Raw genomic sequence first — 57,671 nt, forward strand, 5'->3', positions numbered from 1 at the left:
CAGCTCGTTGGCGATTTCCTTGAAATTGTCCGACAGCGTGGCGCCGGTCGCGTTCCAGAACAGCTTGGCCGGTTTGCTGGCGTCCGTCGGGTCCTTGCGGAAGCGCGAGTCGGACGAGCAGGTCTTCAGCGCTTCCATGGCCTTGACGTCGCCGGCGTCGGTCGACGACATGTCGAGCGCGACAGTCATCAACATGATGTTGGCCGCCTTGGCGTTGTTGCACAGCGTCGCCATCTGCTCGTTGAGCGCTTTGGTGTAATTGCTCGAACTGTAGTTGAACTGGCCAACGTCGCTCGACGTGCCGCCGAACAGCCGGGTCACCGCCGTGCCGAAATAGGCGAGGCCGGTGTAACCATAGGCGGCATAGGTCGACTTGTTGCCGGCCGGGTCGCTGCTTACCGTCGAATAGGTGTTTTCGCCGTCGGTCAGCACGATCACGACCTTGTCGTTGCCGCGCTCCGTCTCCGGCCGCCCTTCGGTGAAGGGTTCGGTGCTCGACACGGTGCGCCAGCCCCAGGCCATGCCTTCCGGCACGTTGGTGTTGCCGTTGGGCGCCATCAGGTCGATCGCCGCCTTGATCGCGGTCAGCCCTTCCGGCTTGGTGACGTCGGTCAGCGGCGTGATCGGCGTCGTGGTGCAGCTGTAATTGGGACCGGCGCCCTTCGACAACACCGGCGCATCGATCGGCCGCGGTTGGAAATACTTGGCCATGTTGGACTGCCGCGTCTTGCCTGTGGTGCTTGTCGGGTCGTCGTTCCACCAGCTGTTGGCCGCGCCATAGGTAACAGGCTTCGCCTCATCCGGATCCTGCGTCAGGTACCAATGGTTACCCGGCTCGTCCGGAGCGAACATCGGCACGAACATGGTGGCCGGATCGCCGACACTCGTGCCGGTGTTGTTGGGCCCGCCGGAGGCCGGCGCGTCATTGACATTGTAAGGGTAGGGCCGGACCTCGACGCAACCCTGCCAGCTGGCGAACGGGCCGTAAGTGTCGTTGTAGTCGTATTCATCGTGGTTGCGCTTGCAGGTGTGGTTCGACCGGTACTCGTCGCAGACGACACGCTTGCTGCCGACGATGCGCTCGTGGCTGGTCACCACCTTCATGTCGCGATAGAGCGAGAACCGGGTCAGCATCTGACCCTCCTCCTCGCCCCAGCCATCACCCTTCTTGTACCAGATGCCGTTGATCTTCTGGGCATATTTGTCGGCGGCATTGAGCGTCGACCAGTCGAAATTCTCGTTGTGGACCGGCGACAGCCCATAGGCGTCGATCCACGAGGCATTGTCGTTGTCCGGCCCGACATTGACCGAGGCGGCGAAGGGCACAAGACTGAACTGGACCGGCTTGTCGATCTGCTTGATCGCCACTGCCTGCAAGGCCAGCGTATCGACGAGCTGTTTTGCGGCCTGCTTGAGCAGGTCGATGCGCTTTTGTCCCGAACCGGTGCCGGCTGTGCTCATCGAGCCGGAATTGTCGAGCACCATGGCGACTTCCAGCGTGTTCTTCAGCCGGACCTCCGAGCAGACGGAGTAGTCGACATCGGTAGAGGTCTTGCCGATCAACATCGCCGCCGCCGGCAGAAAATGGGGTTTGTACACCAGCGCCGCACAGAGCTTCACCAGGCCGCCGCCGGTCGTGCTGCTGGGCAGCGTGACGTCGAGCGTCGTGTTGGCTGGATCGACACTGCCGAGGTTGGCGTTGAAGAAGTCCAGCGCATAGGCCCTCAACTGGTCGTCGGTGGCGCCTTCGGCGAGGCGGCGGGCGGTGGCGACGTTGGCGGCGTCGAGTGCGTTCACCACCCTCTGCTTTTCGTTGGTCATGCCCGCAAAGTCGACTGCCAACGCCACGCCGCCCATCAACGGCACCATGGCGAGCACGGTCATGAGGGCATAGTTGCCGCGCCGGTCGCGGCAGAAGTCACGCCAGAGTTCACGCATTTTATGTGAGGGGCCCTTGCTTTGATGGCCAGCCGATCAGCTGACGATGCGCAGGTTCGACAGTTCGTCGGCGATTTCCTTGAAGCTCTGAGACAAGGTGGCGCCTGTCGCATTCCAATACAGCTTGGCCGGCTTGGTGGGGTCGGTCGGGTCTTTGCGGAACCGCGAGTCTGATGCACAGGCCTTGAGCGCCGTAATCGCCTTTTTTTCGCTCGCCTTTGATTCGACGAGGTCGAGCGAGACGGTCATGACGAGAATGTTCGAGGCCTTTGCATTGGCGCAAAGCGTCTGCATCTGCTCGTCCAGGGCTGCCGTATAGTTGGCATCCGTATACGTGGTCTTCCCGACGTCGGTGCTGGTGTTCATGAACAAGCGCGTCACGCTTCCCGATCCGGGATAAGTTAGCCCGGTGTAGCCGTAAGCGGCGTAGGTCGACTCGTTGTTGGCATAAAAACTGTCGCTGATGGCGCTGTATGTGTTGGCGCCGTCAGTCAGCACAATCACCACCTTGTCATTACCTTTTTCGATGTTTGGCCGACCTTCCGTAAAGGGCTCGTTGCTCGAAACGGTTCGCCAGCCCCAGGCAAGGCCCTCCGGGACGTTGGTATTGCCGGTCGGCGCCATGGCGTCGATAGCGTCATCAAGTTGCTTCTTCTCGGCGGCTACGGTGACGTCCTTCAGCGGCGTGATCGGATTGGTCGTGCAAGCCGCGTTCGGACCGTCGCCCGACGAAGCAGAGGCAGAACCATAAGGCTTGATCAGGAAATATTTTCGCATGTCCGACTGCCGCTGCTTGGCCGTCGGGTTGGCTGGGTCGTAAGGCCAGTCGGCCCACCAATTGTTGCTGTAGCCGTAAGACACGCTGCTGACATCGTTGGTGCCGTCGCGGTTGAAGTCGCGCCACAGAGTCCCGGCCTCGTCAGGCGCGAACATCGGCACGAACAAAGTTGCCGGATTGGCGGTATCCGGCGTTGTATCGTCATCATTGTAAGGATACGGCCTCGCTTCCACGCAGCCTTGCCAACTGGCATAGCGGCTGGTCGTGTAGATATACTGCGGATCGGTCCAATGGCCCTCGGTACATTTGTTTTTCTTGTTGTAAACATCGCAGATGTACTGCTGGGAGTTGGGCACTTCCTCGCGGCCAGACTCGACGGTCATGTCGGCGTAGAGGCTGAAACGGGTCAGAGGCTCGTCCTTGCCGTCCCCCCAGCCATCCCCGCGCTTGTACCAGACGCCATTGCTTTTTTCGGCATACTTGTTCGAATCGTTGCTGGAGGTCATCTTCGTCCAGTCGAAATCTTCGTGCTGGATTGGCGAGATGCCATCCTGGTCCATCCAGCTATCACCATCATGCGTCGGGCCGACATTGACCGAGGCTGAGAAAGGCACCACGGAGAACTGCACAGGTTTCGTGACCTGCTTCATCTGCTGGGCCTGCAGTGCAAGCGAATCGATCAGCTGCCTGGAGGCCGCCTTTAGCAGATCTATGCGTTTCTGCCCGGTGCCGGACCCAAGCGTGCTCATCGAGCCGGAATTGTCGAGCACCAACGCAACCTCTAGCGTGTTTTTGAGTCGAACTTCCGACCTTGCGGTAATGTTGACCTCGGTATTGCTGGAGGCTTTGCCGATCAGCATCGCAGCCGCAGGCAGGAAGTATGGCTGATACTTCAGGCCAGCTTCCAGTACCAAAGTGCCACCGCCGATATTGTTGCTGGGAAGCGTGACGGTCAGCGTCGTATTGGCGGGCTTGACGTGGTTCAGGTTGGCTTCGAAGAAGTTCTTGGCATAGGCCTTGGCGGCATCATCGGTCACGCCGGAGACGAGTTGCCGGGCCGTGGCAATACCGGCCGCGTCGAGCGCGTTCATCGTCTCCTGCCGCTGCCGCACCAGTTCCGAATAATCGACGGCGAGCGCCACGCCGCCCATCAGCGGCACCATGGTGATGACGGTCATCAAGGCATAATTGCCGCGCCTGTCGCGCACAAACCTGCGGAACATTGTCTTTAGCCCCCGCTAATATACGACCATAGTCGCAAACGATCTAAGACCATGGTCACAGATCGTTAAATTTCACGTTGCTCGAAAGCATCAAGGTCGCGCCGCCTTTTTGACTGCGCGTTAACCCTATGATGCCGGATTAGCTTCGAGGGGGTGATGCCGCGCCCTTGACCGCCAGCACCGCCGCCGATGGCGAAAGCTGATGACAGGACGGAGCGCTTCGGCTAATGCGGGACCGGCTGCGGCGGACCGTCGGCGGCGGCCATCGCAACGAACGACTGGGAAAACGGCATGGCGGATTCGCCCGACATCATCGGCTCGCTCGCGGATTTGTCGGCGGCCTATGCGGCCATCCTCTGCGACGTCTGGGGCGTGGTGCACAATGGCGAGTGGCATTTCCCGGCGGCGGCCGCGGCGCTGGCCGCGGCGCGCGCGGCGAAGCTGCCGGTCGTTCTGATCACCAATTCTCCGCGCCGCAGTGCCGACGTGGTGGCGCAGATGAACGCGATAGGTGTCCCGCAGACCGCCTATGACCGCGTCGTCACCTCCGGCGACGTCACCCGCGACCTGATCGCCGAAGGTCCCAGAAAGATCTTCCATATCGGCGCCGACCGCGATTTCACCCTCTATGACGGCCTCGACGTCGATCTTGTCGAGGAGTTCGAGGCCTCCGGCGTGGTCTGCACCGGCCTGTTCGACGACGAGGTGGAGAAGCCCGAGGACTACGCCGAGCTGCTGCGACGGCTGCGGGCCAGGAACCTGCCTTTCATCTGCGCCAATCCCGATATCATGGTCGAGCGCGGCGAGCGCATGATCTGGTGTGCCGGCGCGCTCGCCCGCGACTATGCCCAACTCGGCGGACGCACGCTGATCGCCGGCAAACCCTACGCACCGGTCTATGACGTCGCGATGCGCGAGGTCGCCCACCTGCTCGGCCATCCCGTCGAGCGCTCGAAGGTGCTGGCCATTGGCGACGGCATGATGACCGACATAAAGGGCGCGGCCGACAACGGTTTCGACGTGCTCTATGTCTCCGGCGGCATCCATGCGCGCGACTATGGCGATCCGCTGCAGCCAGATCCCGCCAGGCTCGTGGCCTTTCTCGAAAAGCATGGCTATCGGCCTGTCGCGGTCATTCCGAGACTGCAGTAGGGGAGTAGGATCGCCCCGATGACGGAAGCCTCAAAATGACCGAAGCCTTCGAACGCGTTACCGCAACATCGCCGCTGCCGGCCCATTTGCGCGGCGGCGTGGTGGCGATCGGCAATTTCGACGGCGTCCATCGCGGCCACCAGGCGGTGCTCGACCGCGCGCTTGCCGAAGCGCGGCGGCGCGGCGCGCCGCCTCTGGTGCTGAGCTTCGAGCCGCATCCGCGAAAGGTGTTCAGGCCCGATATCCCGCTGTTCGTGCTGACGCCGCCGCCGATGAAGGCGCGGCTGCTGTCGCATCTGGGCTTCGCCGCTCTGGTCGAACAGCCGTTCACGCGCGAGTTTGCTTCGCTGTCGGCCGAGGCCTTCGTAACCGGTGTTCTGGAGGAAAACCTCGGCATAACCCATGCCGTCACCGGCTTCGACTTCCACTTCGGCAAGGACCGCCAGGGCGGCCCCGCCTTCCTGATGGCAGCCGGCGAGCGCCATGGCTTCGGCGTTACGCTGGTCGATGCGTTTCGCGACGAGGGCGCCGAGGTGGTGTCGTCGAGCCGCATCCGCGCACTTCTGTGCGAAGGTGCTGTCGCCGAGGCAGCAGGCCTGCTCGGCTATCGCTTCACCGTCGAGAGTGAAGTGATCCGTGGCCAGCGGCTTGGCCGGACGCTGGGCTTCCCGACAGCCAATATGAGGCTTTCGCCGGAAGCCACTCTGAAGGAAGGCATTTATGCCGTCCGCTTCCGCCGCGCCGACGGCACGCTGCATGACGGCGTCGCCAGCTTCGGTCGCCGGCCAACCGTCGACGACAACGGCGCGCCGTTGCTGGAAACCTTCGTCTTCGATTTCTCCGGCGATCTCTATGGCGAGACCTGTGAGGTGTCGTTCTTCGGCTTCCTGCGCACCGAGGTGAAATTCGACGGGCTCGACGCGCTGGTCGTGCAGATGAAGCGCGACGAGGCTGAGGCGAGGGCGCTGCTGGCCGGCGTCCGTCCGCTGTCGGAACTGGACCGCTCAATCGCCTTTTGACGGCTTTCAAGACCAGCGGTCGAATATCGCCGAGAGATGCAACCGATTGTGAAGTCGTTATTTGAAGGCCGCCGCCAACACGCCCAATGCTCCAGGATGAAAATCGACACCGCCGTGTGGAGTGTGGTGCTGCTGTGCTCGGGGATGTTCATCCTGTGCGATGGGCTGAGCGCGCATTGGGGCAAGACCGGCAACGGCCGCAGTCTGGCATCCGTCATGCTGCTGGCGCCGTTGTCCTATTCGACCTTTGCTTTCATCAACACGCGGCTGAACCTGGCGGTGACGGGTGCGCTGGTCAACACCATCGTGGTCGTCGGCGCCGCGCTTGTTGGTACCTTCGTCTTCAAGGAGCAATTGTCTTCGATGCAATATCTGGGGATCGTGTTGGCCGTCATTTCGATGACGCTGCTGCATCTGGACTGACTATCTCTTCAACGCCAGTCCGATCGCAATAAAGCCCCAGCCCTGGAAGATCAGGTCGATGGCCAGGAACAGCCCGAGCACCCACAGGCTGTTGACCGGCCAGCCCATGGCGATGACCAGACCCGCCAGCGCGCTAATGACGCCGGCCGCGACCAGCCAGCCCCAGCCTTTCTCCGGCCGGTGGTTGTAGCCGATCCAAGCCCTGAGCACGCCGGAGGCCACCAGCGCTATCGCCAGCAGCAAGGTCAGCACCGCCGAGGCCAGCAACGGATTGCCGAAGGCGAAGAAGCCGGCAACGGCATAGAGCAGGCCGCTGAGCAGCCAGTAGAAGAAACGGCCCCAGGTCTTGACGCCGAAGGCATGGATGATCTCGATCGCGCCGCCCAACAGCATCAGCCATCCTACGAGATAGACCGAGGCGACAGTGGCGATCATCAGGTTGCCGAAGGCGATGGCGCCGAAGATCAGCAAAAGCACGCCGAGGGCCACGAACCACCCCCATTTGTCACGCGTCCGGCCGATCGCGTCTTTCAGGGCATCGCCTTGCAAGGTCATGGCTGCATCTCCTTAGGGGATTCGCCGCGCATCAAGCTGCTTGCAGGTTAACGCCGATGACCTTGCCCGTCCAGCGAGCAGGCTGCCGGCGGCCACACCCAACCATGTTGCATGGGTCGTTTGTCGGGGGGCCGACCGCTCGTAGCTCAACGGTGGGTTTACATCGCCAGCTGGGCCCCTAGTTTTAGAGTTTCGCGCCGTGCACCTTTGTGCGTGGATGATCGAAAACGGGACCGCGAACTCTGGCTGGTCCCTCAAAAACTCCCAAAAGGATGACTGCCATGACACAGGCCAAGAATGGCGACACCGTGCGCATCAATTATACTGGACGTCTGGCCGACGGCACTCAATTCGATGCTTCCGGCGGTGAACCGCTGCAATTCACGCTGGGCGAGGGGCAAGTGATCCCCGGCCTTGAAACCCATGTCGAGGGCATGGAGGTCGGCGCGAAAAGCACCGTCACCGTTCCCGCCGAAGCCGCCTATGGTCCCCACCGCCCCGAAGCGGTCATGACCATCGACCGCGCCCGTGTGCCGGATAACATCAACGTCGATATCGGGACTCGATTGCAGGCCAGGACCCGCGCGGGGCGCCCCATGCCGGTGACAGTCGTCGGCGTGGACGACGCCAGCATCAAGCTTGACGGCAATCATCCGTTGGCCGGGAAAGATCTGGTGTTCGACGTTGAGCTGGTCGAGATCGTTCAGGCGGCGTAGGAATTGGCTCCAAAGGGACCGCCGCCATCTGTGACGAGTAACCCTGCTATTTCACCTTCAGCGTGTCCAACCACTGGGTGATCCGCTCTATGGTCTGGCGCTCTTGGGGCGCCTGCATCGAGAACCCTTCGATCAGGCGCGCCTGAGGGGCGTGGCTGGCCAGAACGGCTTCGCTGTTGCCGAGCCCGAAGCCGCCATGCGTGATAAACGGAATGATGGTCTTGTCCGCAAGGTCGTGGACCGTCAGGAAAGTGCGGATCACCGGCGGCGCGGTCTCGCCCCAGATGGGGAACCCCAGAAACACCGTCGCATAGGAGGCGGTGCTCGGAAGCTGGGCCTTGAGTGGCGGCCGGTCGCCGCGATCGCGCTCCTGCCGCGCCTGCTCGACGGTTTCGAAGTAGTCGGCCGGGTAGGGTGTCGCCGGTACGATCTCGAAGAGATCGGCCGGCAGCGCCCGGCTGAGCTGCCCGGCGATGACCCGGGTGTTGCCGCTCCGCGAAAAGAACGCCACCAATGACTTGCCTTCCGCGCGGGGTGCGGCATCGGCCGGCGTGACCGATGCGCTTCCGGCCGCGAGCGGCAGCAGCAGCGATGACATGAGGATTTTCCGCCTCGTCGGCTTTTGAGCATCGGTCACGGTGCAGATCCCGATCAGAGCCCGGTCATCTTGAGCGCGGCTTCGGGCAGGCGTTCGCCCAGGACCTCGATCTTCGCCAGGGCGTTGGCGAGTTCCTGCAGATCCTGCGCGGTCAGCGTCACATCGACCGCGCCAAGGTTCTCCTCGAGACGGTGACGTTTGGTGGTGCCCGGGATCGGCACGATCCAGGGCTTCTGCGCCAGCAGCCAGGCGAGCGCGACCTGCGCGGGCGTCGCGCCTTTGTGCTCGGCCACGCCTTTCACGACATCGACCAGGGCCATGTTGGCCTTGCGCGCCTCCGGCGAGAAGCGAGGCACATTGTTGCGGAAGTCGGTTGGGTCGAACTTGGTATTCTCGTCGATCTTGCCGGTCAGGAACCCCGCACCCAATGGGCTGAATGGCACGAAACCGATGCCGAGCTCGTCACAGATCGGCAACAATTCCGCTTCGACGTCCCGGTAGAAGAGTGAGTACTCGTTCTGCACCGCCGTGACCGGCTGGACTACGTGCGCGCGGCGGATGGTCTGGACGCCCGCTTCAGAAAGCCCCCAATGGTTGACCTTGCCTTGGGCGATAAGGTCCTTGATAGCGCCGGCGACGTCCTCGATCGGAACGTTCGGATCGACCCTGTGCTGGTAGAACAGGTCGATACGGTCGGTTTTCAAGCGCTTGAGGCCAGCGTCCGCGACACGCTTGATGTGCTCGGGCCGGCTGTTGGTACCGCCGGTGCGGGCACCGGTCTCAAGATCGATATCAAAACCGAATTTGGTGGCAATGACGACCTGGTCGCGGATCGGCGAGAGCGCCTCGCCTAGGAGCTCCTCATTGGCAAAGGGCCCATAGGCCTCGGCCGTGTCGAACAGCGTCACGCCCCGCTCGTGCGCGAGGCGCACGAGCCCGATCATCTCCGCCTTGTTGGCCGGTGGCCCGTAAGCGGAGGTCATGCTCATGCAACCCAGGCCGACGGCGGAGACCTGCAGGTCTCCAAGTGTTCTAGTTTTCATGACGAACTTCCATGCGATCGTAGTGTGAGACTGTCGGCTCAGCTCTTTTCCGGCGCTTCGACGCCTGAATAGACCAGCACGGCGTCGGGAAGGCGCGCGCCCTGAACCTGGATTGCGCCGGCTGCGGCGCTGAGTTCCGCAAGTTCCTCCGGCGTGAACTGGACCGAAGCCGCGCCGATATTTTCGAGCAGGTGCGGCATCTGGGTCGTCCCGGGTATGGGAACGATCCACGGCTTCTGCGCCATCAGCCAGGCGAGCGCGATCTGCGCGGCAGTAGCCTGCTTGCGCTTGGCCCAGCTCTTGACCAGCTCGACGAGCGCCAGATTGTGCGGCAGGTTCTCGGCCGAGAACCGGCCCTCGATCTTGCGGATATCGCCCTCCGCGAACCGCGTCCTGGCGTCGATGGCACTGGTCAGGAAGCCCACGCCAAGCGGGCTCCATGGGACAAAGCCGATGCCGAGTTCTTCGCAGAGCGGAAGCACTTCGCTTTCCGGCCCGCGCCATAGCATTGAGTATTCACTCTGGACGGCGGTGACCGGCAGTGCGGCGTGGGCACGACGCAGGGTGTTCAGTCCCATCTCGGACAGCCCCCAGTGCGTGACTTTGCCCTGGTCCATGAGATCCTTGACAGCACCGGCGACGTCTTCGATCGGCACGTCCGGGTCGACCCGATGCTGGTAGAGCAGGTCAATGTGATCGGTGCGCAGGCGCTTGAGCATGCCCTCGACCGCCAGCTTTATGCGGTCCGGTCGGCTGTTCAGCCCCGGGCGCCGCTCGCCCGTTTCCAGGTCGATGTTCCAGCCGAACTTCGAGGTGATCAGGACGCGGTCGCGAAACGGCGCTATTCCCTCGCCAAGGATCCGCTCGACCTCATGCGGGCCATAGGCCTCGGCGGCGTCGAAGAAGGTGACACCCCGATCGAATGCGGTTCGGATGATATTGATCATCTCGGGTCGGGTCGGGATTGTCGTCTGATAGGTCCGGCTCATGTTCTGGACGCCGATGCCGAGACTGGAGACTTCCAGCGAGCCCAGCTTCCGCCGCCCGCTCAGTGCCGCGGTGCTGTTGACGCCTGTCGCTTGAGCGGTCTCCTGGGCTGGCGCCTGGGAACCGCTGGCCAAGAGAAGCGGCGTCGCCGCGAAACTTCCCGCCACGCCCAGAAAGCCACGGCGCCCCATCCTTAAAATCCCTTCATCTGCCATTCCTAGTCTCCTTCTCCGTTGCTGCTGCGAAGAAGATAGGGGATGCGGCATCATGCGATAACCTGCTATAATCCGCATGAGCCTGTTAGCTGGACTAACAAATACATCATGCAGAATTTCAACGATCTCGCCGCATTTGCGACCGTCGCCCGGGAACGGAGCTTCACGCGTGCGGCAGCCAGGTTGGGGGTGTCGCCCTCGGCACTCAGTCAGACCATCCGCAACCTTGAGGAGCGGGTCGGGCTCAGGCTTCTGACCCGGACCACGCGCAGCGTGGCACCGACCGAAGCCGGTGATCGCCTTTTGCGCACCGTGGGCCCGAGGTTCGAGGAGATCGAGGCAGAACTGGCCACCTTGAACGCGCTGCGCGAGAAACCGGCCGGAACGGTCCGCATCACCACCGGTGAGCACCCGGCGATTTCCGTACTGCAGCCCGCCCTCAAACGCTTCCTGCCGGACTATCCCGACGTCCAGGTTGAGATCATCGTCGACTACGGCCTGACGGATATCGTCGCCGAAGGCTATGATGCCGGTGTCCGCATGGGCGAGCAGGTCGCGAAGGACATGGTGGCAGTCCGTATCGGGCCGGACATCCGCATGGCCGTGGTCGGTTCGCCAGAATACTTCGAACGCTTCCCGGCCCCGCAAACCCCGCAGGACCTCACCGCGCACAAATGCATCAACATGCGGCTGCCGACTTACGGCGGACTGTTCCCGTGGGGTCTCGAGAAGGACGGCCGCGAGGTGAAGGTGCGCGGCGACGGCCAGCTGGTCTTCAACAATCTTGGCATGCGCTTGAGTTCGGCGCTGGACGGGTTGGGGGTCGCCTACATGCCTGAGGACCAGGTGCTTCCGTACGTTGCGGAGGGTCGGCTTATCCGGGTTCTGGAGGAATGGTGCCCGTACTTCCCCGGCTATCACCTGTACTATCCAAGCCGGCGTCACACGTCGCCGGCTCTATCCCTATTGATAGACGTCCTGCGTCACCGGGGCAGCTGATTGCCTGCCGGGCCATGGCTGCATCTCTTCCGGAATTCGCCGGCTACATGCACTGAGCGAAAGTTACCGCCGACGGCGTTGCCCATCCAGCGCAGCAGCTATTGCCAAGGTGCGGCGAAGCTGGTGTCATCCCGCTTTGCACTAGGGAGGTATGACAATGAAGCGATCCTATGGGCTCGCGCTGTTTTCCTCAACTCTCGCCCTGTGCGTTGCCGCTTCGTCTGCCGCGTTCGCGGCCGGGCCCGGCGATCCGCCAGCCGACATCGCCAAGATAGAAACGGTGGTCGTCATCTTCGCCGAGAACCGCGCCTTCGACAATCTCTATGGCCATTTTCCCGGTGCCGAGGGCATCGACCAGGCGAGCAAGGAAAGCCTGCAGCAGCGTGACCGTGACGGTTCGGTGCTGCCCGAACTGCCGCCGGTATGGGACGGGCTGACCGCCAAGGGCGTTACGCCGCCGGTGACGCAGGCGATGACCGAGCACCTTCCGAACGAGCCGTTCACAGTGAACGACGCGAAAGGTTTCAACGTTCCGCTCAGCGTCGCAACGCACGATCTCTGGCACCGCTTCTACCAGAACCAGATGCAGATCAACGGCGGCAGGAACGACATGTTCGTCGCCTGGGCCGATTCAGGTGCTATGCCGATGAGCAACTGGGACGCCTCCAAGACCGAGATGTGGGCGGTCGCGCAGAAATACGTGCTGGCCGACCATTTCTTCATGGGTGGCTTCGGCGGCTCTTTTTTCAACCACCAGTGGCTGATCTGCGCCTGTGCACCCTACTACCCGAATGCCGACAGGAGCCCGGCCAAGCCGTCGATCTCGGTGACGGACGAAAGCGGCACAGCGCTGAAGATCGCCGACAATTCACCGAAATCGGCGCGCGACGGTATCCCGAAATTCGTCTCCGACGGAAATCTGACGCCGGATTTCTATGCGGTGAACACAATGCAGCCGCCCTACCAGCCGAGCGGCAACAATCCGGCGCCCGGCGGCGATCCGCGCATGGCGGATCCGGCCAATCCTACAACGCTGCCGCCGCAGACGGAGCCGACCATCGGCGACATGCTCAGTCTCAAGCATATCACCTGGGCATGGTATTCGGGCGCCTGGCAGTACACACTCGACCACGGCAACCACGAGCCGATCCCGAATTTCCAGTATCATCACCAGCCGTTCAACTATTACGCCAACTACGCGCCCGGCACCGAGGCCAGGCGCGAACATCTGCGCGACGCCGGGCTCGGCGGCGTGAGCTTCATCCAGGCCATCGACGATGGCGCCCTGCCGCAGGTCTCCTTCTACAAGCCGCAGGGCAATCTCAACGAGCATTCCGGCTATTCCGACATCCAGGCAGGCGACCGCCATATCGCCGATGTCATTGCCCATCTGGAGAAAAGCCCGCAATGGCCGCATATGCTGGTCGTCGTCACCTATGACGAGAACGGCGGCATCTGGGATCATGTCGCTCCGCCCAAGGGCGATCGCTGGGGACCGGCCACCCGCATCCCGGCAATCATCGTTTCGCCTTTCGCCAAGCGCGGCTATGTCGACCATACGCGCTATGACACGACTTCGATCCTGCGTTTCATCACCGAGCGTTTCGAACTGCCCGTACTGCATGGCATCGTGGTTCGCGACAAGGCCGTGGCCGCCCATGGGGAGCCGCCGCTCGGCGATCTTACCGGCGGGCTCGACCTGAATTGAGGGCCCGTATCTGGAGGACGACGATGGACGTGGACAGAATCGTCGCACTGGTCACCGCTGCCGGCATCGAACTCACCGACCGCCGCCGCAACGCCAAGGATGACGGTTGGTCCCTGAGCTTCGCCAATGGTGCCACGGTGGAGCTCGGTGACGACGGATCGGCGCGCGCTGCCGGCAAGGGCGCCCGGACCGTGGCCAGGCTGCTGGACATGCCGACCGCGCCGCGTAGCACATGATCCGGCGAGGCCGACGTCGCGCCTGGCCGTTACCGCCTTTGTTACGGATCTTAAGTCAAATTTTACCCAACCGGCGCCATGGCTTGAGCGCTGTCGGGTGTTCTCTCCAGTATGTTTCGCGTAAAGGGTGATGATGCGTATTGTCAGGTCGATTCCGCTGCTTCTCGCCTCCGGGCTGCTCACCGTGTCCGCCGCGAGTGCCGGCGAGGGGAGCTGGCTGTCCGGCGACTGGTACCTGACGCTCGGCGCCACGGGCCTGGTCGCGCCGGATTTCGAGGGCGGCAAAAAATACATGCTCAGCGCCCAGCCGATCATCTCGCTCGGCAAGGCCGGTCCCCAGGCGCGCTTCACCTCGCGCAATGACAACATCTCGCTGGCGCTGATCGACGACGGCAGCGTGCGGGCCGGCCTGACCGGAAAAATCCTGTTTTCCCGCGACAGCGACGATGAGCTGAAAGGCCTCGACCCCGTGCGCTGGGGTGGCGAGGCCGGCGGCTTCTTCGAATTCTATCCGCTGGACTGGGTCCGCGCCCGGGCCGAGCTCAGGCACGGCATCCGCGCCCACAACGGCTTTGTCGCCGACATCGCCGCCGACGCTTTCTACGACGTGACGCCCACGGTCCGGATTTCGGGCGGGCCGCGCATTTCCTTCGCCTCGGCGGACTATTTCGACGCTTACTACGGCGTCAACGCCACGGAGGCGGCGGCGTCGGGCTTGAGCGAATACGATCCAGGCGGCGGTCTGAAGTCGACCGGTCTGGGCGGCGCGGTGACCTGGAAGGTGACCGAGCCGATGACGGCCAGCCTGTTCGGCGAATATTCGCGCCTGATGGGCCCGGCGGCCGATTCCAGCCTGGTCAAGGAGCGCGGCGACCGCAACCAGTTCACGGTCGGCGTGTCGACCACCTATCGCTTCGACTTTTCGATGTAGCGATTTGAACTGCGTGCTTTATTCCTGACGCCTAATCCGCTAAAAGCCCGGCCATGACGAGCTTTTCGCGCCTTTTTGCGATCGCGATACGAATTACGAGCCCGGTGTTCCGGGTGGCCTGAGAGCCGCCGGAGCCGCCGGGAATGTTGCGCGCGGCCTCTCGCGCTTTTCCAGATCATCAACGCATATCGCCCAAAAGTGGGTCCGGTTTTGGGAAAACGATATGCGTCAAAGCGAAGACTTCAACGCCCGAGCCCTTTGCCGCCGGGCAGTGCACATGGCAGACCGATGACCGACACCGCAATGACCGATACCGCTGAAACGATCGACTATTCCAAGACGCTTTACCTGCCGCAGACGGATTTCCCGATGCGCGCCGGATTGCCGGAAAAGGAGCCGCTGCTGGTCAAGCGCTGGCAGGACATGGACCTCTACGGCAAGCTCAGGCAGGACGCCGCCGGCCGCACCAAATACGTGCTGCATGACGGCCCGCCCTATGCCAACGGCAACATCCATATCGGCCATGCGCTGAACAAGATCCTCAAGGACGTCATCATCCGCTCGTTCCAGATGCGCGGCTACGATTCGAACTATGTGCCCGGCTGGGACTGTCACGGCCTGCCGATCGAATGGAAGATCGAGGAGCAGTACCGCGCCAAGGGCAAGAACAAGGACGAGGTGCCGGTCAACGAATTCCGCAAGGAATGCCGGGAATTCGCCGCGCACTGGATCTCGGTGCAGGGCGGCGAGTTCCAGCGGCTCGGCGTCGTCGGTGACTTCAAGAACCCCTATACGACTATGGCTTTCCATGCCGAGGCGCGCATCGGCGGCGAATTGCTGAAGTTCGCCATGTCGGGCCAGCTCTACCGCGGCTCCAAGCCGGTGATGTGGAGCGTGGTCGAGCGCACCGCCTTGGCCGAGGCCGAGGTCGAGTACCAGGACTACGAGAGCGACATGATCTGGGTGAAATTCCCGGTCGCAAGCCTTGCCCGTCCGGTCTCCGGCACTGACGGTGAACAGCCGGCGGCATTGTCTGAATCCTCGCTGGACCTGCTCGAAGCCCATGTCGTCATCTGGACGACGACGCCATGGACCATCCCCGGCAACCGCGCCGTCAGCTATTCGCCGCGCGTCGCCTATGGGCTCTATGAGGTCACGGCGGCGGAGAACGCGTTCGGCCCGCAGCCCGGCGAAAAGCTGATCTTTGCCGACGCACTCGCCGAAGACTCCTCGGCCAAGGCCAAGATCGTCTTGAATCGCCTTCACAACGTCTCGGCCGAACAGCTTGAAAGCCTTACGCTATCGCACCCCTTCAGGGGGCTTGGTGGCGGCTATGAATACCCCGTGCCGATGATCGCCGGCGAACATGTCACCGACGATGCCGGCACTGGATTCGTGCACACTGCGCCAAGCCACGGCCGCGAGGACTTCGACGCCTGGACGGACGCGGTGGCCGAGCTGCTCAAGCGCGGCATCGATACGGCGATCCCGTTCCCTGTCGATGATGCCGGCTTCTTCACCAAGGACGCGCCGGGCTTCGGGCCGGACCGCGAGGGCGGTGCCGCGCGCGTCATCGACGACAACGGCAAGAAGGGCAACGCCAACCAGGCCGTCATCGACGAACTGATCAAGCGCAACGAGTTGTTCGCGCGCGGCCGGCTGAAGCACAGCTACCCGCATTCGTGGCGGTCGAAGAAGCCGATCATCTTCCGCAACACGCCGCAATGGTTCGTCTATATGGACAAGGAACTTGGCGACGGCACGACGCTGCGCAGCCGTGCGCTGAAGGCGATCGACGACACGCGCTTTGTGCCGGCGGCCGGCCAGAACCGCATCCGCGCCATGATCGAGGAGCGTCCCGACTGGGTGCTGTCGCGCCAGCGCGCCTGGGGCGTGCCGATCGCCGTCTTCGCCGACGTGGACGGCAATGTGCTGAAGGACGAGGCGGTCAACCAGCGCATCATGGACGCTTTCGAGACGGAAGGCGCCGACGCCTGGTTCGCGGCCGGCGCCAAGGAGCGTTTCCTCGGCAATCACGATGCCGCGAAATGGCATCAGGTGATGGACATCCTCGACGTCTGGTTCGACTCGGGTTCGACCCATGTCTTCACACTCGAGGATCGCCCGGACCTGAAATGGCCGGCCGACGTCTATCTTGAAGGCTCCGACCAGCATCGCGGCTGGTTCCATTCCTCGCTGCTCGAAAGCTGCGGCACCAGGGGCAGGGCGCCCTACGACACCGTCGTCACCCATGGCTTCACCATGGATGAGGAGGGACGAAAGATGTCGAAATCGCTCGGCAACACCGTCGTGCCGCAGGACGTCATCAAGCAGTCGGGCGCTGATATCCTGCGTCTGTGGGTGGTGACCACCGACTACTGGGAAGACCAGCGGCTGGGCAAGAACGTGCTGCAGACCAACATTGACGCCTACCGCAAGCTCAGGAACACCATCCGCTGGATGCTGGGTACGCTCGCCCATGACGATGGCGAGGAGGTGCCGCTGGAGAAGATGCCGGAGCTGGAGCGGCTTATGCTGCACCGGCTGGCTGAACTGGATGAAGTGGTGCGCCAGGGCTACGACGCCTTCGAGTTCAAGCGCATCACCCGCACGCTGCTCGACTTCATGGTGGTCGAACTGTCGGCCTTCTATTTCGACATCCGCAAGGACGCGCTTTACTGCGACGCGCCGTCCAGCGTGAAGCGCAAGGCCTCGGTACAGGTCGTGCGCCATTTGTTCGACTGCCTGGTCAAGTGGCTGGCGCCGATGCTGCCCTTCACCATGGAGGAGGCCTGGCTCGACCGTCACCCCGACGCCGTTTCGGTGCATCTCGACCAGTTCCCGCAGATCCCGGAAAGCTGGAGGAACGAGGCGCTGGCGGAAAAGTGGCGCAAGGTGCGGCAGGTTCGCCGCGTCGTCACCGGCGCGCTTGAGATCGCGCGTGCCCAGAAGGTCATCGGTTCCTCGCTCGAGGCGGTGCCGGTCGTTACAATCGACGATGCGGCGCTCGAAGCGGCGATATCGGACGTCGACATGGCCGAGATGGCGATCACCAGCGACCTTGTCATTACCCATGGCAAGGCCGCGGACGGCGCTTTCACGCTGGACGACGTCAAGGGCGTGGCCGTGGTGGTGGAGAAGGCCGAGGACCGTGGCTTGGCCAAATGCGCCCGTTCCTGGCGCTACACCGCCGATGTCGGGCAGGACCAGGCATTCCCCGATGTCTCGGCACGCGATGCGGCTGTGCTGCATGAGCTGAAGGCGCTCGGCCGCCTGTGAATGGTGGCATATCGGTGCACAAATGCCACGGCGGGCGCCCGATCGGCGCCCGCGCGTTGCCCTTAACGAGTGGTTGAGATAAACACGCGAAACTCCGGACGACAAATTGTCGCCGGATTTCCGTCGCAAGTGCTTGAGTGATGGGGACCGGACCTTTGGCCGGCGGCGATCGAGAGGCTGTCTAAGTGGGACTTTTTGGCATGACCGAGAGAACTTACGCGCGCGTTGCGCTGCTGGCGCCGCTTGTCGTATCAGGCCTCGCTCTGTCCGGCTGCATGGGCTCGCCCACCTACGGAACCGACAAGACCGCGGGCGAGCAGCTTGCCGGCGACCTGTCCAGCGCCTTTTCGTTCGCGCCGAAGCGGGGTGAAAAGATCGACTACAAGCCGCGTCCCGAGCTGGTGAAGCCGGCACCGGGACAGAAGGAAAACCTGCCGCCGCCGCAGGAGAGCATCGAGACGGCGAGCGCCGACTGGCCCGAATCGCCCGAGGCGCGCCGCGCCCGCCTGCGTGCCGACGCCACCGCCCACCAGGACGATCCGGCCTACCAGTCGCAGATCGTCGACGACGTGCAGACCGATCCGGTGGCGGTGAAGAAGGCCATGGCCGAATCGGCTTCGAGCCACCCGCCGCGCTGGTCGCCGGCGGATTCGGACAAGGGCCGCGCCGCCGAGATCCAGCGCCGTATGGCCGAAGGCAAGCAGGGCGATCCCAACACTCGCAAATATCTGAGCGAGCCGCCTCTGGACTACCGCGTCGCCGCCTCTACCGCGCCGCAGGGCGAGCTCGGCGAGGACGAATACAAGAAGGAACGCCGCCTCAAGAAAGAGGCGGAAGGCAAGAAGAGCGGCGGCTGGTTCGACTGGCTGGGTCTCTAAACGCCAGTAAGCAACGAAGAGACGCGTTCCAGCCAACTCTGGTTCAGGCTTCGCGCCGCTCCCGGAAAAAATCCTTGAGAATGAGGGAAGCTTCGCTTTCGCCCATGCCTGGATAGATGTCGGGCGTGTGATGGCAAGTGGGCGACGCAAAGAAGCGCACGCCGTTGACCACGGCGCCGCCCTTCTCGTCGGCGGCGCCGAAATAGAGCCGCCGCAGCCTGGCGAAGGAAATGGCGCCGGCGCACATCGCGCAAGGCTCCAGGGTGACATAGAGATCGTGGCCGGTCAGCCGCTCGCTGGCGAGCGCCTGGCAGGCCGCGCGGATCGCCAGCATCTCGGCGTGCGCCGTGGGGTCGGCAAGCTCGCGGGTGCGGTTGCCGGCTTTTGCAACGACCGTGCCGCCGCTGGCGATGACCGCGCCGACCGGCACTTCACCACGCAGCGCGGCAGCCTCGGCCTCCTTCAGCGCCAGCGCCATGAAATCCGGCCGCTTCACGCGGTTTCCATTCCGATTATCTCCTCGCCACCTGACGGTGATCCTGTTATCTAGCGCCTAACCCCGAAAATCGGACTCAGGTTTTCGGAAACGATCATGCGCCAAATCAAAGTGCTACAGCGTCGTTTGCGCGTCCGAAAGGATGCGCCACGCTGTAGCAGCGCAAACAGGCAAAGGCCACATGGACGACAACGACAAGAAATTCCGGCCCAAAAAAGGTCCGGGCAAAAGCGGCCCAAAAGGCACGGCACCGCGCAGCCGAGATGGCGCCGCCGGCAAGGGCGGCAAGCCGTCCTTTGGTGCCAAGAAACCTTACGCGCCGCGCGGCGATCGGCCGATGGCCGCCGACGGCGAACGTCCGAAACGCGATTTCAAAAGCGGCGACCGGCCGTTCAGCAAGGGTCCGCGCCCCGAAGGCAAGCCCTATGAGAAGCGCGAAGGTCCGCGCAAGCCTTACGCGCCGCGCGGCGACCGGCCGATGGCCGCCGAAGGCGAACGTCCAAAGCGCGATTTCAAGAGCGGCGACCGGCCGTTCGGCAAGGGTCCGCGTCCCGAAGGCAAGCCCTATGAGAAGCGCGAAGGTCCGCGCAAACCCTACGCGCCGCGCGGCGACCGGCCGATGGCGGTCGAGGGTGATCGGCCGAAGCGCGACTTCAAGAGCGGCGAGCGGCCGTTCAGCAAGGGGCCACGCCCCGAAGGCAAGCCGTATGAAAAGCGCGATGGTCCGCGCAAGCCCTTCGCACCGCGTGGCGACCGGCCGATGGCTGCGGAGGCCGGGGGCGGCGAGCGGCGCTTCGAGCGCCCGAGTTTCGGCGATCGTCCAAAGCGCGACTTCAGCGATCGCCCCAAGCGCGACTTCGCTGATCGGCCCAAACGCGATTTCGGTGGCGATCGGCCGCGCGGGTCGGGCGTTGGCGCCTCGGGCGGCGGCTTCAAACCGCGCCCGCGTCCCGCCGAGGCGGCGGAGGAGGCTGGCGAGCGTATCGCCAAGCGGCTGGCCCGTACCGGCCTTGCCTCGCGCCGTGACGCCGAAGAGCTGATCGCAGCAGGGCGCGTCAAGGTGAATGGCCGGGCCCTGACCTCGCCGGCCTTCAACGTCATGCCCGGCGACATCATCCATCTCGACGGCATGGAGATCCCGCCGATCGAGCGCACAAGGCTGTTCCTGTTCCACAAGCCGGCCGGCGTCGTCACCACCAACCGCGACCCCGAGGGGCGCAAGACTGTGTTCGACGTGCTGCCGGCAGACCTGCCCAGGCTGATGACCATAGGCCGGCTCGACATCAACACCGAAGGCCTGCTGCTGCTGACCAATGATGGCGGCCTGTCGCGCGTGCTCGAACTGCCCGCCACCGGCTGGCTGCGGCGCTACCGTGTGCGCGTCCACGGCAAGGTCGAGGAAAGCGCGCTCGCCGGCCTGCGCGAAGGCATCGCCGTCGACGGCGTCTTCTACGGCGCTATCGAGGCGAGCCTCGACCGCGAGCAGGGCTCGAATGCCTGGCTGACCATCGGACTGCGCGAAGGCAAGAACCGCGAGGTCAAGAACATCCTCGGTTCGCTCGGGCTCGACGTGACCCGGCTGATCCGCATTTCCTACGGGCCGTTCCAGCTCGAGGACCTGCCGGAGGGCCATGTGCTGGAGATCAAGGGCCGCGTCCTGCGCGACCAGCTCGGCGAGCGCCTGGTCGAGGAATCCGGCGCCAATTTCGACGCCGAGATCACAAAACCATTTTCCAACAAGCCGGTGCGGCGGACCGAGCCGCGCCCGGAGGAGGTCGAGCGGCCGAAATTTGTGCGCGACGGGGTCGATCGCCGGCCGATCGGCGAGGGCGGTCTGATCAAGAATCGCAAGCGCCGTGAAGGCAGCCGCGACGAGGCGCTGGGCAAGCTGTCGACAAGGCCCGAGAGAGGTTCCGGGCCGGAAAAGAGTTTTGGCGAGCGCGGCCCCAGGCCTGAGCGCAGCGATTTTGGCGACAAACGGCGCAGCGATTTTGGCGACAAACCGCGTGGCGGTTTTGGCGACAAGCCTCGTGGTGGTTTCGGCGGCAAGAAATCGGAACGCGAGCAGCGGCCTATCGAGCCGCCGGGCCAGCGCAAGGCCAATGTCTGGATGGCGCCGGGTTCGCGTCCGATCGGCAAGGGCAGGGCGGAAGCCGATGCCGCCAAGGCGGCAGAGGCCAAGGCGCGCAAGGCCTCGTTCAAGCCGTCCTATGGCAAACCGGCTGGCGCGAAGCCGTTCGGCAAGCCACGTGGCGAGCGTCCGGACGGAGGCAAGGGCGGTGACCGGCCGCGCGGCGGTCCCAAGGGTCCCAGAACCAGATGAGAATCGTCGGTGGTGAGTTTCGCGGGCGTCCGCTGGCGACGCCGCGCGATCATGCCATCCGCCCGACCACCGACCGCACCCGCGAGGCGGTGTTCAACGTGCTGGCGCACCGCTTTGCCGACAAGCTCGCAGGCGCGCGCGTGCTCGACCTGTTCGCCGGCACCGGGGCGCTCGGCCTCGAGGCGCTGTCGCGTGGCGCGTCCTACGGCGTCTTCATCGAGGAGTCGGCTGAAGGGCGCGGCCTGATCCGCACCAATGTCGAGACTTTCGGCCTGACCGGCCGCACCAAGATTTTCCGACGCGATGCCACGGCTCTGGGTGAGGCGGGCACGCTTTCGGCTTTCGGGCTGGTCTTCGCCGATCCGCCCTACGGCAAGGGCCTTGGCGAACGCGCGCTGCGTTCGGCCAAGGCGGGCGGCTGGCTTTTGCCTGGCGCGCTCTGCGTGGTCGAGGAGGTGGCCTCGGCGCCCTTCGAGCCAGGGCCGGGATTTTCGGTGGTCGACGAGCGCGGCTATGGCGAGACGGTGATCCGGTTCATCGAGGCTGGGTGAGTGAAGCTCCCTCTTCTCCCACAAGCGGAGAAGGAAGAAGCACCGCCTCGAAAATGACGAACAATTCACTTTGCCTTCCCATGAACCCCGCCTATCGTCCCGCCATGACAACCGGAGCCGTCGATGACACTTCATACTGAATGGCTGCGGAGAGTATTGCTCACCACCGCGCTGGCCCTGGCCGGTCCCGTGCTCGCCGCCGACGATGGCAAGGTCACCAATTTCCTGCTCAACAACGGCATGGAGGTGGTCGTCATTCCGGATCACCGCGCCCCGATCGTCACCCATATGGTGTGGTACAAGATCGGCAGCGCCGATGAGCCGCCCGGCAAATCGGGCATCGCGCATTTCTTCGAGCATCTGATGTTCAAGGCGACGACCAACCACGCCGCCGGCGAGTTCGACCGCGCCATCTCGGCCATCGGCGGCTCCAACAACGCCTTCACCTCTTACGACTACACCGCCTTCCACGAGACGGTGGCGCCGTCGGCGCTTGGCGAGATGATGAGCTTCGAGGCCGACCGCATGCGCAACCTCATCCTCACCGACGAGGTCATCAAGACCGAACGCGACGTCATCCTGGAAGAGCGCCGCTCGCGCATCGACAGCAGCCCGCAGGCGGTGCTCGACGAGGAGGTCGACGCCACGCTGTGGCAGAACCAGCCCTACCGCATTCCGGTGATCGGCTGGATGCAGGAGATGGAAAAGCTGAACCGCATCGACGCCATCGCCTTCTATGACAAATACTACAGGCCCAACAACGCCGTGCTGATCGTGGCCGGCGATGTCGAGCCGGACATGGTGAAGGCGCTGGCCGAAAAGACCTATGGCAAAATCGAGCGGGGCCCGGATTTACCCCCGCGCATCCGCCCGGTCGAACCGGAGCAGAACACCAAGCGCACGGTGACGCTGGCCGATGCGCGCGTTTCGGTGCCGAGCTTTTCGACGCAATGGGTGGTGCCGTCCTATCGCACTGCGCGGCCTGGCGAGGCCGAGGCGCTCGATCTGTTGGCCGAGATCCTCGGTGGCGGCAACCGCAGCCGGCTATACCAGCAGCTTGTAGTAAAGCAGGGCATCGCCGGGGAGGCCGGCGCCTGGTTCCAGGGCACCATGCTCGACGCCACCAACTTCACCGTCTACGGCTCGCCGCGCGGCGACGCCAAGCTCAGCGATGTCGAGGCGGCGGTCGATGCCGAGATCGCCCGCATCGCCAAGGACGGCGTCACGCCGGACGAGTTGGAGAAGGCCAAGGACCGCTATGTACGCTCGGTGATCTTCGCCCGCGACAAGCAGGACGACATGGCCAACATGTATGGCTCGACGCTCGCCACCGGCGGCAATGTGAAGGATATCGAGGAATGGCCGGACCGCATCCGCAAGGTCACCGCCGACGAGGTCAAGGCGGTGGCAGTGCGCTATCTGGTGCTGGACCATTCGACGACCGGGTATCTCTTGCCGCAGCAACAGGCGGGGAATTGATTTGATGACGAGCATGAGCACCACGTGGATGCGCGCCTTTCCTTCTCCCACAGGGGGAGAAGGAAGAGCGCTGAACGCCCTCTCCACTCTGCTCCTCTCCGTTCTTTTCCTCATCTCGCCGGCTCTGGCCGCGCGGGCGATGGACATCCAGGAAGTCAAATCGCCGAAGGGCATCACGGCCTGGCTGGTCGAGGACCATTCGGTGCCGATCGTCACCATCCGCTTCGTCTTCGACGGCGGGTCCACACAGGATCCGGCCGGCAAGGAAGGGCTCGCCAATCTGATGACCGGTCTGTTTGACGAGGGCGCCGGTGACTTCGACAGCGATGCCTTCCAGGTGAAACTCGACGATGCCGGCGCCGAAATGGGCTTCGATGCGCAGCGCGACGGCACCTACGGTTCGATGCGCATGCTTTCCGAACAGAAGGACGCCGCCTTCGACCTTTTGACGCTCGCGGTCAACAGGCCGCGCTTCGACCAGGCGCCGATCGACCGCATCCGCGCCCAGATCCTGTCCGGCATCGTCGCCAATGAGCGCGACCCCAACGCCATCGCCCAGCGCAAATGGCTGCGCGCGATCTACGGCGAGCATCCCTATGCGCGGCCCGACGAGGGCACCACGCAGAGCATCGCCACAATCACGCCCGACGATGTAAGGGCTTTCTACAAGGCCGGTTTCGCCCGCGACGGCCTGCATGTCGCCGTGGTCGGCGACATCGATGCCGCGACTTTGAAAGGCAAGCTCGACCAGGTCTTCGGCGACCTGCCGCAAAAGCAGGCGCTTGCCCCGGTCGCCGACACCGCCCTGAAACTCGGCCAGCAGGTGGAGGTGAATTACGACCTGCCGCAGACCTCGCTGCAGCTCGCTTTTCCCGGCGTGCAGCGCAACGCGCCGGATTTCTTCGCCGCCGTGCTGATGAACGAGATCCTCGGCGGCGGCACCTTCACTTCGCGCCTCTACGATGAGGTGCGCGAAAAGCGGGGGCTGGCCTATGGCGTCGATTCCAACCTCGTCGACCACCAGCATTCCAACGCGCTGATCGTCACCACGGCGACGCGTTCGGACCGCGCCGCCGAGACGCTCGGCATTGTGCGTGACGTGTTGAAGAAGATGGTAGAGGAGGGGCCGACCGAGGCCGAACTGGAGGCGACCAAGAAATACATGATCGGCGCCTATGCCATCAACAATCTGGATTCCTCCAGCGCCATCGCCGCGACGCTTGTGGAACTCCAGCTGGACAAGCTCGGCATCGACTACATGCAGCGCCGCGCGGCGCTGATCGATGCGGTGACGCTCGATCAGGTCAAGGCGGCGGCGAAGAAGCTGCTGTCGGTCGAGCCCGCCATCATGATCGTCGGACCGGCTTTGGGAGGCAAGGGATGAGCCCCACCTTCGGTGTTGCCTTTGGTGGCGGCGGTGCGCGCGGGCTGGCGCATATCCATGCCATCGAGGCGCTGGACGAGCTCGGCATCAAGCCGGTCGCCATCGCCGGCTCCTCGATCGGAGCCATCATGGGCGCCGGCATGGCCTCGGGCATGGCCGGCAAGGACATCCACGACTATGCCCGCTCGATCCTCAGCCGCCGCGCCGAGGTGGCGACGCGCATGTGGCGCGCGCGCCCGGGCACCCTCGCCGAGGCGATGCAGGGCGGCATCCGCGTCAGCCAGTTCAACATCGAGCGCATCCTGAAAGCCTTCCTGCCCGACGCCATCCCCGAAACCTTCGCCGAGCTGAAGATCCCGCTGCAAGTAGCGGCGACCGACTATTTCGGCCACAAGCTCGCCGTGTTCGACGAGGGTGACCTGCATTCGGCATTGGCAGCCTCGGCCGCCATCCCTGCCGTGTTCCGCCCGGTGACGCGAGACGGAAGGGTGCTGATCGACGGCGGCATCTACAATCCAGTGCCATTCGATCTCATCGAAAGGGCTGCGGACATCATCATCGCCATCGACGTCGTCGGCGCGCCGAGCGAGATCGAGCGCAAGCATCCGACCACGGTCGACCTGATGTTCGGCGCCACGCAATTGATGATGCAGTCGATCATCGCCAACAAGCTGAAGCAGTGCCCACCCGACATTCTGGTCCGCCCGGCGGTGTCGAAATACCGCGTGCTCGACTTCATGAAGATCGACGCGCTGATGAGCGAAACCGTCGATATCAAGGACGAGCTGAAGCGCGAGATCGAGAAGGCGGTGGAAGGGCGGTCGCGCGACGACAAGCCGAAGCCCAACAAGCGCGCTGTCCGGAGGTGATGCCGGCAGATTACGGCTCGATCGAACGGTTCAGGATCAGCGCCCCGGCGTTGCTCTCGCACGCCGCTGCCTGCGGCATTTGCCGCACGCCCGGGCAGATTGCCGCCAGGCCTTCCATCGTCAGCACGTCCGGGATCCTCGTGCGGCTGACGCACAGCGCGCCGTCCACCCCCCACGCCGCTTCGAACGCCATACCCGGCGCGGCCTCGTCCTGCTGTATGCCGTTCCTGTCGTAGATGACGATCGGCGTGCCGTTGCGCGTATGGCCGACGCCGTCGCCGCAATAATCGGCGCGGATCATGCGGGTGCACGCCTGATGATGATCCCAGAGCGGCGTTCCATCTGGCAATTTCTCCCAGGGCCGATAGCCGAAACGTGCGCATTTGGCCTGCGCGCCGCCGGTGCAGGTGATGCTGAAGGCCGTCTCGGACGGCACATGGCGGCCGTCCTGCGTCCAGGTGCCGGCGAGCGGGAAGCCCATGCGCCGGCCTTCGATGTCGGGTTCGCAGATGTTGCGCCACCCGCCTGTCGCCGCGTCGCGGGTCGACATGGTGTAGAGCATGATCGCGCCATCCGGATTCCGCGGATCGGTCTCCACCGCGTCGATGCGCAGCGGCACACTGTCGTGTCCGTCACCAAGCGTGAGAACGGCGCCGACGAGATCGTCTTGAGGGACTATATGGCCGTCTCCGGTCGTCACCTCGAACCTCGTGCCGATCACGGAGATCGAGCGGATCGTTTGTTCGGTCCCGGCTTCGGTGGGTGGCACCACGGCAAGACCGAAAATGACCGAGACGACCGCGATTGTTGCATAGCGGCCAATATGGGCGAAGCCGGCTCGTTGGCGTGGCATTGTTGGCTCCTATCTTACGAACGCAGTTGGTGAAGCGCGGCGCTTTTCGGCGACTGACGAAGGAACGGAAGGCGTGAAGCCATCCGTTCCATTGGTCAGCGGACGCGTGGATATTAACGCCGCGGAGTAGGGGTCGGCCGGTCATGTCCGACCCCGGCGCCGCCACCAGTGCCGTGCTGGCTGGACGGGAGACCACCGCTTTTCTTGCCGGCGGTCGCGGGTTGGGCATTGCCCTTCTGGACAGCCGGCAAGTTGCCCATGTTGGGGTTGAGGAAGGAGCCGCCGCCGTGCTGAACAGCCGGCAGGTTGCGGTCGTTGGGATCGATGACGGAGCCGCCGGCCGGAGCGAGGCTTTTTGCGAGAACGATGCCGTCGGCTTGCACGCCGTTCAGCGCACGCACTCCGAGCCCATGCGTGAAAATCGCGTTGCTGGTCAGCGAATTGCTCGTAAGCGAATTGCTGGTCAGCGAATTCTGTTGCAGGCCGTTCAGTGATTTGCCGTTCCCGCTTTCCGGGCCTGCGGCATTGGCCGGGGCAACGAGGCAGGCCATTGCCGAAGCAGCGGCCAGGTAAGTCTTGAGGCGATTCATCGTGATTTCCTTTGTCGTTTTCAGCGGAGCCTTCCCGCCGGGTGCGCTCCATGGCGCGGTTTCTCGCTGCAAGCTGTTTCAGGCGAATGCCGAATTTGGCCGATTTGTTTCGATTGTTGCGACCCGTCGGGGCCGAACGTCCGCCCGCTATCCGCAAACGATGACAGTAGTGGCGCGCGAACCGCGCGACGACACAAACGAAACCTTCAGCCGGCAAATCGGCAAATCCGAGCAACATCGCTGCGGCATCGCTTTCGCCAGAATGGGAGGTTCTTGCGATGCAAGCTTTGCAGACAACCAATGGCGGATCGGATGGCGAGGCGGCGGCTGTCCGCACGGCACGTCTGGCGGTGCTGGCTGGCACGCCCGGCCTGCTGCTGACGGCCTATGCGGCCGCCACGTCTACGTCGCTGACCATCCGCGCCGATCTCGCTTTGACGCTGATGGACATGCTGGTGCTGGTCGTTGTCGCGGTCGTGGCCGGTGGCAGGAAATCGGGCATGGGCAGGCGCCGGGCGGCCCTGGCGGAAACACTCGCCAATGCGCTTGCTGCCTCCGGTATGTGTTTTTCCATGGCTGTCGTCGCCGGCATTGCTGTCCAGCGCATTGCGGCCGGCGGCGTCGAACCGCATGGCTCCGGCGTGGTCCTCGCCATGAACCTCAATCTCGTCTACGCCGCGGTCAATTTCTGGATCCTGCGGCGCTGGAAGGCCCGCAACGCACTTGCCGCGTCCGCGCTGGCGCGCGCGCAGATCTGCCTCTTCTCCGACAAACTCTCGTCGAACCTCTTGATCGCCGCGTCGCTGGCAACGGCCATGGTCTGGGAAGGTACGGTGATTGCCCGTTTCGTCGATCCGGTCGCCGGGCTGTTGATCGCGACTGCAACCGCGCGCTGGACCATTCCCGTCGTGCGCGACACCGCGCGTAGCCTGCGCAGGGAAGTTCGCAAGCGGGTGGGACGGCGTGAGGCACTGCAACAGACGTCTGCACCAGGTCGCAAGTCGCAGCTCTAGCGGCTTCGCGCCTCATCGCGGGCGGGCTCGAAGACATAGCCTTCACCGCGCACCGTCACCAGGACGGCCGGCGCCTCGGGTTCGGCCTCGACCTTCTTGCGCAATCGCGTGATGCGGATGTCTATGCTGCGGTCGCCCGGCTCGAGGTCGCGGTTATGCGCCAGCCTGCAAAGCTGGTCGCGCGACAGGATCTGCCTTGGATGGCGCGCGAACACGCAGAGCAGGTCGAATTCCATCGGCGTCAGCTCCACGTCGGCGCCGTCCGGATCGACCATCGTGCGGCCGTCCATGTCGAGCACGCAGCGGCCGAAGCGGATGCGGTTTGCCGGCGCCTGCTCTTCCTCGCCCAGGCGCCTTATGACGCTTCTGACCCGCGCCAGAAGTTCACGCGGTTCGAAGGGTTTGGCCATATAGTCGTCGGCGCCGGCGGCGAGGCCTTCGAGCCGGTGCGGCAGGTCGCCGACAGCGGTCAGCATCAGGATCCCAATGCGGCTCCGTCCGGTGATTTCGCGAGCGAGATCGTAGCCGCTTTCGCCGATGAGATTGACGTCGAGGATGACCAGATCGGGGCCGAAGCGGTTGAGTTCGGAGCGCATGCCCGCGCCATCCGCGACGGCGCGGACGTCGAAGCCGTGCACCGGCAGGTAGTCGCACAGCATCTCGCGCAAGGGCGCTTCGTCGTCGACGATGAGCAATTTCTGCCTGGTCACGGCTTGGCTCCTTCCATTGCGCCGAGGCGCTCCGTCACCAGCCTGCGGAAGCTTTGCGGATCGAGCGGCTTTTCGATCACGGGCGCGCCCGTCTCGCCGATGAAGCGATCGATTTCGGGGGCCAGCGTGTCGCCGGTCACGAACAGCAGCCGGCTGGCGAGCCCGGGGCGCACCTCCTCCAAGGCGCGATAGAGGCCGGGTCCATCGAGGCCGGGCATGCGTATGTCGCTGATCAAGAGGTCGACCCTTTCGTGGCGCACGGCTCTGAGCGCAGCATGCGCATCGTCAGCTATGGTTACGTGGTGGCCATCGCGCCGCAGCAGTTCGGCGATCATAGCGGCAATGTCGGCATCGTCGTCGACCACCAGAATGCGCGCGGCCGATGGCGCCGGCGGCGCCTTGCCGGCCGTCGCCGGTGCCGAAGCCGCCTCGGCCTTGCCGCTCGGCAGCCGGATCGTGAAGCGCGCCCCGCCGCCCTCGGTCGAATCCAGCTCTATGCTGCCGTCATGGGCGGTCACGATGCCATGGCAGACGGACAGGCCGACGCCGGTGCCTTCGCCGGCCGATTTGGTCGTGTAGAAAGGCTCGAAGGCGCGCGCCCGCACTGTTTCCGCCATGCCCGGACCGTTGTCGGCCACCACGATCTCGACGGCGCCGTCTTCGCCGGTGGTTATGATCGTCAGCCGCCGCGGATGCGGCACCTGCAGCAAGGCCTGCTGCGCGTTCACCGCCAGATTGGTGATGACCTGATGCAACTGGTCGCGGTCGCCCCAGATATTGGCAAGCCCATCCTCCAGTTCGGTGCGGACCTCGATCCCGGCCGAGCGCAGGCTGTAGGCGGCAAGTTCGAGCGAGGCGATAACGACCTCGTTGATGTCGACGGCGCCTCTCGTCGGCGGCTTCTTGCGCGCCATAGCCAGGAACGTGCGCACGATCCGCGAGCAGCGTTCGGCCGCTGCGTGGATCTTGTCGGCGCGGCCCACGGTCGCGCTGTCGGACGAAAATTCCTTCAGCATCGAACTGTAGCCAATGACGACCGAAAGCGGATTGTTGAGCTCATGCGCCACGCCCGCCAGCAGCGAACCAAGCGCCGACAGCTTTTCGGACTGATAGAGCGTTTCGCGCTGGCGGGCGATTTCCGCCTCGGCTTCGCGCTGGCGCGTGATGTCGGTGACGGCGGCAAGCATGGCGGGCCGGCCGCCGCGCGTGATCAGACGCGCCGAAACCAGCGTGTCGATCCTCGTCCCTTGCATGGTGGTCATGCCGGCTTCGAATGCGTCGACGAGGCCGTCTCGCAGCAAGAGCCGCATGAGGTCGTCGCGCCGGGCGCGGCTTTCCCAGGTCGATATCGCTTCCGCGCCGATCTGGCCGATCTCGACGCCAAGTATCTTGCGCGCCGGCTCGTTGACGAACAGGATTTCGGGCCCGTCGATTGCCGAGATGGTGATCGGCAACGGCACGCCCTCGGCGATGGCGCGGAACTGCGCATCCCCTTCTCTCGACTGTTTTTCTGCTTCAAGTCGCGCCTGTTCGGCGAAGACGCGGTCGGAGATGTCGCGGCCAACGGACTGCACCTCGATCAGGCGTCCTTCGCCGTCGAAAATGCCATGATCGTTCCAGGCCAGCCATCGGCTGATGCCGCCGGGCATCGCGTTGACAAGTTCGATGCTGGCATCCGGAGCCTGCGGGGTGAGGCGGCCGAGATGCTCGACAAACCGGCGCCGCTCGTCTGGGGGAAGCACGTCGAGTTCGCACCAGGACGGGCTCAGAAGCTCTTCCCGCGTCATCCGGCATGCCCGGCAATAGGCATCGTTGACGAAGGTCAGATAGCCGTCGGGCGACATGCGCACGACGAATTCGGTCTGCAGTTCGACCACGCTGCGGTAGCGTTGCTCGCTGGCCTCCAAGGCCTCGCGGGCCTGTCTTTGCTCTGCACCTTCGGCGATTCCCGAAACCTTGCCGGTCGGCTGAGCGCCATCGCCTGGCGAGCGTTCATGGCACAGGCCTGGACGGCCGAATTCGCGCAGGAATATCCGGTGCGTTGCGAACAGGAAGGCCAGCAGGCCGGCCAGGATGATCGCGTAGGGAACAAGCGAGGCTTGCCGGCTGTGGAACTGATGCAGGCCGAGACCGGCGACAAGCAAAACCAGAGGCAGGGCGGCCATGGCGAACGCGAAGTGCCGGGACAGGGGCTGATTCGAGGAGGTCGGCAAGGCGGGATCTCCACTGACGGATGCGCCGGTCGCGATGCTGCTGCTCCGCGTGGCCAGTGGACTGAACGGCTCCCGACCTGTCAAGTCGGCCATCTCAAGCGGTGCCAAGGCATTGCTCCCTCACTTATGGTGCGGTCCGACAGGCTGGCGCTGCAACGTCTCACGACGATGCCGTGAACCGGCCTTCTCGACGGCCCTTGTTTCGGTTGTGTCGATCTAGGGCAGGGCACGTGCGGTTGACCCCGGACGAATGCCCTGTACGTTTCCGGTGGTCGCTCACGGCATCGGGGGAAGGCATGGCCGACATCATTGTCGTGGACGACGAGACCGACGTGGCGTTCATGATCGCCGACTATCTGCAGGCAAAAGGCCACAGTGTCCGTACCGCATCCGGCGGCGCCGAACTGCGCGCGGTGATAACGGCGGCAAAGGCCGACCTTGTCGTTCTCGACCTCAACATGCCCGGCGAGAACGGCTTCAGCCTCGCCCGCTGGCTGCGCGAGCAACATGATGCGGGCATTGTCATGCTGACCAGCGCCGATTCGGTTTTCGACAAGGTAGCGGGCCTCGAAGTCGGCGCCGACGACTACCTCGTAAAGCCCTTCGCGCCGACCGAACTGGAGGCGCGCATCGCCGCGGTACTGCGCAGGCGCAGGCCGAAGGCGGCTGATGGCGCCGATCCCTTGCCGGCCGGGCATTTTGCGTTCGGCGCCTATGTCTTCGATGCAAACGCGCGGACGCTGAGCGACGCCGAGGGCAGGGCCATGTCGCTGACGCCGATGGAGCTCGACCTGGTTGCGGCCTTCGCCACGCGGCCGGGCCAGGTCATTGGCCGTGACGAACTGCTCGACCTTGCGCCGCCGAGGGGCGATGAACCCTTCGACCGCAGCATCGACAGCCGCATCACCAGGCTGCGCCGCCGGACCGAGAAGGACCCGACGAAACCGGAACTGATCAAGACGATCCGCGGTGTGGGGTATTTGTACCCGCGCAGGTGAGGCGCCCGCGTCAGCATTTCCATGTGGGAAACAAAAAGGCCCGCCGGTATTGCCGGCGGGCTCTAGCTGTTTGCCTGGAGGGCCTTAGTGAAAGGCTTTTAGTTGAACTTGTACTTGGCGTCGATTCGCACGGTGTGGAAGGACGGCGTCGAGGTGAGGCTGTCGTCCGGCAGGCCGAGATCCGCCGAAAAATCCTTCTCGGCGAATTGCGAGTAGCGATATTCCAGGCCGACCGTTATGTTGCTCGACACGGCCGTTTCCAGGCCGCCACCCACCGAGAAGCCGCTGGAGCCCCAGTCGAGGATGTCGCCGATCGGCGCCGAGGCGTTCAGGTCGAAATGCTGCCAGCTGTATCCGGCGAGCGCGTAGGCAAGCGTCGTTTCGTTGACCTTCATGCCGACGCGGCCGAGCACGTCGAAGCCATAGTCGGTATCGAGGTTGATCTGACCACCGGGGACTTCCACCTCCGACGTCATGCCGGAGTAGCGCGCGTCGACCATGACGCCTGCCACCCAGCTGCCGAAATCCTGGTCGTAGCCGATGCTCGCCTCGCCGAACACGCCTTCGCCGCCGATCCCGTTGAACGTCACGCCGGCCGGCGGAACGTCGAGCTGATGCACGGACGCACCCGCGCCGAGCCCGCCACCGACATAAAAGCCGGTCCAGCTGTAGGCGGGAGCCTCGAAGGCGGCGCCGCCGCCGTTCTGGGCGCCAAAGCGATAGTTGGCGGCCACCTGGAACGTATGCCGCGAAGTGTCGAGGTTGAGAGCGCCATCCGGCGCGCCGAACTCGGAAAGCAGATCGTCATTGGTGGCGAAGCGCGTGTAGCGATACTCGCCCTTGATCGTCCAGTTGCCGGCGACGGCGGTCTCGACGCCGGCGCCGACGAAGTAGCCGCCCTGGTCCCAATCGAAGTCGAAACCTGCGTTGGTGTCCAGCTTGTACTTCTGCCAGGAATAGCCGCCCAGCACATAGCCCAGAGTGTTCGGCGTGAAGAGATAGCCGGCGCGCAGGCCTGCATCGAAGCCGTAGGTTTCCTGGATCGAGGCGCTGAGCCCGAATGCATCAAGCGAGGTCTCGATATTGCCGAAATGGGCGTCGATCAGCCCGCCCAGCAGGAAGCGCTGCGAAACCATATAGTCGTAGCCGACGGTCGCTTCGCCGTAGACGCCTTCGCCGCCAATGCCGTTCAGCGACAGGCCCGGGATGAAGTCGCTGCTGATCTCATGAACGTTGGCGCCGGCGCCAACGCCGAAGCCGACATAGAGCCCGCTCCAGTTGAACCCGGACGCCTCGACCGGCTGGGCGACATCGGCCGCATGCGCGGCAGACATCAAAGCCACCGTCGAAACGGCGCACAAAAGAATAGATTTCGCAGAAAAGCGCGTGAACATCGCCCGTACCCCCAATGAATAAGCCCAGCGTGTCTTAGCAGGGGGCAACTAAATTAGTGGTTGTATAAATGCCACAGTGATTGGCAAACTGCCCAAGTCATGGGCAGTTTGCGGAACTGCACCCAGAAAAAGTCATTCACCAGCGATTCGCTGTGTTTGGATCAGCGCCGTTCGACGCCGCACCGGGCCACTTCATCCACTGAGATGCCGCCGGCACCCGCGAGATCGCAAAAAGGCGATCCACGCATCGCAGAGCGTTGCGACTGGCGGTTCAGCCGTCACGAAGCCAGGCCGGGGCGGCACCGTTTCTGTGTGGTTTCGACGTGCGCCGTTGCCGCAGAGCGCCGGCTCTTTTAGACCTCGATAGGTTTTGCCGGTATCTATCGGAAAAAAGGAGCCGGAACGTCATGATCGAGATCTGGCACTCACTCCTCGCCAATCTTGCCCTGGTCTCCATCCTCGTGGTCGCCTGGGATCTTGTGGCGGATTTCACCGGGCGTCTGTCGAAGCGGATGCAGTCGCTGATTCTCGGCGTGGTCATGTGCGCGGGCGCGATCATTTCCATGGCGACGGCGCTCTCCGTCTCCGGCTTCATCGTCGATCTGCGTGCCGCCTTCATCGCCGCCGCCGCGTTCTTCGGCGGATGGCCGGCAATGCTCATCGCCACTGCCGGCTCCATTGCCTATCGCATTCATCTCGGCGGGCAGGGCGCCAGCATCGGGATCGTCGGCATCCTCATCACGGCTGTCGTTGGCATCGCCTGGCATCACATCGTCGCGGCTCGGTCGCGCACCATGTACGACATATTCGGTCTCGGCGTATCGGTCGCTCTCGCCGGGCTGATCACGCTTCTGGTCATCCCCCCTCAAGTCGTCACCGGCATGGTGCAGCAGAGCACGTTCCCGTCGCTGGTGTTCCGCTTCCTCAGCACCATCATCATCGGCGTGCTGCTCGACCGCCAGCAGCGGCGGCGCGATCTCCTGATGTCCAACATGATCTACCGGGCCATGGTTCGCGAGCTGCCGGACTGCCTGAACATAAAGGATGTGGATGGCCGCTTCATCGCCGCCAATCCCGCCACCGCCGAAATGGTGCGCGCCGCTTCGGTGGAGCAGCTCATCGGCAAGACGGATTTCGATTTCTATCCGAAGGAGGTGGCAGAGCGCTTCCGGCAGGATGAGGTGGGCGCGCTGGAGACCGGGCAGACGCTGCGGATCGATCAGCCGGCGCTTTTGCCGGATGGCAGGCAAGGCTGGCTCTACACGCTCAAGGCCCCGTTCCGCGACGAGTCCGGCAAGATCACCGGTGTCATCACCTACAATCGCGACATCACCGAGCAAAAGCGCAGCGCCCAGCTCAAGAACGACTTCATTTCCACGGTCAGCCACGAATTGCGCACCCCGTTGACCTCCATCCGCGGCTCGCTGGGCCTGATCTCGGCCGGCGTGGCCGGCGAACTGCCGCCCAAGGCCGCCAACCTCGTCAACATCGCCCACAAAAACAGCGAGAGGCTGGTTCTCCTCATCAACGACATCCTCGACATGGAGAAGATCGAATCGGGCGTGACCGCTTTCAAGATCAAGCAGATGCCTGTCCGCCCCGTCCTGGAGCAGTCGATTGCCGCCAGTTCCAACTACATGGCCGATAGCCGGATACGCATCGTCCTGGTCGACGATGCTCCGCGCGCCGAAGCCAACATCGATCCGGACCGCCTGCATCAGGTGATGGCGAACCTGCTGTCGAATGCGATCAAGTTCTCAGACGCCGACGGAACCGTGACGGTGAAACTCGAGCGTCGCGATCGCGACATGCTGCGCATCTCGGTGATCGATCAGGGCGCCGGCATCCCCGAGGCCTTCCGCAGCCGCATATTCGGCAAGTTCGAGCAGGCGGACGCGTCCAGCACCCGCAGGATAGGCGGCACCGGCCTGGGCTTGAGCATCGTCAAGGCCATTGCAGAAAAGCTGGGCGGCGCCGTTTCCTTCGAAACCGAGGAAGGCAGGGGAACCTCGTTTCACGTCGACCTTGCCGAAGCGCACAGGCAGGCCGAGAAGCCGGTTTTGGTCGAGCGCCGGTCGCGGCCGCGCGATGGCCGCCTGCGTGTTCTCATCTGCGAGGATGAGGCCGACGTCGCGGCGGTGATCGCGGCACTTCTCGATGCGGAAGGCTTTTCCAGCGACGTCGCTCCCGACATCGACACCGCCAAGGCGCTGCTGCGCTCCCGCGACTACGTGGCGCTGACGCTCGACATCAGGCTGGCGGGGGAATCCGGCATCAAGCTCTTCCACGACATCAGGGCGTCACCGGTGAATTCCGATATTTCGGTCATCGTCATCTCCGCCGTCGCCGATGAGGCCAAGCGCTCGCTGAACGGCACCGCCGTCGGCATCGTCGACTGGCTGGAGAAGCCGGTGGATTCGAGGCGGCTTCACGCCGCTCTTGCCAAGATCGTTGACGGCAAGGTCGACCGGCGGCCGAGGATCCTCCATGTCGAGGACGACGAGGGTGTGCTTGCCGTGATGTCGGCGGGGCTGGGTCCGAGCGTCTCGTTCACCTCGGCGAAAACGCTGCAGGAGGCACGCCGGGCGGTCGCGAAGCATCGCTTCGACCTGGTCATCCTGGACATCGCGCTTCCCGACGGATCGGGGCTGGATCTGCTCATCGATCTGCCGCTCGAGACCGGGGTCATCGTGTTCTCGGCGGCGGAGCTGGACGAGAAACTCGGCGACCGGGTGCAGGCGATGATGACCAAGACCAGGGCGTCGGAGGTCGATGTCGCCAAGCTGGTCAGAAGCATGTTGGTTTCGTCCCGCAGGGGCACCCGGTCTGCCACGCACGCCAAGGAGTGATGCTGATGCCCGCAAGGATCCTGTATGTGGATGACGAGGACGATATCCGCGAAATCGCCCAGATGTCGCTGGAGCTCGAGCCGGAATTCGAGGTTCGGTCCTGTTCCTCGGGCATGCAGGCGCTGGCCGATGCCGCCGAATGGCAGCCCGACCTCATTCTGCTCGACGTGATGATGCCGGACATGGACGGGCCGGAGACGCTGAAACGGCTGGCCGAATCCGGGCCGACGGCGTCGATGCCCGTGGTGTTCATCACCGCGCGCACCCAGACGCATGAGGTCGAACGCTATCTGGCAATGGGGGCGGTAGGGGTGATCGCCAAGCCGTTCGACCCGCTTGCGCTTGCCGGTGAAGTCAAGAATTTGCTTGCGCTTAGCCGGAGATGACAGGCTGGCTTGTCCGCAGCCTGTGCGATGCCGTTCACGCTCCTGTACCATGCCGCCTTATTCATCTACTGATTGTGCTGAGGCGCATTCGTCTCGAATCAGGTTGTCTATGATCGCGCGGCATTGGCGGTTGTCGGCGAGAGATTCTAGGGGAATGTGTCTGTCTGCATGAACCGCGTTGGCGGATGTCGGTTCATGGGATCAATCACTCCGGGGGGCTAGCGGCAAACGAGGCGCGAACCGGAGCAAGGCTGGTGAACGGAGCGAAGGCAAGAGTTCTGATTTGCGATGATGATCCCTTGTTGCTCGAACTGATGGAATTCAGGCTCAGGGCGAAGGGATACGAGGTCATCAAGGCGGTAGACGGGGCGGAGGCGCTCTCGAAGGCGGAGCGTGACGCGCCGGACATCATCGTGCTCGACGCGATGATGCCCAAGGCCGACGGCTTGGAAGTGCTTGCCCGCATCAAGGGCGATCCGGCTTTGTCCGAAACCCCGGTCGTCATGCTGACCGCCCGCAAGGGCGAAAAAGACATCGTCTCAGCCCTTGAGAAGGGAGCGGACGACTACCTTGTGAAGCCCTTCATTCCCGAGGAACTGCTCGCCCGGCTAGCGCGTCTGCTCGCGCGGAAGAGCGGGAGACGCTGATGCGGCGCGGCCGGCGCGCCATCATTGCCGCATGCGTATTCCTGGCGGTTGCCGCGGCGCCTGCCGCGGCGCCGGCCCAGACGGTCGACGAACTATACGCTTCCGGCGTCAAGGCCAGGCAAGCCCAGAATTTCGACGAGGCGGCGGATCTGCTTCGGCGTGCGCTGGCGCTCAAGCCCGACAATGCCGACGCCCTGGTGCAACTCGGCTTCGCCGAGCTTGGCCGCAACGATCTGCCGGCGGCGCGCGAGGCCTTTTCCAAGGCGCTTTCACTGGCGCCGGCCTATCTCGATGCCAGCTTCGGCATGGCCCAGATCGAATTCCGCTCCGGCAATCTCGACGCCGCGCTGTCGCTCGCCGAAAAGGTCTCGCGTGCCGAACCCGGCAATGCCGACGCGACCACGCTTGTCGCCAACATCCGCAAGGCCCAGCAGGCCGGCAGCAAGGCGAAGCCTGCAGCCGCGACCGCAGGGAAGCCGCGCCCTCCGCGGCCGGATCCCGTTGCCGGCCTGATGGAGGAGAGCCGGAGATTGCGGGCGTCAGGAGAGTTGCCCGAGGCGGAGAAGGCCTATCGCCGCGCGCTCCGGGCGGCGCCAAAAAACACCGACATCCTCGTCGCCCTTGGCCTTGTCGCGGGCTCCCAGCAGAAATTCGACGAGGCCGGGCATTTCTTCGACCAGGCGCTGGCCATCAGGCCCGGCCTTCTCGACGCTCGTCTCGGCAAGGTCCGCCTGGCGATCTGGCAGGGCGACGTGCCGGGCGCCCGCGCGATGATCGACGACGTGCTCGGCACCGCGCCGGAAAATGTCGAGGCGCTCGGTCTCGACGCACGGATTTCCCTGCTCGAGCAGGATTACGCGCGGGCCGAGCAGTCGTTTCAGCGGGTGCTGGTGATCGATCCGCGCAATGCCGAGGCGCTGGTGGGGATCGGCGATGTGCGCCGGGCGCGTGGCGACGACGCAGCCGCGCGCGACGCCTACCGGCAGGCGCTTGCCCTCGAACCCGGCTCGCGAGACATCGAGCAGAGGCTGGCCGCGCCGCCGCCGCGCAAATGGCGGCTCGATCTCGGCAGCGAAGTGAGCGATCTCACCGACGGGCTTGGCGACTGGACCGACAGCTCGGCCGGACTTGCCTATCGGCTCACCCCGCAGACGACCATTTCGGGCCGCACCCGGGTGGCGACCCGCTTCGGCCACACCGACGTCCAGGTCGAAGGCCGCATCGACCAGGCTTTCTCGCCCACGGTTTCAGCCTATGCGCTGGCGGCGGCGACGCCGGATGCCGATTTCCTGGCGCGCTACTCGATCGGCGCCGGCGCTTCGTGGCAGATCGTGGCGCCCGCCAAGGCATTCGGCCCGTTCTCGCTCAACATCGACACCCGCTACGACGATTTCGCCAACGCCGACATCACCACGATCTCGCCCTGGGTGCAGGCCTATGTCCTGGATGGCCGGCTGGGGCTTTCGGCCCGCTGGGTGCACGCGGCCGACGATATCGGCACGCAAGCGGATGGCTATGTGCTGCGGGCCGATCTGGCGGTGACACAGCGCTTCAATGTGTTCGGCGGCTATGCCGATGCCCCCGAAATCTCCGACGGCACGCTGGTGCCGACGCGCACCGTCTTTGGCGGCGTCTCCTGGGACGTCACCGATCCGCTGACACTGCGCGCCAGCCTCGCCCATGAGCAACGCCCGACCTTCGACCGAACCATATTCGGGCTCGGCCTGACCACGCGGTTCTGATCATGTGGCTCGTCTGGGACATGTCCATCCTGCTCAGCGCCCTTTCCCTGGTGATCATGCTGCTGTTGATCGCGCGTCGGGTGCTGCAGGAGCGCCGCGGCTCGGCGGCGGCCGACCAGCGGCGCTCTCTTCTGACGGCGCTGATCGCCTTCACCGAAAACCGGGATCGCGAGGCACTGAAGGCGGTGCTGCTCTCGGTGCCGGCGAGCGTGGCGATCGATGCCGGCTTCGAGTTCATTTCCCTGTTGCGCGGCGAGGAGCACGACGAGCTCGTTTCAGCCTTCAACGAATGCGGCCTGCCGGCCCTGGTCGGCAAGCAGCTGGAGCGCGGCAACGGCGCCGAACGCATCCACGCTGCCGAGATGCTGGCGGCGCTGCGTTCGGAAAACGCCGTGGCAAGCCTGCTTTCGGCCCTCGACCGCGACCGCTCGCGCGAGGTCAGGATCGCCGCCGCCATCGCGCTCTGCGATGTCGGCGCCTTGCCACCGCTCGTCATAACGCTGCGCAAGATCGGCATTGCGGGGCAGCGCTCACGGCGCCTGATCGAGCTCTTCAGGCGCTTTCCGCCAAGGCGGTTCGACGAGCTTGAGGATCACGCCGGCCGTCAGGACGCGGTGCCTTTCACACGGGCGGCCGCGATCGACGCGCTGGCTCGCAGCGGCGGGTTCCGGTTTGCCGATTTCTTCGCCCGCGCCGTCGGCGATCCCTCGGCCGAAGTTGCCGCCGCCGCACTTCGGGCGCTCGGCCTGACGGGGCATGCCGACGCACCGGCCATTCTGGTCAAGGCGATGGCAAATGACGACTGGGACGTGCGTGCCGAGGCCGCCAACGCCGCCGGCCGCCTCGGCCTGTCCGAACTCGCCGCGCCGCTCGCGCAACTGATGGACGACGAGGCATGGACCGTGCGCTATGCCGCCGCCAACGCGCTGCGTTCGTTCGGCCGGGCGGGGGAACGCGTCCTACAGGAGATCGCCGCGAGCGAGGTTTCGCGCAGCCAGCGCACCGCTTCGCTCATTCTTGCCGAGGGGCCCGCCATATGATGGTCGCAGACTGGAGCCACGGGGTCGTGCTGGCCGCCTCCATCCTGTCCTGGTTCATCATCGGGGCAGGGCTGGCGCAGACGGCGGTTTACCTGCTGCAGCTCATCGTCGCCGCCTACGCGCTTTCCAGGCGCCCGCCGGTCGCGCGTTCAGCGCTGCTGTGGCATCGCTATGGCGACGTCGCGCCGCCGATCGCGCTGCTGGTGCCCGCCTACAATGAGGAAGTGAACGTGGTCGAGAGCGTCCATTCGATGCTGGCGCTCGAATATCCGAATTTCGAGGTGATCGTCATCAACGACGGCTCGAAGGACCAGACGCTGCAACGCCTTATCGAAGGCTTCAAGCTGGTGAAATTCCACCGGCCCTATGAGGAGGCGGTGACGCACAAGCCGATCCGCGGCCTCTATTCCTCGCCGATGACCGAGCGGCTGTTCGTGATCGACAAGGAGAATGGCGGCAAGGCCGATGCCCAGAATGCCGGCATCAATGTCTGCCGCGCGCCGCTCTTCTGCGTCATCGACGGCGACTCCATCCTCGAGCCCGATGCGTTGATGCGCGCTGCCCAGCCTTTCATCGACGATCCCGAGCGCACCATCGCCGTCGGCGGCACGATCCGCATCGCCAACGGATCGAGGATCGAAGCGGGCAGGGTGCGCGAGATCCACCTGCCCACCCGATTGGTTGCGTTGTTCCAGGTGGTTGAGTATCTGCGCGCCTTCCTGATGGCGCGGCTGGCCTGGAGCCGCATCAACACTCTGATGCTGGTGTCCGGCGCCTTCGGCCTGTTCCGCCGCGCCGAAGTCGTGGCGGTTGGCGGCTTCACCAAGGGATCGATGGGCGAGGACATGGACCTGGTGATCAAGCTGCACCGCTACATGCGCGATACGAAGCGCAAATACAGCATCCAGTTCGTCCCGGAGCCGGTGTGCTGGACCGAGGCGCCGGAGACGCTCAGCGTGCTGGGCAGGCAGCGCACGCGCTGGCAGCGCGGCGCGCTCGAATGCTTCTTCCGCTACCGCTCGATGCTGTTCAACCCGCGCTATGGCCGCGTCGGCTTCCTAGGCTTCGGCCACATATTGGTCGTCGATGTGCTGGGGCCGGTGGCGGAGGTGCTGGGCTATGTGCTGATCCCGGCCTTCTGGCTGCTCGGCATCCTGTCGGCCGAGTACCTGCTGGCGTTCACCTCGCTCATCTTCACCTATGGCGTCTGTGTCAGCGTCTGCTCGCTGGTCCTCGAAGAGGCCGAGCTGCAGCGTTTTCCACGCGCCAGGGACCTCGCCGTGCTCACCGCTGTCGCCGTGATCGAGAATTTCGGCTACCGCCAGCTCAACAATTTCTGGCGCGTGAAGGGCTGGTGGCAATTTCTGCGCGGCGACCAGGGCTGGGGCGAGATGACCAGGACCGGCCTCGGCGGCGCGAAGAAGTGAACAGGGGCGGCCGGGGCGCGGCCGCCTCCGTCATTGCAGCGTGCGCTCGATCTCCGCGATCAGCGCATCGAGCGCGGCGCCCCGTAATGGCACCTAGTCTGCGCCGTCCTTTCTCGCCCGCTCGATGAATTTTGCCGCGACCGCTTTGCCGAGCGCGGCACCGGCCTCGTTGTCCATCTGGTAGTGGATGCCGGCCCACACGCGCGAATCGCCGGCCTCCTTGCCAACCTTGCGGATGAATTCCGCATGGCTGGGAAACAGGTAGGCCAGGACCTCGCATCGGGCAGTCGAAAGAGTGGAGTGGTTGGACGGATAACTGGGGTGGCCCGGCACCGCAAACAGGGGCGTGATGCCCTTATCGAGCATGTGGGGGCGCAGGTACCAATAGGTGTACTTCCCGTCATTGCTTGCAATGAGAGCGTCGTAGTAGACCGTTGCGAGCATCGCGTAGGCCCGCGCGGCACGCGGCGGGTTCGAGTCCGTCTTGTCCTCGAACATCCACTTGCTGGCATAGTCATACCAGTCGGTGAACAGGCCGGATGGGCTCTGCCAATAAAACGCCTTGTAGCTGTTGGGGAATTTTCGCTCGAACTGCCGGACTGCATCCGCCTCCGCCTTCACGGCCGGGGACTGGCAGTCGGGTGGGGCCGGCGGCCTGAATTCGTCGGCTGCTGCGAGCACGATCGGCTTCCAGTTCGGCAGGGTTGCGTTGACGGGCTTTTCTCCGACCCACTTGCATGGCCCCGTCGGGACCGTGCCTGTCCAGACTGCGTCGGAGCCATCGGCCTTTGCCCGCGCAATCACCTGGTCGGCCACCCGCTGCCCCAATTCGAGGCCGGCGGAAGCATCGCTCGGGAATTGCAGACCGGCCTGGACACGGGACTGTGCCGCTTCTTCGGCCATTGCCTTGAACGACGACGCCTCGTCCGGAAAGAAATAGGACAGAACGGTCGCGGCGGCGCCGGCGGCTGCGGCATGCTCCGATGGGTAGGAGGGACTCCGCGGCGTAGGCAGCACAACCGGCAGTGACGCATCCGCCTCGCTCGGGCGCGGGCGATTGTAGAAGTACTTCGACTCCCACGCGGCGATGGTGGCGTCGTGGATCGCCATCGTCAAATAAGTGTAGACGCGGTGTGTGTTGGGTATCGGCTGGCCTTCGAGAAGGCGCTCGTTGACCAGGTCGATCCATCGATAGCCGGGCGAGCCGGCATCCCAGAACGTGATCTTCGCGGCGACCTGCGCATCGTTCTTTGCGATGATATCCCGGAGCTGCGCAAGCTCGGCGGTGGAACTATCCGGCGGGGGCGGGACCCGCAAGTCCTTGCCCGACGTGATCACCCACGTCTGCCAGGTTCCAGCCTTTGGCTCTATCAGATCCGATTGGGCGAAAGCGCAGTTCATGGACAAAAGGATCACTGCGCAAGCCTTGCATAAGGCACTGAGCATGTTTGGCCTCCCTTGTTGGCCCCCCAAAGACGTCACCGTTCTGGTTTTACAGCTGCTCCGTCCTGATTTAGCGATCGCTTATTGTAACGCCGGACACCGCCGGACAAAAGGATCAATCAGGCGAATAGGGCAGTGTTGTTGGTGACCGCTTTCTGACTTAAGCCCGATTGCCGCTGTGACATGAAAATCCCGCGCAAGGTCGATGGATTGACCCCCGGCTTCTGCCGCGGGGCAACGTCAGCTTCCCGGCATGAGCTTGCGTAAAGCGACACCGTTCCAGTCGAAGAATGAGGTTCGCTGGGTCGCGGGTGCGCGCACCGCCCGTCGCATCATTTCAGGGCGCGCTCGATCTCCGCGATAAGCGCATCGAGCGCGGCGCCAATGGCGCTGGCATCCTCCTGATCGACCAGCAGCGTCTCCAGCGCCGACGCCCGCGCGCTGATCTCCGGAAAGCCGAACGTCCCGGCCGCACCCGCCAGCGAGTGGGCGAGCCGGATCAGCGGATCGTTGCCGGGCAGGGGAGCGCCCTCACGCGCGGCCTTCAGCTCCGCGAGCTGATCGGCGCACCGGGCAAGGAAACGCTGGCGGAGAGGGGCGAAGGGATCGGTGGAGATGGGGAGTGCTCCGTGGCCGGATGGTGGGATATTTAATAGCGGATCATCTCGAAGTGCGCACCTTTGTCGGCCGCTTGCAGCGCCTTGCTTGCGCACAAGTCGACATACCGTTGATCCATAACCCATCCAACGAGCACACCATTCTGCAACTGAACTTTGTCTGAGGGTGGTCGATGAGGAGGCTGGAAACGAGCAAATTCGACAAATGATCCGTTCTTTTTCATCACAAAAACATCGACTGTCCACTCGGGATGAACTTCCTCATGCTCGGGAACCTCCGAAGCCTTACCGATGGGTGAGCGGACGATGTAGGTCTTTTCATCTGGGTTGAACCAACTCAGGTGAAGATCCTGCCCATAATATCGCAAGAAAAACGATCGGCCGGAATTGTGGTAGATACTTTTCTCATCAATCATCCATGCTCTAAACATGAGATTGTCGACTTTTCGAAACCCATCTCGGTCAGCGTAAGCGATCTCAAATCCGCCACCCCACGAATCGTGGAGACCTGTTCCGATCTTCAACTGCAACATCATTGCTCGCGCCGCGAAACGGAGCATGATTGCTCGCGCAACTAGACCATCCGCCCGCTCCTGGTTTGGCAGAAGTTCAGGATGGGCCTGCAAATATTCAAAGAAGTCAGAAGCGCCGCTGCCAAGCAGATAGATTCGCTTGTCCCCCAGCTCGAACCCGCGTGTACGAACGCCTATAGGGTGGATTGCATCGGCCATTATCAAGAGCGCTACCAACTCGGTGTTTGCGGCACACGTGTCGAGGATTTCTAGAATCACAGTTGGATTGCGCAAATCACATGCATCAAGTGGCAGTGCACTATCTAGGTCGCGGACCATCCGATCCACTTCTTTGCGCTCACCAGCCCAGGCCAGCATAAGATATGGCCGGACTATTATGAGTTTTTGAGCGAGGCCAGCGGCGTGGTCCTCTCCGATGCCAGGATAAACCCCTTCCTCGCTGCGGGTGGGTAGGTCAATGGCGGAAGGAATACGCCATGAGACTAGCAAGTCGCCGATAAATGCGGGCAGCCCTCCCACACTTAACCCTGCAACGAGAGTCATCGCTCAGTCGCTCCTAAAAGGACTTTAAGCTGTCAAACAGAGCACTATGAAAGAGGAAAGGGTACCCCACAACATCTTCAGATGCTCCGGCGATACATTGAAGTTTGGTGAGTGGACGTAGCGATTCAGAGTGTCCATCGAGATAAGATTGTCAGCCCGCTGCAATTTATTGATAACACCAAGATATTTCTTATCGATCTTTGTCTTGGTGTACAAATCCGAGGCGACTTTCGCTGCCTTTCGGGAAAGATTATCATTTTCGTTCACGGTCGTGAGCGGAGCCTCTTTGACATAGTTGTCGACAGACAGCTCAAGTAGGACGCGTAGCAGTACTGAGATAGCGTTCGGATGATCCGAAAGCCGTAGCTTAAATTGCAGTTCTTCCCAGATTTCACGATGCCGCTGGAGATGTGCCGACCACGTTATCCCGTAGTCCACATTAGGAATCAGATGCGGCCAAGCCGCAGCCTTGGGCGGCGTCGGCTTCTGTGACGAGGGGTAAGTTGGTGTCGACGCTGAAGATGGAGTCGCCTTCGCCTTTGGCGCTACGGTTGGGAGGATGCCCTCACGGTCGAGGTCGTCTATATATGCAAGTTTAGCTTCGGTGTCCCAAATGTCATCAAGAGTAATCTTTCGTGTAGCTAGGTCGTTGGCGACGCGTTCCAAAGCTCTAAGCGTTGCTTGCTCTTCACGAATGAACTCCAATTTCCCCTTGCGAACTGAGATTCCGAGCCGATTTCGCAACGATTCTGCCGAAAGTAGGCGGTTCATATTAGATCGTGGTATCTTCCTGCTGGGCAGCATTTTTGCGGAATCCAATCGGGCCTCAATCTCGTCTGCTACATGAGCCCATTGCCTTTTCCCGTTCGGATAACAAAGTTGTTTTTCATCCGATCGTTCCAGTTGCTTTGTCCAATGCCGCCTTGAACGCCTGTGTGGCGACGAAAAAGGATGTCATCAACGCGGTCGCGATCGGTCTCGACTCTGCATTCAATCTTGTCGGGAAATTTTCCTCTCCATTGCTTGCGCAACTCCGCAAAGAACTGCTGCAATTCCACGGTTGGCGCGCGACGCGGCGCGGACAACAGTTTTAGGCAAGTGGTGCGCCGATTTCCGTCTGCCACAATGAATTTGTCACCGTCAGGAAAGACGAGTGGCGGCTCGAAGATCTCGCCCTTAGCGACGAGGTCTTTTGCCAAATTGCGCATATGCTGTTCTTGCGACGCGAAAGGTTGTGCGATAGCAGCGGTTTCGTTTTCGAGCTCACCATGCCGATCATTCGCACGATTCACGAGTAGCGCACTGAGTGCGATCTTTCGAATAGCCATTGGCCCCTCCGCCATTCGTTTGACAGGTTCCCTGTGATACTTGCAAACCTATCATATGCTATGAGCCCTCAAAGGAATCGACAATGCTATAAGCAGCGAGCAACGCACCCGATAGAGCCTATGATTGTTGACGAGGAATTCAGCAAGCCGAAGCGGGTTCGTTCAAGACCGCTCGTTCGACATATTTTGAAGTCGGACCATCACCCGTTTATCGGTCGCGTCTACGACCTTGGCATTGTCGGCATGAACTTCGACAGCTGGGATGAGGTGAACAAGCATCCCGACTGCAAATATGCCCTTGAAGCGAACGAGTACCTGCATAGCTTGGCGTCACGCGTTGAGTCACTCAACTTAGTTGGCGATCTGTTGTGGCCAGAACCGCTTCCGGCCAATTTCCACGACTTTCCGGTTTCTCGCTATGAATGGCTTACGATCGCGCTCGACGTATTTCTTGTGCGTTATGTCTCGGTCGTCGACTGCGCGGCGCTCCTTACGAATCAAGTCTTCCAAAGCGACGTTAAGGCGAGAAATTGCACAAGCGAGGCCTTACGCAAGAAAGGCGTCCGCTCCGAAGTGATCAAAATCCTGGACGAAATGCTAGTTGATCAAGGGCGGCTTAGGGTTGAACGAAATTTTCGCGTTCATCAAGGCGTAGAGCGCGAGTTCACGCAAGACGGTACAACGTTTCGGATAGCGGCTCTGTTAGAGCATCGGCACGGAAGCGCAAAAGGCGAGGATCAGTTTGGTCGACGCATCAACATTGCGCGGTTCTTCAAAGAGGCTCTTGTAGAACTGCAACGTGATTTCAACCAGGCGACGCGACGTCTCGTTCGTTTGCTGGATAGTCTCTATGATGAACTGTGGGAGGAGTTTGAGCGCCGCTTCGGGCCGCTCATTCGAGCTGCCACTCATGGGCTCAATGCGGGGGCAAGAAGGAGTCACGAAACGGCAATTGGAGAAACTCCCTCCGAAGTGTGAACGAAGCCCTGACCCCTTGCCAACCTCCCCACCTTCGCCTAATCTCCTCTGAGAAAACCTTTTCCCAAATCGCCACGCGCCCGCCGACCTCACCAGTCAGCACCTCGCAGGGCGATAAGAGAAAACCTTTTCCCAACTAAGGGATTTGCCTCGACAAATGTCCTCCGACGCCTCGCCAGCGCCCGCCAAGACCCCGGTCACCCTCCGCGAGGTGGCCGCGTCGGCCGGCGTCAGCGTCGCCACGGCGTCGAAGGCGCTGAACGGGCAGGGGCGGATGACGGCGGAGACGCGCGAGCGCATTCGCGAGACGGCGCAGCGGCTGGGCTTTCGCCCGAACAGCCTGGCGCAGAGCCTGTTGCGGCGGCGCTCCTTCACCGTCGGGCTGCTCACCAACGATACCTATGGCCGCTTCTCGCTGCCGCTGATGTCGGGCGTTTCCGATGCGCTGGTCGATGCCGGCGTCTCGGTGTTCCTGTGCAATGTCGAGGACGACATGCGGCTCGCGCAGCTGCATGTCGAGGCCATGCTCGACAAGCGCGTCGACGGCATCATCGCCACCGGCAAGCGCATCGACCGCCATCTGCCGGTCGATCTCGCCAATCTGCGCATTCCGGTGATCTATGCCTTCACCCAGCCCGATCCCGACGCCGTCGGCTTCGAATCCGACGATGCCGGCGGCGCGCGGCTGGCGGTCGAGCATTTCTGCCGGCTTGGGCGCAAGCGCATCGCGCATGTCACCGGTCCGGCGAGCTTCGCCGTGGTGCATGAGCGCGCCCGGGCCTATCGCGAGGTGCTGGCCGAGCACGGCCTGCCGGTTGCCGAGCCGCTGTTGGGCGCCTGGTCGGAGGCCTGGGGGCATGAGGCGGTCGGCAAACTGTTTGATCGCAGAGCGGGCAGGGCAGAAGCGCCCGATGCCGTCTTCTGCGGCAACGACCAGATCGCGCGCGGCGTCATCGATGCGCTGCGCGAGCGCGGCATCGGCGTGCCCGACGATGTCGGCGTCATCGGCTTCGACAATTGGGAGATCGTGGCCGAGGCGACGCGGCCGCCGCTGACCTCGGTCGACATGAACCTTTCAGCCCTTGGCCGCGAGGCCGGGCTCGCTCTGCTTTCGCTCGTCGGCGGCCAGGCGGCCGCGCCGGGCATCAGGAAACTGCCGTGCCGGCTGGTGGTGCGTCAGTCATGCGGCCGTCCACCGGATGGTTGAGACAGGCCGCTGCTTGCCCCGTGAACGGGCAAGCGCGGCCGAACAGGGAGGAGAACCTATGAGGAGGAAAGCCATGAAGACCATGATTGCCGGGCTCGCTCTTGCCGCGAGCATCTTTGCTCTGCCTGCTTTTGCCGCCGACACCGCCAACATCTGGGTGCGCGCCGACGGCTCGAACTTCATGCCGCGCATCGTCGATGCCTTCAACAAGGCGCATGAGAACCAGATCAAGCTCGACATCATCCCCAATGCCGAGATCATCCCGAAATATGGCGCGGCCGCCGCCGGCGGCACCGCGCCCGACGCGCTGTCGCTCGATCTGATCTACACGCCGGCCTTTTCCGCCGCCGGCCAGCTCGAGGACATCACCGACTGGGCGAAGTCGCTGCCCTATTTCGCCAGCCTGTCGCCGGCGCATGTCAAGACCGGCACCTACAAGGGCCGCATCTACGGCCTGCCGTTCTCGGCAGACTCGTCGGTGCTGATCTGGAACAAGAAGCTGTTCAAGCAGGCCGGGCTCGATCCCGAGAAGGGCCCGACCAACTGGGCCGAGATCGAAGCCGACGCCGAAAAGGTCAACGCGCTCGGCGGCGACATCAAGGGCTTCTACTTCTCCGGCAATTGCGGCGGCTGCAACATCTTCACCTTCACGCCGCTGATCTGGGCCTCGGGCGGCGACATCCTCTCCGAGGACGGCTCCAAGGCGACGCTGGACAGCCCGCAGCTGCGCGGCGCCATCGACCTCTACCGCTCGATGGTCAAGAAGGATCTGGTGCCGGCCGGCGCGCAGACCGACACCGGCTCCAACTTCTTTGCCGCCTTTGCCGCCGGCAATATCGGCATCACGCCGTCCGGCGCCTTCGCCATCGGCGCTTTGAACACGCAGTACCCGAATGTCGATTATGGCGTCACCTTCCTGCCGGGCAAGGATGGCGGCTGGTCGTCCTTCGCCGGCGGTGACAATTTCGTCGTCACCAAGGGCACCAAGAAGCTCGCCGTGGTGAAGGAGTTCCTCGACTTCGCCTATTCGCTCGAGGGCCAGACCATCCTGGCCAAATACGGCAGCCTGCCGGTGCGCGGCGACATCGCCAAGGAGGCGCTGAAGGATCTCGACCCGCGCTACCAGATCGCCGCCGAGGCGATGGCCAAGGGCCGCACGCCCTATACGGTGGTGTTCAACGATCTGATCAACTCCGCCAACGGCCCGTGGACGCAGATGGTCAACGAGGTCTTCTTCGGCGACGATGTCGACGGCGCGATTTCGAACGCGCAGGAGACCATGCAGTCGATCATCGACCAGGCGCCGCAGAAATAGGGACTGGCTGGACGGCAGGGTGGCGCAACGCCCTGCCGTTCAAGGTCCTGACCCGGCCGCCCGCCCCGTCTCCCTGGCCGGGCGGCCGGGCACCGCATCGCAAACGACAGGATTGTCGCGTTGAGGAAACACTCACCCATCCGGATTGTAACGGAAAGTTTGGGGCGCCGGCAGGTTCGCTCCCCCTTCTCCCCTTGTGGGAGAAGGTGGCCTCGCGAAGCGAGGTCGGATGAGGGGTGCTCCAGCTTGGCGACAAGTTCGAAATCGCCGCCGCCTCACTCCGTCCAACACCCCTCATCCGTCTCGGCGCTGCGCGCCGATCCACCTTCTCCCACAAGGGGAGAAGGGAAGGGCCACCCATGACCACCATCACCGCAACCTCGGCCCCAGCCCGCCCCAGGAAACTGGTCGGCGCCGGGCGTCGGCAGTGGGTCGGCCTGCTCTATGTCGCGCCGGCGGTGGCGCTGGTCACGGTCTTCTTCATCATCCCGCTCGGCATGACGGCGTGGATGTCGCTGCACAACTGGCCGCTGATGGGCGAGCACTCCTTCATCGGCCTCGCCAATTACTGGGCGATCCTGCGCGACACCCGGTTCTGGAACGCGCTGCGCTTCACCGGCTGGTATACGCTGGTGGTGACGATCGCGATCTTCGCCGTCGCCTTTCCGCTGGCGCTGTTCATCGAACGCCCGCGGCGGCTCACCGGTTTCTACCGCACGTCCTTCTTCATGCCGGCGGTCATCGGCTTCGCGTCGGCGAGCCTGCTCTGGTCGTGGCTGCTCAACGTCGATTCCGGCCTGTTCAGCCCGGCCGCCTTCGACCTCGGCCTGACCGAGAAGAAAGTGAATCTGCTGGCCACCTTCCAGCCGGCCTTCTGGTCGATCATCGCCATGGTCGTGTGGAAGGTGGCGGGCTTCACCATGATCATCCTGATGACCGGCCTGCAGTCGATCCCGTCCGAATTGCAGGAGGCGGCGATGATCGACGGGGCAGGGCCGTTCGCCCGCTTCCGGGCGATTACCTTGCCGCTGATGCGCCGCACGCTGGCGCTGGCGTTGATCCTGTCGGTCGCCGGCTCGATCCTCGCCTTCGACCAGTTCTACATCATCCTGCGCGGCGGTCCGCGCAACCAGACGCTGACCGCCGTCTACTGGATCTTCAACCAGTCCTTCGTCTCGTTCAAGCTGGGTTATGGCGCGGCACTGTCGATGATCCTGCTCGCCATCCTGGTCGCGCTCTCGACGATCCAGCTCTGGCTGCTGCGCAAACCCGAGGGGGTCGACTGATGGCGCAGGCAAGGAGCCGCAGCAGCCGCCTGCGCCTCGGCATCGCCGAGCACGCCACCGGCATGATCGCCTCGGTGCTGTTCCTGGCGCCGATCGTCTGGACCGTGCTGTCAGCCTTCAAGCCCTCGCAGGAGGCGCGCCTGCCGCCGCTGCCGCCCTGGCCGACCACCGGCTTCTCGGTCGAGAATTACGGCACGCTCAACACCTTCGGCGACGGGCTGTGGCTGCCGGCGCAAAACAGCATCTACGTCTCGGTGATGACGGTGGTGTTTTCCGTCATCGTCAGCGTGCTCGCCGGCTACGGTTTCTCGCGCTTCCGCTTCCCGTTCAAGGATCTGCTGTTCGTCGTCATCCTGTCGACGATCATGATCCCGTTCCAGTCGATCCTGACGCCGATCTTCCTGGTGCTGACCAAGATCGGCCTGCACAACACGCTGACCGGGCTGGTCTGCGTCTATGTCACGCTGCAATTGCCGTTCTCGATCTTCATGATGCGCAACGCCTTCGACGCGGTGCCGCGCGAGATCGAGGAAGCCGCCCGCATGGACGGCGCCAACAACGTCACCATGCTGATCAGGGTGATGCTGCCGCTGGTCTGGCCGGGCATCGTCACCATCGCGCTGTTCGCCTTCCTCGGCGCCTGGAACGAATTCCTCGCCGCCCTGGTGCTGATGACCGACCAGTCGAAGTTCACGCTGCCGATCATGATGACCGCACTCCAGTCCGGCCGCTTCGGCGCCATCGACTGGGGCGCGGTGCAGGCGGGCGTCACCGTGATGATGGTGCCGTGCCTGATCCTCTTCCTCCTGCTGCAGCGCTTCTACATCCGCGGCCTGATGGCAGGGGCCGTGAAATGACCAATCGCATTCGAACGGAGTTGAATTGATGACTGCAACGCAATCCGCCAAACAACCCGCCGGCAAGACCGTCGCCTCGGGCAAGCCGATGCTCGCCTTCCGCCCGCTGCCGGTGCCGCAGGTCGATGTGCGCGGCTTCTGGGGCGACCGCGTCGATGCTGTCGCCTCGCGCACCGCCGACATCCTCTACGAGCGCTGCGTCGCGGCCCGCATGCTGGAGCAGATCGACCCCGACCGGCCATCGCCGGGCGTCGTCATCCCGTTCCACTCGCCGTCGCCCGACGAAGTCTCCCTTACCGGCAACGAGTTTACCGGCTCGACGGTGACCACCCAGATGTTCTGGGATTCCGACTGGGGCAAGACGATCGAGACCGCGGCCTATTCGCTCTACCGCCGCCGCAACGATGCGCTTGAGGCCAAGATCGACGCCGTCATCGACATGTACGGCAAACTCCAGCAGCCCGACGGCTATCTGTCGAGCTGGTACCAGCGCATCCAGCCCGGCCTGCGCTGGACCAATCTGCGCGACTGCCACGAGCTTTATTGCGCCGGCCATCTGATCGAGGGCGCCGTCGCCTATTACCAGGCCACGGGCAAGCGCAAGCTGCTCGACATCATGTGCCGCTATGTCGACCATATCGCCGACACTTTCGGTCCCGAGCCCGGCAAGAAGAAGGGCTATTGCGGCCATGAGGAGATCGAGCTGGCGCTGGTCAAGCTTTCGCGGGTCACCGGCCAGCAAAAGTACATGGCCCTGGCAAAGTACTTCATCGACCAGCGTGGACAGCAGCCGCATTATTTCGACGAGGAAGCGCGCGCCCGCGGCGCCGACCCGAAGGCCTATCATTTCAAGACATACGAATACAATCAGTCGCACAGACCGGTGCGCGAGCAGGACAAGGTCGTCGGCCATGCGGTGCGGGCGATGTACCTGTTTTCCGGCATGGCCGACATCGCCACCGAATATGGCGACGACACGCTCAGGGTGGCGCTCGACCGCCTGTGGGACGATTTGACGACCAAGAACCTCTACATCACCGGCGGCATCGGGCCGTCGGCGCACAATGAGGGCTTTACCGCCGACTACGACCTGCCCAACGAAACCGCCTATGCCGAGACCTGCGCCTCGGTCGGGCTGGTGTTCTGGGCGAGCCGCATGCTCGGCATGGGGCCGAACGCGCGCTATGCCGACATGATGGAGCGGGCGCTCTACAACGGCTCGATCTCCGGCCTGTCGCTCGACGGTTCGCTGTTCTTCTATGAAAACCCGCTGGAAAGCCGCGGCAATCACAACCGTTGGAAATGGCACCGCTGCCCATGCTGCCCGCCCAATATCGGCCGCATGGTCGCGTCGATCGGCAGCTATTTCTACGGCCTGTCGGACGACGCACTGGCCGTCCATCTCTATGGCGACTCGACCGCGCGTTTCGAGATCAAGGGACGGCAGGTCGAGCTCGTCCAGACCAGCAACTATCCCTGGGATGGCGCCGTCTCGATCCGCGTCGAGCCGCAGGCCCCGGTCGAGTTCACCTTGCACCTGCGCGTGCCGTCCTGGTGCCGCAAGGCGGCGCTCAAGGTCAACGGCGCCGCAGTCGATCTGGGGAGCGTAACCAACGACGGCTATGCCGCGATCCAGCGCGAATGGCAGCGCGGCGACCGGGTCGAACTCGAGCTCGACATGTCGATCGCCCGGCTCTTCGCCAACCCCGAAGTGCGCCAGGACATCGGCCGCGTCGCACTGGCGCGCGGTCCACTGATCTACTGCGTCGAGGCGACCGACAATGCCGGCCAGTTGCACCGCATCACCTTGCCGCGTAGCGCAGGGATCGAGGCACATGCCGAGCCGAACCTTCTCGGCGGCGTCGTCACGCTCTCTGCTGTTGGCACGAAGGAAACGGCGGAAAAATGGGACGGCGGCCTCTACCGCACCGATCCGCCGGCCGTGGAGGAGACCAGGCTTACGGCGGTTCCCTATTTCGCCTGGGACAATCGCGAACCGGGCGAGATGCTGGTTTGGCTGCGGGACGGGTGAGGCGCCGCTTTAGAGGTGCACGAAAGCCGTAAGCGGCAGATGATCGGAAGCGACCCGCGAAAGCGGTGTGTCATGGGCTTCCACCGACGAGACCATCCCGTGCCGGTTGGCCATGATCCGGTCGAGCGCCAAGAGCGGCAGGCTCGACGGAAAGGTGGGAACCGCCGGCGGCGACGGCCCGAAAGTCGTATGCAGCGTGTTCAGCGCGGAGCGGTTGCCGAGCCGCCATTCGTTGAGGTCGCCGAGCAGCAGCGTCGGCTTTTCGTCCGGGCTGTTCATGATATCGAGCACGACGCGCGCCTGTTCGGAGCGTGAGCGGCGCAGCAGGCCGAGATGCGCGGCGATGACCCGCAGCGTCCGGTTCTCGTCCATGTCGATTTCGGCTACCAGTGCGCCGCGCGGCTCGAGCCCCGGCAGCTTGATCTGGTGGACATCGCGAACGGTGCCGCGCTTGAACAAAAGTACATTGCCGTGCCAGCCGTGCCCCTTGCCGTTTCCGGACACCGGCACGGGCACAAGGCCGGTCTCCATTTCGAGACGCCCAAGATCGAGAAGCCCGGCGCGGTCGCCGAAACGGTTGTCGGCCTCCTGCAGCGCCATGACGTCAGGGCCGATTTCCCGGATGACGCGGACAATTCGTTCCGGGTCGAATTTTCTGTCGACGCCAACGCATTTGTGGACGTTGTAGGATGCGACCAGCGCACTGGCGCCGTCCACAGGCGCGCGCGGCTCGGTCCTCGTCGTCCGCGATTTTCGGCGGCGAATGGACAGGAGCATGTTCTCGGGAAGGCTGCGGCCGGTTCTCTTCATCGTGTCTGCTGCTCGTCTTCCCCAGATATAGGTCCGGCTAGAGATAAGGCGATCCCAACCACAGCACCCGGTCGAACAGGCGAACGATGAATGGCCGGGCTTTCAAGGCTTCGAGCGTCACTTGTGTCGCGGATTGAATTGCCGATCCGATACGCGCGTCGATCTCGGCGGCAAAGCCTGTATCCAGAACCTCCATGTCGATCTCGAAGTTCAGCCTGAGCGACCGGGCGTCGAGGTTGGAGGAACCTATATAGGCCCACACCCCATCGACCGACAGCAACTTCGAATGATCGAACGCCCCCGCGTGGCGCCACACGCGGCAATAGTGCTTCAGCACCTGGTCGAACTGCGCCGTCATCGCGCGGTCGACGAGGAAGAGGTTGTTCACCGCCGGCACGACGATGTCGATCTCGACGCCGCGCCGGGCCGCCGTGGTCAGCGCGCTGATCAATTCCCGGTCCGGCAGGAAATAGGGCGACATGATGCGGATCGATTTGCGGGCGACGGAAAATGCACCCATCAGCAATTTGTGGTTCGTCTCGATACTGGCATCCGGCCCCGACGCCACTGCCCGCACCAGCATCGGCTGATCGGGAGGCGGCAAGGGCTTTTCCACCTGCCAGGCATCGCCCTTCAGCGCCTCGTTGCCGGCAAAACGCCAATCCTCGGCCGCAACCGAAAAGAGGTCGGCCACGACCGGTCCGGTGACCTGGAAATGCGTATCCCCAGCGCTGGTGGAACCCGCGAATTCGGCTGAGAATCCCTTGCGGATGTTCATGCCTCCCGTGAATGCCACCATGCCGTCGACGACCAGGATCTTCCTGTGCGTTCTCAAATTGGCATAGGGAAGTCGCAGGCCCATGACGATGTTGCCGTTGAAGAGATCGACAGTGACGTTTGCCTCGCGCAGGAGCTTCAGGATACTGGGGACCGAGTAACGAACCCCGACGGCATCGATCAGCACGCGAACGCTGACGCCCCTGCGGACCGCTCCGGCCAGCGAGTCGACGAAAAGCCGTCCGACATCGTCATTGTCGAAGATGTAGGTCTCGAGAAGGATGCTGCGTTGCGCATCGTCGATCGCCCGGCACATCACGGCATAGGCTTCGTCACCGGTCCTCAAGATCGTGATTGTGTTTCCCGAAGTCAGGGCGCGCCGCGCCACCCTGTCGCCCAATGTCTTCAGTCCGGCGAAACGCTGGCCGTAGCGCTCGAAGATCAGCTCTTCACTGGCGATGTCGCGCTCGCGCTTTGCAGTTGCCGTCTCACCGGCGGTCGGCCGCTGCGCGCTGATCGTTGCACGACGGATACGGTTTATGCCGGCTACGGTGTAGATGATTGCGCCGAGGAATGGCGACAGCAGCATCACGCCCACCCAGCCGGTGGCCGCGCGCACGTCTTCCTTTGTCATGATGGCATGAGCGATGCCGACGGCCGCCATCGCCACCGAAATGATCAAGATAAGCTGAGGCCAGTGACTCGCTATGGTCTGCAACATCGGCAGGACTATTGAGCGAGCGGCCTCAGAAGGCAATGCAGCGGATCAAATCCGGCCGCCGGACCGATGAGGGAATAGACCTAGTCTTGCATATGCGGAACCACGGGTGTGATGAGTCCCCATCCACTTTTGGCGGCAGGGGGTACGTTCATGCTTACTTCCGTCACCAGCTTCCGGCGAAGGGCCGTGATGTAGTCGTTTGGCCCCGTCGGCGACATGACGAAGGCTTGGGAGCCGCCAATGATCGATCGGGCAAAGTAGGATGCCAGCGGTTGCTCCGGGTTCTCGCCTTCCGTTGGAATGGCGATTGCATTGATCGTGTATCCCTTGGTGATGGCGTTCATCCTGCTCGGCTGAACCGGAAGCCCGTCGTTGTTCTCGCCGTTGGAAGAGATGTCGATCACTTTCTTCATCGCGTTTCCAGGAAACTGATCGAGCAGGAGACTTCCGACGTCGATGGCCGAGGAAACCGATGTTCCGCCTCGGCCCCTGCGGATATAGCCGGTATCGCCCTTCTTGTTGATCTCCGCCGCCGCTGCCTTGGCCTCCTCGACCCCGCAGATCCTTGTCCACGGCAGCACAATGCGCGTGTGCCCGGGGCTCGACCATTCAAAATAGGCCACCCCGATGCAGCCAATATAATTTCGGGTGATGGCGGCAATGATCTCGGGCGAAGTAAGTGCCGCGGCATGTCCCTCGCGCTGCAGGTCGGCAAGCTTCGGGTCAATCGAGGACGAGAAATCGACGGCGAATGCGATTGCCACATCGACATTGGCGGCATGTGCCGGCAGCCCCCCAAACATCGACGCCGCAAGCAGCGTTGCCAGTCTCAGGAATGAGGGACCGGCTTCCTCGGACACACGATCGAACATGGTACTCTCCATTTCAACAACGGGCTGTCTTTCGAGATGGTCAATGCGCGGCAATCAAGACGAGCGCCGCGAGGAAGGGTCTCGGTAAGGAGCATGGCGTGCCTCCTCTTGACCGGGATTGGCGGCGGCGAAGGCTGGCACCGGAGCGTCGAATGGTTGAATCGGATCGGTCTGCAGGGGCGCACGTGGCTGCGGCGTTCGGTTCGACATTGCGACCGACAGGATCGCACCGAGAATGATCGCGCCCCCCAATGCGCCTGCTGGCGAGGTCTGCTCCCCGAGGAAGATCGCCGCGCCTAGCGCGCCGAAGACGCTTTCGGCACTGACGATCACGGCGGCATGGCTGGCCGAGGTGTAGCGCAGGGCGACAATCTGTATGCCGAAAGCAAATGTGGTGGAGAATATGCCGAGGACCGCCAGTTCCGGGCCGGCTGCAAATGCAGCGGCCATCGACAAATTGCCGTGCATTGCCCCGAGCGGCAGGGCGAAGGCGGCGGCGCCGAGGAATTGTGTCGCCGCGGCGGTGAATGGCCGCCCGTGGGTCTGCATATGCCGGCCAAGTTCGACCGTCCAGAGCGCATAGCAGGCAGCCGACAGGATAGCAGTGAGATCGCCAGAGCTGAAACCAGCGATCCCGCCGGACAAGAGCAGGGCACCGACTACGGTCAACCCGGCGGCGAATGTCAGACTGGCTGTCGGACGTTCGCCGA

The 57,671-nt window shown here is 63.6% G+C and carries 50 protein-coding genes (2 of these 50 running past the window's edge); 29 read left to right on the top strand and 21 right to left on the bottom strand.

Going from position 1 to position 57,671, the window contains the following annotated elements; translation table 11 throughout:
• Both A6B35_RS16170 and A6B35_RS16175 read right to left on the bottom strand, forming a co-directional pair.
• A protein-coding gene (locus A6B35_RS16170) for a TadE/TadG family type IV pilus assembly protein (protein ID WP_006203112.1) crosses the window boundary here: on the bottom strand, positions 1-1,938 show its 5' portion. It extends 24 nt beyond the left edge of the window; only the first 1,938 of its 1,962 coding nucleotides appear in the window; the start codon lies at positions 1,936-1,938; the stop codon falls past the left edge of the window.
• Positions 1,939-1,974: 36 nt separating this feature from the next.
• Positions 1,975-3,939, bottom strand: coding sequence for a pilus assembly protein (locus A6B35_RS16175; RefSeq protein WP_006203113.1), 1,965 nt, complete (start codon positions 3,937-3,939; stop codon positions 1,975-1,977).
• A gap of 291 nt (positions 3,940-4,230) precedes the next feature.
• Here A6B35_RS16175 and A6B35_RS16180 point away from each other — a divergent pair, with 291 nt between their 5' ends.
• The 3 genes from A6B35_RS16180 (at position 4,231) to A6B35_RS16190 (ending at position 6,533) form a co-directional block, all read left to right on the top strand.
• Positions 4,231-5,091, top strand: coding sequence for a TIGR01459 family HAD-type hydrolase (locus A6B35_RS16180; protein WP_006203114.1), 861 nt, complete (start codon positions 4,231-4,233; stop codon positions 5,089-5,091).
• A gap of 35 nt (positions 5,092-5,126) precedes the next feature.
• A complete protein-coding gene (locus A6B35_RS16185) occupies positions 5,127-6,110 on the top strand; it encodes a bifunctional riboflavin kinase/FAD synthetase (RefSeq protein WP_006203115.1) in 984 nt (327 codons plus the stop codon).
• A 96-nt stretch (positions 6,111-6,206) separates the two neighbouring features.
• Positions 6,207-6,533, top strand: a complete 327-nt coding sequence (locus A6B35_RS16190; protein ID WP_006203116.1) for a hypothetical protein — start codon at positions 6,207-6,209, stop codon at positions 6,531-6,533.
• Here A6B35_RS16190 and A6B35_RS16195 read toward each other — a convergent pair whose 3' ends face one another.
• Entirely contained in the window at positions 6,534-7,088 is a 555-nt protein-coding gene (locus A6B35_RS16195) for an HdeD family acid-resistance protein (protein ID WP_006203118.1), read from the bottom strand.
• A 281-nt stretch (positions 7,089-7,369) separates the two neighbouring features.
• On the opposite strand from A6B35_RS16195, the gene A6B35_RS16200 reads away from it, so the two are divergent.
• Positions 7,370-7,804 (top strand): FKBP-type peptidyl-prolyl cis-trans isomerase, encoded by a 435-nt coding sequence (locus tag A6B35_RS16200; protein WP_006203119.1) that lies wholly within the window; start codon positions 7,370-7,372, stop codon positions 7,802-7,804.
• 46 nt (positions 7,805-7,850) lie between these two features.
• Here the strand turns inward: A6B35_RS16200 and A6B35_RS16205 are convergent, their stop codons facing one another.
• From A6B35_RS16205 to A6B35_RS16215, 3 genes are read right to left on the bottom strand one after another with little or no spacing between them, the layout of a single operon-like run.
• Positions 7,851-8,402 (bottom strand): flavodoxin, encoded by a 552-nt coding sequence (locus A6B35_RS16205; protein WP_006203120.1) that lies wholly within the window; start codon positions 8,400-8,402, stop codon positions 7,851-7,853.
• A 53-nt stretch (positions 8,403-8,455) separates the two neighbouring features.
• Positions 8,456-9,445 carry an aldo/keto reductase gene (locus tag A6B35_RS16210; RefSeq protein WP_006203121.1) on the bottom strand — a complete coding sequence of 330 codons (990 nt, stop codon included), beginning with the start codon at positions 9,443-9,445 and terminating at the stop codon, positions 8,456-8,458.
• Positions 9,446-9,483: 38 nt separating this feature from the next.
• The gene (locus A6B35_RS16215) at positions 9,484-10,647 is read right to left on the bottom strand and encodes an aldo/keto reductase (protein WP_040583031.1); all 1,164 of its coding nucleotides are present in this window, start codon (positions 10,645-10,647) and stop codon (positions 9,484-9,486) included.
• A gap of 108 nt (positions 10,648-10,755) precedes the next feature.
• Here A6B35_RS16215 and A6B35_RS16220 point away from each other — a divergent pair, with 108 nt between their 5' ends.
• The 6 genes from A6B35_RS16220 (at position 10,756) to A6B35_RS16245 (ending at position 18,678) form a co-directional block, all read left to right on the top strand.
• Positions 10,756-11,646, top strand: a complete 891-nt coding sequence (locus tag A6B35_RS16220) for a LysR family transcriptional regulator (RefSeq protein WP_040583032.1) — start codon at positions 10,756-10,758, stop codon at positions 11,644-11,646.
• A gap of 157 nt (positions 11,647-11,803) precedes the next feature.
• The gene (locus tag A6B35_RS16225; protein WP_006203126.1) at positions 11,804-13,354 is read left to right on the top strand and encodes an acid phosphatase; all 1,551 of its coding nucleotides are present in this window, start codon (positions 11,804-11,806) and stop codon (positions 13,352-13,354) included.
• A gap of 23 nt (positions 13,355-13,377) precedes the next feature.
• Positions 13,378-13,590: a hypothetical protein gene (locus A6B35_RS16230; protein ID WP_006203127.1), complete on the top strand. Its 213-nt coding sequence runs from the start codon at positions 13,378-13,380 to the stop codon at positions 13,588-13,590.
• A gap of 133 nt (positions 13,591-13,723) precedes the next feature.
• Positions 13,724-14,521, top strand: coding sequence for a MipA/OmpV family protein (locus A6B35_RS16235; RefSeq protein ID WP_040583043.1), 798 nt, complete (start codon positions 13,724-13,726; stop codon positions 14,519-14,521).
• 303 nt (positions 14,522-14,824) lie between these two features.
• Positions 14,825-17,800, top strand: a complete 2,976-nt coding sequence (gene ileS, locus A6B35_RS16240; protein WP_081482176.1) for an isoleucine--tRNA ligase — start codon at positions 14,825-14,827, stop codon at positions 17,798-17,800.
• A 200-nt stretch (positions 17,801-18,000) separates the two neighbouring features.
• A complete protein-coding gene (locus A6B35_RS16245) occupies positions 18,001-18,678 on the top strand; it encodes a hypothetical protein (RefSeq protein WP_040583035.1) in 678 nt (225 codons plus the stop codon).
• Positions 18,679-18,721: 43 nt separating this feature from the next.
• Here A6B35_RS16245 and A6B35_RS16250 read toward each other — a convergent pair whose 3' ends face one another.
• A complete protein-coding gene (locus tag A6B35_RS16250) occupies positions 18,722-19,174 on the bottom strand; it encodes a nucleoside deaminase (RefSeq protein WP_006203131.1) in 453 nt (150 codons plus the stop codon).
• 181 nt (positions 19,175-19,355) lie between these two features.
• On the opposite strand from A6B35_RS16250, the gene A6B35_RS16255 reads away from it, so the two are divergent.
• The 5 genes from A6B35_RS16255 to A6B35_RS16275 all read left to right on the top strand — a co-directional run bounded on the left by A6B35_RS16255 (position 19,356) and on the right by A6B35_RS16275 (position 25,780).
• A complete protein-coding gene (locus A6B35_RS16255) occupies positions 19,356-21,497 on the top strand; it encodes a pseudouridine synthase (protein WP_065518217.1) in 2,142 nt (713 codons plus the stop codon).
• Complete coding sequence (gene rsmD / locus A6B35_RS16260) at positions 21,494-22,048, top strand: 16S rRNA (guanine(966)-N(2))-methyltransferase RsmD (protein WP_006203133.1); 555 nt, start codon at positions 21,494-21,496, stop codon at positions 22,046-22,048. The genes A6B35_RS16255 and rsmD overlap by 4 nt, the downstream gene beginning before the upstream one ends.
• 123 nt (positions 22,049-22,171) lie before the next feature.
• On the top strand, positions 22,172-23,527 hold the full coding sequence (locus A6B35_RS16265) for a M16 family metallopeptidase (protein ID WP_040583037.1): 1,356 nt from the start codon (positions 22,172-22,174) through the stop codon (positions 23,525-23,527).
• Positions 23,528-23,531: 4 nt separating this feature from the next.
• Positions 23,532-24,911 carry a M16 family metallopeptidase gene (locus A6B35_RS16270; RefSeq protein ID WP_085983165.1) on the top strand — a complete coding sequence of 460 codons (1,380 nt, stop codon included), beginning with the start codon at positions 23,532-23,534 and terminating at the stop codon, positions 24,909-24,911.
• Positions 24,908-25,780, top strand: a complete 873-nt coding sequence (locus A6B35_RS16275; RefSeq protein WP_006203138.1) for a patatin-like phospholipase family protein — start codon at positions 24,908-24,910, stop codon at positions 25,778-25,780. Before A6B35_RS16270 ends, A6B35_RS16275 begins: the two co-directional genes overlap by 4 nt.
• 10 nt (positions 25,781-25,790) lie before the next feature.
• Here A6B35_RS16275 and A6B35_RS16280 read toward each other — a convergent pair whose 3' ends face one another.
• A complete protein-coding gene (locus A6B35_RS16280) occupies positions 25,791-26,633 on the bottom strand; it encodes an ADYC domain-containing protein (protein ID WP_006203139.1) in 843 nt (280 codons plus the stop codon).
• 113 nt (positions 26,634-26,746) lie between these two features.
• On the bottom strand, positions 26,747-27,223 hold the full coding sequence (locus A6B35_RS16285) for a hypothetical protein (RefSeq protein WP_006203140.1): 477 nt from the start codon (positions 27,221-27,223) through the stop codon (positions 26,747-26,749).
• A gap of 278 nt (positions 27,224-27,501) precedes the next feature.
• On the opposite strand from A6B35_RS16285, the gene A6B35_RS16290 reads away from it, so the two are divergent.
• Positions 27,502-28,236: a hypothetical protein gene (locus tag A6B35_RS16290; RefSeq protein ID WP_006203141.1), complete on the top strand. Its 735-nt coding sequence runs from the start codon at positions 27,502-27,504 to the stop codon at positions 28,234-28,236.
• Here the strand turns inward: A6B35_RS16290 and A6B35_RS16295 are convergent.
• Together A6B35_RS16295 and A6B35_RS16300 are read right to left on the bottom strand one after the other, a co-directional pair.
• The gene (locus A6B35_RS16295; protein ID WP_006203142.1) at positions 28,233-28,946 is read right to left on the bottom strand and encodes a response regulator; all 714 of its coding nucleotides are present in this window, start codon (positions 28,944-28,946) and stop codon (positions 28,233-28,235) included. The two genes, A6B35_RS16290 and A6B35_RS16295, sit on opposite strands and share 4 nt — an antisense overlap.
• Positions 28,943-31,111, bottom strand: a complete 2,169-nt coding sequence (locus tag A6B35_RS16300) for a hybrid sensor histidine kinase/response regulator (protein WP_065518218.1) — start codon at positions 31,109-31,111, stop codon at positions 28,943-28,945. The genes A6B35_RS16295 and A6B35_RS16300 overlap by 4 nt, the downstream gene beginning before the upstream one ends.
• 344 nt (positions 31,112-31,455) lie before the next feature.
• Between A6B35_RS16300 and A6B35_RS16305 the strand changes: the two genes are divergently transcribed.
• On the top strand, positions 31,456-32,157 hold the full coding sequence (locus A6B35_RS16305) for a response regulator (protein ID WP_006203144.1): 702 nt from the start codon (positions 31,456-31,458) through the stop codon (positions 32,155-32,157).
• Positions 32,158-32,255: 98 nt separating this feature from the next.
• On the opposite strand, the gene A6B35_RS16310 is transcribed toward A6B35_RS16305, so the two are convergent.
• On the bottom strand, positions 32,256-33,551 hold the full coding sequence (locus A6B35_RS16310; protein WP_040583039.1) for an outer membrane protein: 1,296 nt from the start codon (positions 33,549-33,551) through the stop codon (positions 32,256-32,258).
• Between the two features lie 407 nt (positions 33,552-33,958).
• On the opposite strand from A6B35_RS16310, the gene A6B35_RS16315 reads away from it, so the two are divergent.
• From A6B35_RS16315 to A6B35_RS16340, 6 genes are all read left to right on the top strand, one after another.
• Positions 33,959-36,400 carry a hybrid sensor histidine kinase/response regulator gene (locus A6B35_RS16315; RefSeq protein ID WP_006203146.1) on the top strand — a complete coding sequence of 814 codons (2,442 nt, stop codon included), beginning with the start codon at positions 33,959-33,961 and terminating at the stop codon, positions 36,398-36,400.
• A 5-nt stretch (positions 36,401-36,405) separates the two neighbouring features.
• A complete protein-coding gene (locus A6B35_RS16320) occupies positions 36,406-36,786 on the top strand; it encodes a response regulator (protein WP_081482178.1) in 381 nt (126 codons plus the stop codon).
• A gap of 254 nt (positions 36,787-37,040) precedes the next feature.
• Positions 37,041-37,433, top strand: a complete 393-nt coding sequence (locus A6B35_RS16325; RefSeq protein ID WP_006203148.1) for a response regulator transcription factor — start codon at positions 37,041-37,043, stop codon at positions 37,431-37,433.
• Positions 37,433-39,175: a YaiO family outer membrane beta-barrel protein gene (locus A6B35_RS16330; protein ID WP_065518219.1), complete on the top strand. Its 1,743-nt coding sequence runs from the start codon at positions 37,433-37,435 to the stop codon at positions 39,173-39,175. The genes A6B35_RS16325 and A6B35_RS16330 overlap by 1 nt, the downstream gene beginning before the upstream one ends.
• 2 nt (positions 39,176-39,177) lie before the next feature.
• Complete coding sequence (locus A6B35_RS16335) at positions 39,178-40,215, top strand: HEAT repeat domain-containing protein (protein ID WP_006204305.1); 1,038 nt, start codon at positions 39,178-39,180, stop codon at positions 40,213-40,215.
• Positions 40,212-41,642 (top strand): glycosyltransferase family 2 protein, encoded by a 1,431-nt coding sequence (locus A6B35_RS16340; protein WP_006204304.1) that lies wholly within the window; start codon positions 40,212-40,214, stop codon positions 41,640-41,642. The genes A6B35_RS16335 and A6B35_RS16340 overlap by 4 nt, the downstream gene beginning before the upstream one ends.
• A 93-nt stretch (positions 41,643-41,735) precedes the next feature.
• Here A6B35_RS16340 and A6B35_RS16345 read toward each other — a convergent pair whose 3' ends face one another.
• From A6B35_RS16345 to A6B35_RS36645, 5 genes are all read right to left on the bottom strand, one after another.
• Positions 41,736-43,088: a phosphatase PAP2 family protein gene (locus A6B35_RS16345; RefSeq protein ID WP_006204303.1), complete on the bottom strand. Its 1,353-nt coding sequence runs from the start codon at positions 43,086-43,088 to the stop codon at positions 41,736-41,738.
• 329 nt (positions 43,089-43,417) lie between these two features.
• Positions 43,418-43,798, bottom strand: a complete 381-nt coding sequence (locus A6B35_RS34530) for an Hpt domain-containing protein (RefSeq protein ID WP_006204302.1) — start codon at positions 43,796-43,798, stop codon at positions 43,418-43,420.
• Positions 43,735-44,778 carry a hypothetical protein gene (locus A6B35_RS16355; RefSeq protein ID WP_006204301.1) on the bottom strand — a complete coding sequence of 348 codons (1,044 nt, stop codon included), beginning with the start codon at positions 44,776-44,778 and terminating at the stop codon, positions 43,735-43,737. The genes A6B35_RS34530 and A6B35_RS16355 overlap by 64 nt, the downstream gene beginning before the upstream one ends.
• A 24-nt stretch (positions 44,779-44,802) precedes the next feature.
• Positions 44,803-45,483 carry a hypothetical protein gene (locus A6B35_RS36640; protein ID WP_244897040.1) on the bottom strand — a complete coding sequence of 227 codons (681 nt, stop codon included), beginning with the start codon at positions 45,481-45,483 and terminating at the stop codon, positions 44,803-44,805.
• A gap of 134 nt (positions 45,484-45,617) precedes the next feature.
• Positions 45,618-46,106 carry a ParB N-terminal domain-containing protein gene (locus tag A6B35_RS36645; protein ID WP_244426002.1) on the bottom strand — a complete coding sequence of 163 codons (489 nt, stop codon included), beginning with the start codon at positions 46,104-46,106 and terminating at the stop codon, positions 45,618-45,620.
• 120 nt (positions 46,107-46,226) lie between these two features.
• Here A6B35_RS36645 and A6B35_RS16365 point away from each other — a divergent pair, with 120 nt between their 5' ends.
• From A6B35_RS16365 to A6B35_RS16390, 6 genes are all read left to right on the top strand, one after another.
• On the top strand, positions 46,227-47,084 hold the full coding sequence (locus A6B35_RS16365) for a hypothetical protein (protein ID WP_006204300.1): 858 nt from the start codon (positions 46,227-46,229) through the stop codon (positions 47,082-47,084).
• Between the two features lie 157 nt (positions 47,085-47,241).
• On the top strand, positions 47,242-48,291 hold the full coding sequence (locus tag A6B35_RS16370; protein ID WP_006204299.1) for a LacI family DNA-binding transcriptional regulator: 1,050 nt from the start codon (positions 47,242-47,244) through the stop codon (positions 48,289-48,291).
• Positions 48,292-48,364: 73 nt separating this feature from the next.
• Complete coding sequence (locus tag A6B35_RS16375) at positions 48,365-49,606, top strand: ABC transporter substrate-binding protein (protein ID WP_006204298.1); 1,242 nt, start codon at positions 48,365-48,367, stop codon at positions 49,604-49,606.
• 359 nt (positions 49,607-49,965) lie between these two features.
• Positions 49,966-50,892 carry a carbohydrate ABC transporter permease gene (locus A6B35_RS16380; RefSeq protein WP_006205733.1) on the top strand — a complete coding sequence of 309 codons (927 nt, stop codon included), beginning with the start codon at positions 49,966-49,968 and terminating at the stop codon, positions 50,890-50,892.
• A complete protein-coding gene (locus A6B35_RS16385) occupies positions 50,892-51,749 on the top strand; it encodes a carbohydrate ABC transporter permease (RefSeq protein WP_006205735.1) in 858 nt (285 codons plus the stop codon). Before A6B35_RS16380 ends, A6B35_RS16385 begins: the two co-directional genes overlap by 1 nt.
• Positions 51,750-51,777: 28 nt before the next feature.
• Positions 51,778-53,781 carry a glycoside hydrolase family 127 protein gene (locus tag A6B35_RS16390; protein WP_065518220.1) on the top strand — a complete coding sequence of 668 codons (2,004 nt, stop codon included), beginning with the start codon at positions 51,778-51,780 and terminating at the stop codon, positions 53,779-53,781.
• Between the two features lie 9 nt (positions 53,782-53,790).
• On the opposite strand, the gene A6B35_RS16395 is transcribed toward A6B35_RS16390, so the two are convergent.
• From A6B35_RS16395 to A6B35_RS16410, 4 genes are all read right to left on the bottom strand, one after another.
• On the bottom strand, positions 53,791-54,591 hold the full coding sequence (locus A6B35_RS16395; protein ID WP_006204034.1) for an endonuclease/exonuclease/phosphatase family protein: 801 nt from the start codon (positions 54,589-54,591) through the stop codon (positions 53,791-53,793).
• A gap of 37 nt (positions 54,592-54,628) precedes the next feature.
• Positions 54,629-56,089: a phospholipase D-like domain-containing protein gene (locus A6B35_RS16400; protein WP_040583325.1), complete on the bottom strand. Its 1,461-nt coding sequence runs from the start codon at positions 56,087-56,089 to the stop codon at positions 54,629-54,631.
• Between the two features lie 80 nt (positions 56,090-56,169).
• Positions 56,170-56,961 (bottom strand): DUF1194 domain-containing protein, encoded by a 792-nt coding sequence (locus A6B35_RS16405; RefSeq protein ID WP_006204036.1) that lies wholly within the window; start codon positions 56,959-56,961, stop codon positions 56,170-56,172.
• A gap of 54 nt (positions 56,962-57,015) precedes the next feature.
• Positions 57,016-57,671: the 3' portion of a DMT family transporter gene (locus A6B35_RS16410; RefSeq protein ID WP_006204037.1), read on the bottom strand. 337 nt of this gene lie beyond the right edge of the window; 656 of the gene's 993 nt are visible here — the last part of the coding sequence; its start codon lies beyond the right edge, outside the window — the gene reads right to left on this strand; it ends in the stop codon at positions 57,016-57,018.

Origin of the sequence: Mesorhizobium amorphae CCNWGS0123, assembly GCF_001686985.1 — a bacterium.
Classification (GTDB): Bacteria; Pseudomonadota; Alphaproteobacteria; order Rhizobiales; family Rhizobiaceae; genus Mesorhizobium; species Mesorhizobium amorphae.

Coding starts and splice junctions, on each gene's coding strand:
- A6B35_RS16200 (WP_006203119.1), top strand. CDS start 7,370: ATGACACAGGCCAAGAATGGCGACACCGTGCGCATCAATTATACTGGA.
- A6B35_RS16330 (WP_065518219.1), top strand. CDS start 37,433: ATGCGGCGCGGCCGGCGCGCCATCATTGCCGCATGCGTATTCCTGGCG.
- A6B35_RS16390 (WP_065518220.1), top strand. CDS start 51,778: ATGACTGCAACGCAATCCGCCAAACAACCCGCCGGCAAGACCGTCGCC.
- A6B35_RS16300 (WP_065518218.1), bottom strand. CDS start 31,111: ATGGCCGCCCTGCCTCTGGTTTTGCTTGTCGCCGGTCTCGGCCTGCAT.
- A6B35_RS36645 (WP_244426002.1), bottom strand. CDS start 46,106: ATGGCTATTCGAAAGATCGCACTCAGTGCGCTACTCGTGAATCGTGCG.
- A6B35_RS16370 (WP_006204299.1), top strand. CDS start 47,242: ATGTCCTCCGACGCCTCGCCAGCGCCCGCCAAGACCCCGGTCACCCTC.
- A6B35_RS16270 (WP_085983165.1), top strand. CDS start 23,532: ATGACGAGCATGAGCACCACGTGGATGCGCGCCTTTCCTTCTCCCACA.
- A6B35_RS16225 (WP_006203126.1), top strand. CDS start 11,804: ATGAAGCGATCCTATGGGCTCGCGCTGTTTTCCTCAACTCTCGCCCTG.
- A6B35_RS16210 (WP_006203121.1), bottom strand. CDS start 9,445: ATGAAAACTAGAACACTTGGAGACCTGCAGGTCTCCGCCGTCGGCCTG.
- ileS (WP_081482176.1), top strand. CDS start 14,825: ATGACCGATACCGCTGAAACGATCGACTATTCCAAGACGCTTTACCTG.
- A6B35_RS16395 (WP_006204034.1), bottom strand. CDS start 54,591: ATGAAGAGAACCGGCCGCAGCCTTCCCGAGAACATGCTCCTGTCCATT.
- A6B35_RS16315 (WP_006203146.1), top strand. CDS start 33,959: ATGATCGAGATCTGGCACTCACTCCTCGCCAATCTTGCCCTGGTCTCC.
- A6B35_RS16175 (WP_006203113.1), bottom strand. CDS start 3,939: ATGTTCCGCAGGTTTGTGCGCGACAGGCGCGGCAATTATGCCTTGATG.
- A6B35_RS16405 (WP_006204036.1), bottom strand. CDS start 56,961: ATGTTCGATCGTGTGTCCGAGGAAGCCGGTCCCTCATTCCTGAGACTG.
- A6B35_RS16365 (WP_006204300.1), top strand. CDS start 46,227: ATGATTGTTGACGAGGAATTCAGCAAGCCGAAGCGGGTTCGTTCAAGA.
- A6B35_RS16235 (WP_040583043.1), top strand. CDS start 13,724: ATGCGTATTGTCAGGTCGATTCCGCTGCTTCTCGCCTCCGGGCTGCTC.
- A6B35_RS16245 (WP_040583035.1), top strand. CDS start 18,001: ATGACCGAGAGAACTTACGCGCGCGTTGCGCTGCTGGCGCCGCTTGTC.
- A6B35_RS16280 (WP_006203139.1), bottom strand. CDS start 26,633: ATGCCACGCCAACGAGCCGGCTTCGCCCATATTGGCCGCTATGCAACA.
- A6B35_RS16285 (WP_006203140.1), bottom strand. CDS start 27,223: ATGAATCGCCTCAAGACTTACCTGGCCGCTGCTTCGGCAATGGCCTGC.
- A6B35_RS16380 (WP_006205733.1), top strand. CDS start 49,966: ATGACCACCATCACCGCAACCTCGGCCCCAGCCCGCCCCAGGAAACTG.
- rsmD (WP_006203133.1), top strand. CDS start 21,494: ATGAGAATCGTCGGTGGTGAGTTTCGCGGGCGTCCGCTGGCGACGCCG.
- A6B35_RS16215 (WP_040583031.1), bottom strand. CDS start 10,647: ATGGCAGATGAAGGGATTTTAAGGATGGGGCGCCGTGGCTTTCTGGGC.
- A6B35_RS16355 (WP_006204301.1), bottom strand. CDS start 44,778: ATGACTCTCGTTGCAGGGTTAAGTGTGGGAGGGCTGCCCGCATTTATC.
- A6B35_RS16220 (WP_040583032.1), top strand. CDS start 10,756: ATGCAGAATTTCAACGATCTCGCCGCATTTGCGACCGTCGCCCGGGAA.
- A6B35_RS16290 (WP_006203141.1), top strand. CDS start 27,502: ATGCAAGCTTTGCAGACAACCAATGGCGGATCGGATGGCGAGGCGGCG.
- A6B35_RS16230 (WP_006203127.1), top strand. CDS start 13,378: ATGGACGTGGACAGAATCGTCGCACTGGTCACCGCTGCCGGCATCGAA.
- A6B35_RS16255 (WP_065518217.1), top strand. CDS start 19,356: ATGGACGACAACGACAAGAAATTCCGGCCCAAAAAAGGTCCGGGCAAA.
- A6B35_RS16180 (WP_006203114.1), top strand. CDS start 4,231: ATGGCGGATTCGCCCGACATCATCGGCTCGCTCGCGGATTTGTCGGCG.
- A6B35_RS16310 (WP_040583039.1), bottom strand. CDS start 33,551: ATGTTCACGCGCTTTTCTGCGAAATCTATTCTTTTGTGCGCCGTTTCG.
- A6B35_RS16400 (WP_040583325.1), bottom strand. CDS start 56,089: ATGTTGCAGACCATAGCGAGTCACTGGCCTCAGCTTATCTTGATCATT.
- A6B35_RS16345 (WP_006204303.1), bottom strand. CDS start 43,088: ATGCTCAGTGCCTTATGCAAGGCTTGCGCAGTGATCCTTTTGTCCATG.
- A6B35_RS16275 (WP_006203138.1), top strand. CDS start 24,908: ATGAGCCCCACCTTCGGTGTTGCCTTTGGTGGCGGCGGTGCGCGCGGG.
- A6B35_RS16385 (WP_006205735.1), top strand. CDS start 50,892: ATGGCGCAGGCAAGGAGCCGCAGCAGCCGCCTGCGCCTCGGCATCGCC.
- A6B35_RS16205 (WP_006203120.1), bottom strand. CDS start 8,402: ATGTCATCGCTGCTGCTGCCGCTCGCGGCCGGAAGCGCATCGGTCACG.
- A6B35_RS16335 (WP_006204305.1), top strand. CDS start 39,178: ATGTGGCTCGTCTGGGACATGTCCATCCTGCTCAGCGCCCTTTCCCTG.
- A6B35_RS16320 (WP_081482178.1), top strand. CDS start 36,406: ATGCCCGCAAGGATCCTGTATGTGGATGACGAGGACGATATCCGCGAA.
- A6B35_RS16305 (WP_006203144.1), top strand. CDS start 31,456: ATGGCCGACATCATTGTCGTGGACGACGAGACCGACGTGGCGTTCATG.
- A6B35_RS16340 (WP_006204304.1), top strand. CDS start 40,212: ATGATGGTCGCAGACTGGAGCCACGGGGTCGTGCTGGCCGCCTCCATC.
- A6B35_RS16190 (WP_006203116.1), top strand. CDS start 6,207: ATGAAAATCGACACCGCCGTGTGGAGTGTGGTGCTGCTGTGCTCGGGG.
- A6B35_RS16375 (WP_006204298.1), top strand. CDS start 48,365: ATGAAGACCATGATTGCCGGGCTCGCTCTTGCCGCGAGCATCTTTGCT.
- A6B35_RS16265 (WP_040583037.1), top strand. CDS start 22,172: ATGACACTTCATACTGAATGGCTGCGGAGAGTATTGCTCACCACCGCG.
- A6B35_RS16185 (WP_006203115.1), top strand. CDS start 5,127: ATGACCGAAGCCTTCGAACGCGTTACCGCAACATCGCCGCTGCCGGCC.
- A6B35_RS16195 (WP_006203118.1), bottom strand. CDS start 7,088: ATGACCTTGCAAGGCGATGCCCTGAAAGACGCGATCGGCCGGACGCGT.